General features: G+C 68.1%; 54 protein-coding genes, 3 tRNA genes and 1 other RNA gene (1 of these 58 only partly in view). 20 read left to right on the forward strand and 38 right to left on the reverse strand.

Annotation, left to right across the window (positions count from 1 at the left end; all coding sequences use genetic code 11):
- Positions 1-997 (forward strand): 2-oxoglutarate dehydrogenase, E2 component, dihydrolipoamide succinyltransferase (gene sucB, locus CXY76_RS02245; protein WP_104162649.1); only part of this gene is annotated, 997 nt, incomplete at its 5' end.
- 22 nt (positions 998-1,019) lie between these two features.
- Here the strand turns inward: sucB and CXY76_RS02250 are convergent.
- Positions 1,020-2,588 carry a hypothetical protein gene (locus CXY76_RS02250; protein WP_104162650.1) on the reverse strand — a complete coding sequence of 523 codons (1,569 nt, stop codon included), beginning with the start codon at positions 2,586-2,588 and terminating at the stop codon, positions 1,020-1,022.
- A gap of 104 nt (positions 2,589-2,692) precedes the next feature.
- Between CXY76_RS02250 and lipB the strand changes: the two genes are divergently transcribed.
- From lipB to CXY76_RS02265, 3 genes are read left to right on the forward strand one after another with little or no spacing between them, the layout of a single operon-like run.
- Positions 2,693-3,328 (forward strand): lipoyl(octanoyl) transferase LipB, encoded by a 636-nt coding sequence (gene lipB / locus CXY76_RS02255; RefSeq protein ID WP_104162651.1) that lies wholly within the window; start codon positions 2,693-2,695, stop codon positions 3,326-3,328.
- Complete coding sequence (gene lipA / locus CXY76_RS02260; RefSeq protein ID WP_104162652.1) at positions 3,325-4,311, forward strand: lipoyl synthase; 987 nt, start codon at positions 3,325-3,327, stop codon at positions 4,309-4,311. Before lipB ends, lipA begins: the two co-directional genes overlap by 4 nt.
- 48 nt (positions 4,312-4,359) lie before the next feature.
- Positions 4,360-5,070 carry a DUF4191 domain-containing protein gene (locus CXY76_RS02265; RefSeq protein WP_104162653.1) on the forward strand — a complete coding sequence of 237 codons (711 nt, stop codon included), beginning with the start codon at positions 4,360-4,362 and terminating at the stop codon, positions 5,068-5,070.
- Positions 5,071-5,136: 66 nt separating this feature from the next.
- Here the strand turns inward: CXY76_RS02265 and CXY76_RS02270 are convergent, their stop codons facing one another.
- On the reverse strand, positions 5,137-5,580 hold the full coding sequence (locus tag CXY76_RS02270) for an RDD family protein (protein ID WP_104162654.1): 444 nt from the start codon (positions 5,578-5,580) through the stop codon (positions 5,137-5,139).
- A 145-nt stretch (positions 5,581-5,725) separates the two neighbouring features.
- On the opposite strand from CXY76_RS02270, the gene glnA (CXY76_RS02275) reads away from it, so the two are divergent.
- The gene (glnA, locus tag CXY76_RS02275; protein ID WP_104162655.1) at positions 5,726-7,150 is read left to right on the forward strand and encodes a type I glutamate--ammonia ligase; all 1,425 of its coding nucleotides are present in this window, start codon (positions 5,726-5,728) and stop codon (positions 7,148-7,150) included.
- 70 nt (positions 7,151-7,220) lie between these two features.
- Here glnA (CXY76_RS02275) and CXY76_RS02280 read toward each other — a convergent pair whose 3' ends face one another.
- Complete coding sequence (locus tag CXY76_RS02280; RefSeq protein ID WP_104162656.1) at positions 7,221-10,256, reverse strand: bifunctional [glutamine synthetase] adenylyltransferase/[glutamine synthetase]-adenylyl-L-tyrosine phosphorylase; 3,036 nt, start codon at positions 10,254-10,256, stop codon at positions 7,221-7,223.
- Positions 10,257-10,282: 26 nt separating this feature from the next.
- On the reverse strand, positions 10,283-11,620 hold the full coding sequence (gene glnA / locus CXY76_RS02285; RefSeq protein WP_104162657.1) for a type I glutamate--ammonia ligase: 1,338 nt from the start codon (positions 11,618-11,620) through the stop codon (positions 10,283-10,285).
- 115 nt (positions 11,621-11,735) lie between these two features.
- On the opposite strand from glnA (CXY76_RS02285), the gene panB reads away from it, so the two are divergent.
- Positions 11,736-12,608 carry a 3-methyl-2-oxobutanoate hydroxymethyltransferase gene (gene panB, locus CXY76_RS02290; protein WP_104162658.1) on the forward strand — a complete coding sequence of 291 codons (873 nt, stop codon included), beginning with the start codon at positions 11,736-11,738 and terminating at the stop codon, positions 12,606-12,608.
- Between the two features lie 21 nt (positions 12,609-12,629).
- Here the strand turns inward: panB and CXY76_RS02295 are convergent, their stop codons facing one another.
- On the reverse strand, positions 12,630-12,818 hold the full coding sequence (locus tag CXY76_RS02295; RefSeq protein ID WP_104162659.1) for an SPOR domain-containing protein: 189 nt from the start codon (positions 12,816-12,818) through the stop codon (positions 12,630-12,632).
- Positions 12,819-12,830: 12 nt separating this feature from the next.
- Between CXY76_RS02295 and map the strand changes: the two genes are divergently transcribed.
- Entirely contained in the window at positions 12,831-13,709 is an 879-nt protein-coding gene (gene map / locus CXY76_RS02300; RefSeq protein ID WP_104162660.1) for a type I methionyl aminopeptidase, read from the forward strand.
- Between the two features lie 4 nt (positions 13,710-13,713).
- Positions 13,714-14,499 (forward strand): polyphosphate--glucose phosphotransferase, encoded by a 786-nt coding sequence (ppgK, locus tag CXY76_RS02305; protein ID WP_104162661.1) that lies wholly within the window; start codon positions 13,714-13,716, stop codon positions 14,497-14,499.
- Positions 14,500-14,519: 20 nt separating this feature from the next.
- On the opposite strand, the gene CXY76_RS02310 is transcribed toward ppgK, so the two are convergent.
- From CXY76_RS02310 to CXY76_RS02340, 7 genes are all read right to left on the reverse strand, one after another.
- A complete protein-coding gene (locus tag CXY76_RS02310) occupies positions 14,520-14,888 on the reverse strand; it encodes a TIGR02611 family protein (RefSeq protein ID WP_104162662.1) in 369 nt (122 codons plus the stop codon).
- A 77-nt stretch (positions 14,889-14,965) separates the two neighbouring features.
- Positions 14,966-15,338, reverse strand: an RNA gene (gene rnpB / locus CXY76_RS02315) — RNase P RNA component class A.
- A gap of 29 nt (positions 15,339-15,367) precedes the next feature.
- The gene (locus CXY76_RS02320) at positions 15,368-16,105 is read right to left on the reverse strand and encodes a zinc ribbon domain-containing protein (RefSeq protein ID WP_104162663.1); all 738 of its coding nucleotides are present in this window, start codon (positions 16,103-16,105) and stop codon (positions 15,368-15,370) included.
- Positions 16,106-16,159: 54 nt separating this feature from the next.
- Entirely contained in the window at positions 16,160-16,981 is an 822-nt protein-coding gene (locus CXY76_RS02325) for a Nif3-like dinuclear metal center hexameric protein (protein ID WP_104162664.1), read from the reverse strand.
- Positions 16,982-17,031: 50 nt separating this feature from the next.
- Positions 17,032-17,535, reverse strand: coding sequence for a DUF427 domain-containing protein (locus tag CXY76_RS02330; RefSeq protein ID WP_104162665.1), 504 nt, complete (start codon positions 17,533-17,535; stop codon positions 17,032-17,034).
- A 7-nt stretch (positions 17,536-17,542) separates the two neighbouring features.
- Complete coding sequence (locus CXY76_RS02335; protein ID WP_104162666.1) at positions 17,543-18,172, reverse strand: response regulator transcription factor; 630 nt, start codon at positions 18,170-18,172, stop codon at positions 17,543-17,545.
- A complete protein-coding gene (locus CXY76_RS02340; RefSeq protein WP_104162667.1) occupies positions 18,172-19,890 on the reverse strand; it encodes a GAF domain-containing protein in 1,719 nt (572 codons plus the stop codon). Before CXY76_RS02340 ends, CXY76_RS02335 begins: the two co-directional genes overlap by 1 nt.
- Positions 19,891-20,042: 152 nt before the next feature.
- Here CXY76_RS02340 and CXY76_RS02345 point away from each other — a divergent pair, with 152 nt between their 5' ends.
- Together CXY76_RS02345 and CXY76_RS02350 are read left to right on the forward strand one after the other, a co-directional pair.
- Positions 20,043-20,912: a universal stress protein gene (locus CXY76_RS02345; RefSeq protein WP_158253819.1), complete on the forward strand. Its 870-nt coding sequence runs from the start codon at positions 20,043-20,045 to the stop codon at positions 20,910-20,912.
- A complete protein-coding gene (locus tag CXY76_RS02350; RefSeq protein WP_104162669.1) occupies positions 20,909-21,790 on the forward strand; it encodes a universal stress protein in 882 nt (293 codons plus the stop codon). Before CXY76_RS02345 ends, CXY76_RS02350 begins: the two co-directional genes overlap by 4 nt.
- A gap of 49 nt (positions 21,791-21,839) precedes the next feature.
- Here the strand turns inward: CXY76_RS02350 and CXY76_RS02355 are convergent, their stop codons facing one another.
- From CXY76_RS02355 to CXY76_RS02370, 4 genes are all read right to left on the reverse strand, one after another.
- Entirely contained in the window at positions 21,840-22,178 is a 339-nt protein-coding gene (locus CXY76_RS02355; protein WP_146073341.1) for a hypothetical protein, read from the reverse strand.
- Between the two features lie 82 nt (positions 22,179-22,260).
- Entirely contained in the window at positions 22,261-22,971 is a 711-nt protein-coding gene (locus CXY76_RS02360) for a GAF and ANTAR domain-containing protein (protein ID WP_104162671.1), read from the reverse strand.
- A gap of 45 nt (positions 22,972-23,016) precedes the next feature.
- Positions 23,017-23,089: transfer RNA gene (locus CXY76_RS02365), tRNA-Val, on the reverse strand.
- 62 nt (positions 23,090-23,151) lie between these two features.
- Positions 23,152-23,619: a peroxiredoxin gene (locus tag CXY76_RS02370; RefSeq protein ID WP_104162672.1), complete on the reverse strand. Its 468-nt coding sequence runs from the start codon at positions 23,617-23,619 to the stop codon at positions 23,152-23,154.
- A 241-nt stretch (positions 23,620-23,860) separates the two neighbouring features.
- On the opposite strand from CXY76_RS02370, the gene aceE reads away from it, so the two are divergent.
- The 6 genes from aceE to CXY76_RS02400 all read left to right on the forward strand — a co-directional run bounded on the left by aceE (position 23,861) and on the right by CXY76_RS02400 (position 31,522).
- Entirely contained in the window at positions 23,861-26,587 is a 2,727-nt protein-coding gene (aceE, locus tag CXY76_RS02375) for a pyruvate dehydrogenase (acetyl-transferring), homodimeric type (protein ID WP_104162673.1), read from the forward strand.
- Positions 26,588-26,637: 50 nt separating this feature from the next.
- Positions 26,638-27,801, forward strand: a complete 1,164-nt coding sequence (locus CXY76_RS02380) for a CdaR family transcriptional regulator (RefSeq protein ID WP_199190178.1) — start codon at positions 26,638-26,640, stop codon at positions 27,799-27,801.
- A gap of 111 nt (positions 27,802-27,912) precedes the next feature.
- Complete coding sequence (locus CXY76_RS02385) at positions 27,913-28,833, forward strand: ACP S-malonyltransferase (RefSeq protein ID WP_104162675.1); 921 nt, start codon at positions 27,913-27,915, stop codon at positions 28,831-28,833.
- A 30-nt stretch (positions 28,834-28,863) separates the two neighbouring features.
- The gene (locus tag CXY76_RS02390; protein WP_104162676.1) at positions 28,864-29,865 is read left to right on the forward strand and encodes a beta-ketoacyl-ACP synthase III; all 1,002 of its coding nucleotides are present in this window, start codon (positions 28,864-28,866) and stop codon (positions 29,863-29,865) included.
- 62 nt (positions 29,866-29,927) lie between these two features.
- On the forward strand, positions 29,928-30,176 hold the full coding sequence (locus CXY76_RS02395; RefSeq protein ID WP_022883990.1) for an acyl carrier protein: 249 nt from the start codon (positions 29,928-29,930) through the stop codon (positions 30,174-30,176).
- Between the two features lie 110 nt (positions 30,177-30,286).
- Positions 30,287-31,522: a beta-ketoacyl synthase gene (locus CXY76_RS02400; protein ID WP_104162677.1), complete on the forward strand. Its 1,236-nt coding sequence runs from the start codon at positions 30,287-30,289 to the stop codon at positions 31,520-31,522.
- 40 nt (positions 31,523-31,562) lie between these two features.
- Here the strand turns inward: CXY76_RS02400 and CXY76_RS02405 are convergent, their stop codons facing one another.
- Positions 31,563-32,084, reverse strand: coding sequence for a DUF3145 family protein (locus tag CXY76_RS02405; protein ID WP_104162678.1), 522 nt, complete (start codon positions 32,082-32,084; stop codon positions 31,563-31,565).
- A 211-nt stretch (positions 32,085-32,295) separates the two neighbouring features.
- On the opposite strand from CXY76_RS02405, the gene CXY76_RS19500 reads away from it, so the two are divergent.
- A complete protein-coding gene (locus tag CXY76_RS19500; protein ID WP_199190179.1) occupies positions 32,296-32,883 on the forward strand; it encodes a PadR family transcriptional regulator in 588 nt (195 codons plus the stop codon).
- A 1-nt stretch (position 32,884) separates the two neighbouring features.
- Here CXY76_RS19500 and CXY76_RS02415 read toward each other — a convergent pair whose 3' ends face one another.
- From CXY76_RS02415 to CXY76_RS02430, 4 genes are all read right to left on the reverse strand, one after another.
- Positions 32,885-34,624 (reverse strand): bifunctional 3'-5' exonuclease/DNA polymerase, encoded by a 1,740-nt coding sequence (locus CXY76_RS02415; protein ID WP_104162679.1) that lies wholly within the window; start codon positions 34,622-34,624, stop codon positions 32,885-32,887.
- Between the two features lie 16 nt (positions 34,625-34,640).
- Positions 34,641-34,714, reverse strand: a tRNA-Ile gene (locus tag CXY76_RS02420).
- 34 nt (positions 34,715-34,748) lie between these two features.
- Positions 34,749-36,044 (reverse strand): glycosyltransferase, encoded by a 1,296-nt coding sequence (locus CXY76_RS02425; RefSeq protein WP_233199518.1) that lies wholly within the window; start codon positions 36,042-36,044, stop codon positions 34,749-34,751.
- A 155-nt stretch (positions 36,045-36,199) separates the two neighbouring features.
- Positions 36,200-37,114 carry a DMT family transporter gene (locus CXY76_RS02430; RefSeq protein WP_104162680.1) on the reverse strand — a complete coding sequence of 305 codons (915 nt, stop codon included), beginning with the start codon at positions 37,112-37,114 and terminating at the stop codon, positions 36,200-36,202.
- Between the two features lie 40 nt (positions 37,115-37,154).
- Between CXY76_RS02430 and def the strand changes: the two genes are divergently transcribed.
- The gene (gene def / locus CXY76_RS02435) at positions 37,155-37,721 is read left to right on the forward strand and encodes a peptide deformylase (protein WP_104162681.1); all 567 of its coding nucleotides are present in this window, start codon (positions 37,155-37,157) and stop codon (positions 37,719-37,721) included.
- A 13-nt stretch (positions 37,722-37,734) separates the two neighbouring features.
- Here the strand turns inward: def and CXY76_RS02440 are convergent, their stop codons facing one another.
- The 15 genes from CXY76_RS02440 to recO form a co-directional block, all read right to left on the reverse strand.
- Positions 37,735-38,610: a sensor histidine kinase gene (locus CXY76_RS02440; RefSeq protein WP_233199519.1), complete on the reverse strand. Its 876-nt coding sequence runs from the start codon at positions 38,608-38,610 to the stop codon at positions 37,735-37,737.
- 100 nt (positions 38,611-38,710) lie between these two features.
- A tRNA-Asn gene (locus CXY76_RS02445) sits at positions 38,711-38,783 on the reverse strand.
- 85 nt (positions 38,784-38,868) lie between these two features.
- On the reverse strand, positions 38,869-39,861 hold the full coding sequence (locus tag CXY76_RS02450) for a D-isomer specific 2-hydroxyacid dehydrogenase family protein (RefSeq protein ID WP_104162683.1): 993 nt from the start codon (positions 39,859-39,861) through the stop codon (positions 38,869-38,871).
- Positions 39,858-40,727 carry an ATP-binding cassette domain-containing protein gene (locus CXY76_RS02455; protein ID WP_104162684.1) on the reverse strand — a complete coding sequence of 290 codons (870 nt, stop codon included), beginning with the start codon at positions 40,725-40,727 and terminating at the stop codon, positions 39,858-39,860. Before CXY76_RS02455 ends, CXY76_RS02450 begins: the two co-directional genes overlap by 4 nt.
- Positions 40,728-40,732: 5 nt before the next feature.
- Positions 40,733-42,445 carry an ABC transporter ATP-binding protein gene (locus tag CXY76_RS02460; RefSeq protein ID WP_104162685.1) on the reverse strand — a complete coding sequence of 571 codons (1,713 nt, stop codon included), beginning with the start codon at positions 42,443-42,445 and terminating at the stop codon, positions 40,733-40,735.
- Positions 42,442-43,509, reverse strand: coding sequence for an ABC transporter permease (locus CXY76_RS02465; protein WP_104162686.1), 1,068 nt, complete (start codon positions 43,507-43,509; stop codon positions 42,442-42,444). Before CXY76_RS02465 ends, CXY76_RS02460 begins: the two co-directional genes overlap by 4 nt.
- A gap of 2 nt (positions 43,510-43,511) precedes the next feature.
- The gene (locus CXY76_RS02470) at positions 43,512-44,615 is read right to left on the reverse strand and encodes an ABC transporter permease (protein WP_104162687.1); all 1,104 of its coding nucleotides are present in this window, start codon (positions 44,613-44,615) and stop codon (positions 43,512-43,514) included.
- 92 nt (positions 44,616-44,707) lie between these two features.
- Positions 44,708-46,336: an ABC transporter substrate-binding protein gene (locus CXY76_RS02475; protein ID WP_104162688.1), complete on the reverse strand. Its 1,629-nt coding sequence runs from the start codon at positions 46,334-46,336 to the stop codon at positions 44,708-44,710.
- Positions 46,337-46,493: 157 nt separating this feature from the next.
- On the reverse strand, positions 46,494-48,353 hold the full coding sequence (gene dnaG, locus CXY76_RS02480; protein WP_104162689.1) for a DNA primase: 1,860 nt from the start codon (positions 48,351-48,353) through the stop codon (positions 46,494-46,496).
- Entirely contained in the window at positions 48,341-49,639 is a 1,299-nt protein-coding gene (locus tag CXY76_RS02485; protein WP_233199520.1) for a deoxyguanosinetriphosphate triphosphohydrolase, read from the reverse strand. The genes dnaG and CXY76_RS02485 overlap by 13 nt, the downstream gene beginning before the upstream one ends.
- On the reverse strand, positions 49,632-50,795 hold the full coding sequence (gene dusB / locus CXY76_RS19590) for a tRNA dihydrouridine synthase DusB (protein ID WP_158253820.1): 1,164 nt from the start codon (positions 50,793-50,795) through the stop codon (positions 49,632-49,634). The genes CXY76_RS02485 and dusB overlap by 8 nt, the downstream gene beginning before the upstream one ends.
- A gap of 68 nt (positions 50,796-50,863) precedes the next feature.
- Positions 50,864-50,986 carry a hypothetical protein gene (locus tag CXY76_RS19730; protein ID WP_255408452.1) on the reverse strand — a complete coding sequence of 41 codons (123 nt, stop codon included), beginning with the start codon at positions 50,984-50,986 and terminating at the stop codon, positions 50,864-50,866.
- The gene (locus CXY76_RS02490) at positions 50,983-51,657 is read right to left on the reverse strand and encodes a DsbA family protein (protein ID WP_104162691.1); all 675 of its coding nucleotides are present in this window, start codon (positions 51,655-51,657) and stop codon (positions 50,983-50,985) included. Before CXY76_RS02490 ends, CXY76_RS19730 begins: the two co-directional genes overlap by 4 nt.
- A 52-nt stretch (positions 51,658-51,709) precedes the next feature.
- Positions 51,710-52,537, reverse strand: a complete 828-nt coding sequence (locus CXY76_RS02495; protein WP_104162692.1) for an isoprenyl transferase — start codon at positions 52,535-52,537, stop codon at positions 51,710-51,712.
- Complete coding sequence (gene recO, locus CXY76_RS02500; RefSeq protein ID WP_104162693.1) at positions 52,534-53,256, reverse strand: DNA repair protein RecO; 723 nt, start codon at positions 53,254-53,256, stop codon at positions 52,534-52,536. The genes CXY76_RS02495 and recO overlap by 4 nt, the downstream gene beginning before the upstream one ends.
- 76 nt (positions 53,257-53,332) lie before the next feature.
- Between recO and CXY76_RS02505 the strand changes: the two genes are divergently transcribed.
- The gene (locus CXY76_RS02505) at positions 53,333-54,067 is read left to right on the forward strand and encodes a trimeric intracellular cation channel family protein (protein WP_104162694.1); all 735 of its coding nucleotides are present in this window, start codon (positions 53,333-53,335) and stop codon (positions 54,065-54,067) included.
- Positions 54,068-54,179: 112 nt separating this feature from the next.
- A complete protein-coding gene (locus tag CXY76_RS02510; protein WP_199190180.1) occupies positions 54,180-54,887 on the forward strand; it encodes a hypothetical protein in 708 nt (235 codons plus the stop codon).
- Positions 54,888-54,966: 79 nt separating this feature from the next.
- Here CXY76_RS02510 and leuA read toward each other — a convergent pair whose 3' ends face one another.
- Entirely contained in the window at positions 54,967-56,733 is a 1,767-nt protein-coding gene (gene leuA, locus CXY76_RS02515; RefSeq protein WP_104162695.1) for a 2-isopropylmalate synthase, read from the reverse strand.
- A gap of 157 nt (positions 56,734-56,890) precedes the next feature.
- A protein-coding gene (locus tag CXY76_RS02520) for an FtsX-like permease family protein (protein WP_104162696.1) crosses the window boundary here: on the reverse strand, positions 56,891-57,003 show its 3' end. Its footprint extends 1,264 nt past the window's final position; 113 of the gene's 1,377 nt are visible here — the last part of the coding sequence; the start codon falls outside the window, past its right edge; its stop codon occupies positions 56,891-56,893.

Here is a 57,003-nt window from a genome sequence, read left to right on the forward strand (position 1 = left end):
ACCCGCCCCGGCAGCACCCGCCCCGGTGGCAGCGGCCCCCGCTGCCGCACCCGCAGCACCGGCCCCGGCAGCACCCGCCGCCGAGCCGACCCGCGGCGCCCACTCCGGCACCAGCGGCTACGTCACGCCCATCGTTCGCAAGCTCGCGAACGAGGCCGGCGTTGACCTGTCCACCATCACCGGCACCGGTGTCGGCGGACGCATCCGCAAGCAGGACATCATCTCCGCCACCGCCACGGCCGCGCCCGCCACTCCGGCCGCCGCCGAGGTCGAGGTGTCGCCGCTGCGCGGAACCACCGTGCCGATGTCGCGCCTGCGCAAGGTCGTCGCCGAGCGCGCGGTCGCGTCGATGCAGCAGACGGCACAGCTCACCACCGTCGTGGAGGTTGACGTCACCCGCGTCGCCATGCTCCGCGACAAGGTCAAGGTCTCCTTCCACGAGAAGACCGGCAACAAGCTCTCCTTCCTGCCGTTCTTCGCCCTGGCCGCGGCCGAGGCGTTGAAGGCGAACCCGATCATCAACGCGACCGTCGACGGCACGTCGATCGTGTACCCGGGCCAGGAGAACATGAGCATCGCCGTGGACACCGAACGCGGACTGCTGACTCCCGTCATCCGCGACGCCGGTGACCTCGACCTGGCCGGTTTCGCCGCCCAGATCGCCGACCTGGCCGCCCGCACCCGCGACAACAAGCTCAAGCCCGACGAGCTGTCCGGTGGCACGTTCACCCTCACCAACACGGGTTCGCGCGGCGCGCTGTTCGACACCCCGGTGGTCTTCCTGCCGCAGAGCGCCATTCTGGGCACCGGCGTCGTCTACAAGAAGCCGGTCGTCGTGACCGACAAGGGCCTGGACTCCATCGCCATTCGTTCGACGGTGTTCCTGGCGCTGTCCTACGACCACCGCATCATCGATGGAGCGGACGCCTCGCGCTTCCTCACCACCATGAAGGCACGCCTGGAAGCCGGCGCATTCGAGGCGAACCTCGGAATCTAGTTTCCCCGACCCGTCCGACGGGTCAGTAGTCGAAGAGTTCGCGTAACCGCCAGCCGGCCTCGCCCTTGATCACCAGGGCCGAGGCCGGTTGTGTGTTGGCGGGCCCACCCGCCACCGGCGTCAGAACTATCAGCGCCGCGTTGCCCCGGCGCTCCTGCACTGTGGCCGTGAAACCTGCCGCCCTGCCCGGCCCGGGCGCCCCGTCGGCAGCCGGCCCGCCGGCGCTCGGTTCCGTCTGCTGCACCCGATAGGAGTCGGCGGCCATGGCCACGGAACCGGCCTGGTCGACCCCATCGAGGCACAGCACCGAGGCCTGGGCCAGGCACCCCTCGCGCAGCTCAAGCAGAGCCAGGGCCGCCGCCGCCGGATCGTCGGCGACGAGGGTCGCGGCTGATCCGTCGTCGCCGTGCCCCGAGGGTGTCTCGGCGCCGGGTGACGATGCCTGCGGCGCGGTGTCCGGCCGGTCGCCGGAGTCCCCGGCGGCACCTGGGGACTCGGCCCAGGACAGCGCCGCGAGACCGCCGGCGGCCAGCACAACCGCCAGGCAGACGCCGGCCATGACGGGCCGCATCGCTCTCCGCGGCGCGCGGGAACCGGCAGCCGCTGCCGGACCGGCCCGAAACCCGTCCCGGCCGACCCGGCGTTGCAGCAGCGCCTGCCCCCACGCGTGCCAGCGTGGCGTCAGCCGGCCCAGCGCTCCCAACGGGTTCGCCGGGCTTCTGCGCTGGGCGTTCGGCAATCGCGCCTGGCCCCGGGTGGCCGGCTCAGCACCCCGCGCAGGCCGGGCCGGTCGCGTCAACAGGCTTCCCGCTGCGGCCCGGCCAGGGTGCTCCTCCGGTCCGTCCGACTCTGCCGGCGAGGAGCCCGGCACCGCACCGCGGACTGCCGTCGCCGGCGACCAGTCGAACAGGACCGACTCCACACCGGTCAGGTCCGTCGGAACGGGCCTCGCCGTGGCCGCGGCCTCGTACTCGGCCAACACCGACGCCGCGGTCTCCGCCTGGGCCGCATGAGGGTCCAGATGGTCGAGGACGGCTCTGACACAGCCCGCCAGCCGCACGAGGTCATCCCGCCGGCGCGCGACCCCGGCTCCCCCGGCCGGCAGCTCCTCCAGCGCGCCCAGCCCGAGGAGCACCGGTCGGCCGCTGCCGTCGAATCGCACGCAGGCAGGTCCGATCATGGAATGGCTGAATCCGGCGTCGTGCAATGCCTGCAGTGCTGTCGTGATCGTCGCCGCGATTGTGACGACCTCGCCCGCACCGAGGGCGCCCCGCTCGGCGAGTAGCCGGTCCAACGACGATCCGGTCAGGCGCTCCAGCACGAGGCAGAGCCGGCCGTCGGGCGCCGTCGCCACGTCCCGCAGGGGCGCGAGTATCGCCGGCGGCAGCGTGAGCATGGCGCGCACCTGCCGGTCAAGGGCCGGCCTGTCTGCGTCGAGCCTGAACACCTTCAGCGCCGCGGTCAGGGGGTGGCCCTGCTCACCGGTCGCCTGGCCGAGGTAGATGATCGACCGGCTCCCGGTACCGATCCGGCGTACCAGCCGGAACCCGGCCAGGCTTTCCTCCCGGGCGGGAATCTGCGTGTGCTCCATCTCTCCACCGTGCCGCGCCGGCCGGCTGCGGCGTCTCCCTGATGCGAATCTGGCGGAAACCCGGGCGGTCCTCAGGCTGGGGAGGAGACCCCTAGACTTGCTGAATGCTCGACTTTGTCGTCGCGGGGCTAAGCGCCAACTCCGTGCCGTATTTCGAGGGCCTTGAGCTCCAGCGCGCCGTCCATCGCACGGTGGTGTCCGGTCAACGACCGAACACCGTCCTGCTCCTCGAACACCCCGCCGTCTACACGGCCGGCAAACGCACCCAACCGGAGGACCGTCCCACCGACGGCACCCCGGTCGTGGACGTCGACCGCGGCGGCCGGATCACCTGGCACGGTCCAGGGCAGCTGATCGGCTACCCGATCCTGCGCCTGCCCGAACCGATCGATGTGGTGGGCTATGTGCGCCTGCTCGAGGACATCCTCATTGAGGCCCTCGCCGATTTCGGCATCGACGGCAGACGGGTGCGGGGCCGCAGCGGCGTCTGGGTCGGACCCGTTGGGGCGGAGGACAAGATCGCCGCCATCGGCATCCGGGTCGCCGACGGCGTGACCATGCACGGCTTCGCACTCAACTGCAACAACTCACTCGAACCGTACGACCGCATCGTCGCCTGCGGAATCGCCGACGCCGGCGTCACCACAATGTCCCGCGTGCTCGGCCGAGAGGTCCGCACCGAAGACGTCGTCGAGTCCATCACGACCCATCTCCGCACCCGGTTGGCGGTGCCCGCATGACCGCCGCGCCCGAGGGACGCCGGATGCTGCGGCTGGAAATCCGCAACGCCGAGACACCCATCGAACGTAAGCCCGACTGGATCAAGACCCGGGCCAGGATGGGTCCCGAATACCGCCAACTGCAGGAGCTGGTGAAAAGCGAGAACCTGCACACGGTGTGCCAGGAGGCCGCCTGCCCGAACATCTACGAATGCTGGGAAGACCGTGAGGCGACCTTCCTCATCGGCGGCTCCCAGTGCACCCGGCGTTGTGACTTCTGTCAGATCGACACGGGCAAGCCCGCCGACTACGACACCGACGAACCGCGCCGGGTCGCCGAGTCAGTTGTGGCGATGAACCTGCGTTACGCGACGGTGACCGGGGTCGCCCGCGATGACCTGCCCGACGAGGGCGCCTGGCTGTACGCCGAGACGATCCGGCAGATCCACCAGCAGAGCCCGGGGACCGGAGTCGAAATCCTCGTACCGGATTTCACGGGCAACCCGATTCACCTGGCCGAGGTGTTCTCCGCTCGCCCCGAGGTCTTCGCACACAACGTCGAAACGGTCCCGCGGATCTTCAAACGCATCCGCCCCGCCTTCCGCTACGACAGATCCCTCGACGTGCTGAGCCAGGGACGCGCCGCGGGGCTGATCACCAAGTCGAACCTGATCCTGGGCATGGGCGAGGAACGCGCCGAGGTGTCCCAGGCGCTGCAGGACTTGCACGACGCCGGGACCGACATCATCACCATCACGCAGTACCTGCGGCCGAGCCCCCGGCACCTTCCGGTGGCCAGGTGGGTGCGGCCGGAGGAATTCGTCGAACTCAAGGCAGAAGCCGAGCAGATCGGCTTCCTCGGGGTTCTCGCCGGCCCGTTGGTGCGCTCCTCGTACCGGGCCGGCCGGCTGTGGGCGCAGTCGATGCTGGCCACCGGACGCCCGGTGCCCGCTCACCTGCAGCACCTCGCCGACGCGACCCTGGGCTTCAGTCAGGCCGTTTGACCCTAAATCCGTTCCACGCATATCGACCGACTGGGTAGTCTTAGAACCATGGCACGAAGCAAGGACAAGAGTCCCCGCACCCCCAAAGAACCTGGCCGCCTGAAGCAAATGTGGCAGGTCTTCCAGATGACCCGGCGATACGACTCGAACATCGTTCTGTTCATGATCCTGGGTTTCCTGGTTCCCGTCGTTATCGGCCTGGCCTTCGCGCTGCTGCTGACCCCCGACAACGGATTCACGATCGCCCTCTGGATCGTGGCCGGCGTACTCGGTGGTGTCCTGGCGATGCTGATCATCCTGGGCAGGCGCGCCGAAAAGGCTGCCTACTCGCAGATCGAGGGCCAGCCCGGCGCCGTCGGCGCCGTTCTGCGCAGTTCGCTCAAGCGAGGCTGGGTGGGCAGCGAGATGCCCGTCGCCGTCAACGGTAAGACCCAGGACGCCGTCTACCGCGCCGTCGGCCGCGGTGGAGTCGTGCTCATCAGCGAGGGGCCGCGCACCCGCACCGCCCGGATGCTGGACGAGGAAAAGCGTTCGGTGGCCAAGGTCGGCGGCAACGTCGCGGTCACCGTCATCGCCGTGGGCCCCGACGCCGATGCCGTTCCGCTGCACAAGCTCGCCCGGCGGCTGACCAAGATCAAGCCGACCCTCACTAAGGCCGAAGTGCTCGCGGTGAACAACCGCCTCAACTCCATGACCAAGAAGCTGCCGATTCCCAAGGGTGTCGACCCCACCAAGGCCCGGCCGCAGCGCGGCAACTAGCCAGACGCATCCAGCGACACAGAAGGGCACGGGGTCACCCCCGTGCCCTTCTGTGTGTGCCGGAGACTAGCGCCTGATCAGAACCGTGCCGGCGACCTTGTCGTGGAAGCCACGCTGGTCCGAGTCCCACACCAGGGCGGGAATGGCCAGGCCCAGGAGCGCCGACCGCACCACCGGGCGCCACACGCCCGCACGGCCACCGGTGAGGGCGATCACGCGCAGGCCGAGCAGGCGGTGGCCGATGCTCCAACCGAACGCGGCGATCTGCACGGCCTGCAGGCCCACGAAGACCAGCAGGACCACGAAACCGTCGTAGTTGAGCCAGGTGTACCCCCAGATCAGACAGGTCAGGGCCACGGCGATGGCCCAGTCGATGGCCAGCGCCGCTATGCGCCGGCCGACTCGCCCCACGGAGTGCGGGCCGGTCCGCGGCAGGCCGAGCCGCTCCCCCGGCCAGGTACTGGGCGGCAGCTGCCCGAAGGTGGTGGGTCTTGGAGGCGTCGAATTCACCGGATCAGTTTACCGACCGCGCCCTCTGTAACATGGAGGAAACATAAGCGTCATTCTCAAGTAACCCGTCCGTAATAGTGTCGGGGAAGCCGCAGTGTGCGACATTTCTAGTCACCCACGCCTACGTCGTTTGGAGTCAACCCGCATGTTCCGCGATTCGTCCGAAGTGCTCTCGTTCATCAAGGACACCGATGTCAAGTTCCTTGACCTCCGCTTTACCGACCTGCCGGGTGTGCAGCAGCACTTCAACATCCCCGCGTCGACCGTTGACGAGGACTTCTTCACCGTCGGCCAGATGTTCGACGGCTCGTCGATCCGCGGCTTCGCGTCGATCCACGAATCCGACATGCAGCTCATCCCCGACGTCACCACCGCGTACATCGACGCGTTCCGCGCCGAGCGCACCCTGATCATGCTGTTCGACATCTACAACCCCCGCAACGGCGAGATCTACTCCAAGGACCCGCGTCAGGTCGCCAAGAAGGCCGAGAAGTACCTCGCCTCCACCGGCATCGGCGACACCGCGTTCTTCGGCTCGGAGGCCGAGTTCTACATCTTCGACGACGTGCGCTACGAGGTCAACCAGCACACCAGCTTCTACTCCGTCGACTCCAGCGAGGGCGCCTGGAACTCCGGCCGCAAGGAAGAGGGCGGCAACCTCGCCAACAAGACCCCCTTCAAGGGCGGCTACTTCCCGGTCAGCCCGGTCGACCAGCACGCCGACATGCGCGACGACATCTGCCTCAAGCTGATGGACGCCGGCCTCATCCTCGAACGCAGCCACCACGAGGTGGGCACCGGCGGCCAGGGCGAGATCAACTACAAGTTCGACACCATGGTGCACGCGGCCGACGACCTGCTGAAGTTCAAGTACATCGTCAAGAACACCGCACACGAGTGGGGCAAGACCGCCACGTTCATGCCCAAGCCGCTCTTCGGCGACAACGGCTCCGGCATGCACACCCACCAGTCCCTCTGGGCCGACGGCAAGCCGCTGTTCTACGACGAGGCCGGCTACGGCGGCCTCTCCGACGTGGCGCGCTGGTACATCGGTGGCCTGCTCAAGCACGCCCCGGCCGTACTCGCCTTCACCAACCCGACGGTCAACTCGTACCACCGCCTGGTGCCGGGCTTCGAAGCACCGGTCAACCTGGTCTACTCGGCCGGTAACCGCTCCGCGTCGATCCGCATCCCGATCACCGGCACCAACCCCAAGGCCAAGCGCCTCGAGTTCCGCGCCCCCGATGCCTCAGGCAACCCTTACCTCGCCTTCGCCGCGCAGCTGATGGCCGGCCTGGACGGCATCAAGAACCGCATCGAACCGCACGAGCCGGTCGACAAGGACCTCTACGAGCTGCCCCCGGAAGAGGCGAAGAACATCCCCCAGGTTCCCGCGTCTCTGGAAGAGGCCCTGCAGGCGCTGGAGGCCGACCACGACTTCCTGCTCGCCGGCAACGTCTTCACCCCCGAGCTCATCGAGACCTGGATCGACTACAAGCGCGAGAAGGAAATCAAGCCCCTCGCGCAGCGCCCGCACCCGTTCGAGTTCGAACTGTACTACGGGGTCTAATCTCCCACGTGCACGATGAAGGGGCCGCAACCGTCAGGTTGCGGCCCCTTCGTCGTTGACGGCGTCTCGGTCAGCCGGAGAACGGCCCCGGCCGGTCGACCGGTCCGTAGAACCTGCGCTCGAAGACCGCACGGGCACGCCGGGTCACCGCCAGGTAGTCTTCCTCGAGCTGGTTGGCCGAGCCCGGCGGATACTCCATCATGCGGGCGACGCCGTCCAGCTGCATCCTGTCGGTGGGCAGCACATCCGCGGTCTTGTTCGTCCACAGCGTGATCGCCGATCGGCAGCGCGAGGCGAACAGCCACGCGGCGCGGAGGACGGCGGCATCCGGTCCGGAGACCAAGCCGGCGCGGGTGGCCTCCTCGAGCGCTTCGAGAGTCGACGTCGTGCGCAGGGCGGGGACGCTCGCGGCGTGCTGCAGCTGCAGCAACTGCACGAACCACTCCACATCGCTGAGCGAACCGCGACCCAGCTTGAGGTGCCGGTTCGGGTCGGCCCCCTGCGGGAGGCGTTCGTTCTCGACGCGGGCCTTGATGCGCTTGATCTCGCGGACGTCCTGGTCGCTGATCTGTTCCGGATACCGCACGGTGTCCATCACGGTGTGGAAGGCCGCCAGGAGCGCAGGTTCTCCCGCGACGCCACGGGCGCGCAGCAGCGCCTGGGCCTCCCAGGTCAGCGACCACCGGCGGTAGTAGGCCTGGTACGAGTCGATGGACCGCACCACAGCGCCGTTCTTGCCCTCGGGGCGCAGGCCGATGTCCAGGTCGAACGGCAGCCGGTTGTCCTCGGTGAGCCGGTTCAGTTCCCGCACGATGAAGGTCGCCCGGTCGTGGGCCGCGCCGCCCTCGAGGGCCGCGGGCCGAAAGACATACATGACGTCGGCGTCGGAGCCGAACCCGAGTTCGGCTCCCCCGAAGCGGCCCATGGCGATCACGGCGAATTCGATGCCGTCCGGAGCGAGCGGGCCGTCGTCACCGGTGAGGCCGGCGCCACGGATGGCGCCCAGGACACCCTGGATGATGACCGTGGAGATATCCGTCAGACCCGCGGCCAGCTCGTCGATGCTGATGCGACCGAGGATGGCCGACAGCGCCAGGCGAAGCATCTCGCGTCGCCGGCTGGTGCGGAGCACCGACGCGGCGGCGTCGGGGCTGCCGTGCCTGGCCAGGACGGCGCGGGCCTCGTCCTGCAACACGCCGAGCGGGCGGGGGCGCAGGTCGTTGTCGTGTTCCAGCCAGGCGACGGCCTCGGGAATGGTCTCCAGGAGTTCGCCGACGTATCGCGACGCCGAGAGCACCCGGGTGAGCCGTTCAGCGGCCCCCGACGAGTCCCGGAGCATCCGCAGGAACCAGTACGTGGAACCGAGGCTGTCGCTCAGCCGACGGAAGGCCAGCAGCCCGTAGTCGGGGTCGGCACCGTCGGACAGCCACTGCAGCAGCACCGGCAACAGGTGCTGCTGGATGGTCGCCCGCCGGGACACACCGCTGGTCAGAGCGGCGATGTGGGCCAGGGCACCCGTCGTGTTCCGGAAGCCGATCGCGGCCAGCCGGGCCTCGGCCTGCGCACTGGTGAGGTTCAGGCCCTCCGCGGGCAGGGCGGCGACCGCGGAGAGCAGCGGCCGGTAGAACAACCGTTCGTGCAGGCCACGCACCCGGTGTTTGGTGGCCTCCCACCGGGTCATCAGCGCTGCTGCACTCGTCGCCAGGCCCGTCGCCCGCGCCAGGACCCGCAGCCCGGACTCGTCCCGGGGCAGCAGGTGGGTGCGGCGCAGCCGGTCCAGCTGCAGCCGGTGCTCCATCAGGCGCAGCATCCGGTAGTCCTGGGCGAACTCGGCGGCTTCGGCGCGGCCGACATAGCCGGCATCGGCCAGGGCGGCCAGGGCCGGCAGCGTGCCCGGTTGCCGGATGTCGGGGTCGGTCTGGCCGTGCACGAGCTGAAGCAGCTGGACGGTGAATTCAATGTCTCGCAGACCGCCGGGGCCCAACTTCAGTTGCACGGCGACCTCGTCGGCGGGGATGTTGCTCGTGACCCGTTCGCGCATCCGCTGCACGGAGTCGACGAAGTTCTCCCGGCTGGCACTGGTCCACACCTTGGGGGCCACCGCGGCGACGTAACGGGAGCCGAGCTCCAGGTCGCCGGCCAGGGGGTGCGCCTTCAGCAGCGCCTGGAACTCCCAGCTCTTGGCCCAGCGGTCGTAGTAGGCGATGTGGGACTCCAGGGAGCGCACCAAGGCTCCGGACTTGCCCTCCGGGCGCAGGTTGGGATCGACCTCCCACAATTCGGGCTCCATGCTGGGCTGGTTGAGCCCGCGCATCATCAGGACCGCAAGCCTGGTGGCGATGTCCACCGCCCTGGCGGCGCTGAGGCCGGCGTCATCGTTGCCCTCCGCGACGAAGATGACGTCAACGTCGCTGACGTAGTTCAACTCCCCCGCCCCCGCCTTGCCCATTCCGATCACGGCGAGCCTGGTCAGGCGCACCTCGTCGACCGGATAGATGCCGTGCGCAGCCACGGTGCCGCTGCACATGCCCCTCGCGACCGCGAGGGACGCTTCCAGCGCCGCCGCGGCCAGGTGCGCCAGGGTCCTGGCGATCCGGTCGAGTCCGGCCACGGGGTCGGCCTGTTCGAGGTCGAAGGCCGCCAGTTCGGCGAGGCGGCGGCGGTACCGCACCCGCAGGGCCACCCAGCCCTCGTCGTCGACGAGTTCGGCGAAGCCCCCTGTCGACTGCACGGCGTCGAGCAGGTCGTCGGTCAGTTCGCGGAGGCCGGCCACGGCGGTGGTCTTCTCGTGCAGCACCGCGAGTTCCGCCGGGTGCCGGAGGAAGAAATCGGTCAACCCTGTCGAGGCCCCGGTCACCAGCACCAGGCGCTGCAGAGCGCCGGGATGGCGCCGGAGAGCCACGAACTCGGCCGGGGCCTGACGCACCAGCGACAGCACGGCGAACAGGGCCGCATCGGGATTCGCCGCCCGCGAGAGCAACGGGAACAGGTCCGACGGGTCCGGCCCGCCGAGTTCACCGACCTCGTCGAGACGCGCGCGGGCCTCGCCGAGATCGGCGAAGCCCACCCGAGCGAGGTCCGTCAGGGTCAGCTGTTCTCTCGCCATGTCCTGTACCTGTCTGAGGCGAGCCCCTAGAGCATCTCGAGGTTCTTATTGAGTTCGAACGGGGTGACCTGCGAGCGGTACTCGCGCCATTCCTGACGCTTGTTCAGCAGCACGTAGTTGAACACGTGCTCCCCCAGCGTCTCGGCGACCAGCTCGGACTCCTCCATGTACTGGATGGCATGGTCGAGGCTGGCGGGCAGCTGGTGGTAGCCGAGCGCGCGACGCTCGGTGTCGCTGAGCGCCCACACGTTGTCCTCGGCCTCCGGCGGAAGCTCGTAGCCCTCCTCGATGCCTTTGAGACCGGCGGCGAGCATCAGCGAGTACGCGAGATACGGATTGGCCGCCGAGTCGATCGCCCGGTACTCGATGCGTGAGCTCTGGCCCTTGTTGGGCTTGTAGAGCGGAACACGAATCAACGCGGACCGGTTGTTGTGGCCCCAGCACACGAAGCTGGGGGCCTCGTCGCCGCCCCACAGCCGCTTGTACGAGTTCACGAACTGGTTGGTCACGGCCGTGATCTCCGGCGCGTGGCGCAGCAGTCCGGCGATGAATTGGCGCCCCGTCGTCGACAGCTGGTACTGCGCTCCGGCCTCGTAGAACGCGTTGGTGTCGCCCTCGAAGAGGGAGAGGTGGGTGTGCATTCCCGAGCCCGGCTGGTCGGAGAGCGGCTTGGGCATGAACGTCGCGTAGACGCCCTGCTCGATCGCCACCTCCTTGATGACGGTGCGGAAGGTCATGATGTTGTCGGCGGTGGTGAGGGCATCCGCGTAACGCAGGTCGATCTCGTTCTGACCGGGGCCTGCCTCGTGGTGACTGAACTCCACCGAGATGCCGAGGTCCTCGAGCATCCGCACCGACCGGCGCCGGAAGTCGTGCGCCGTTCCGCCGGGGACGTTGTCGAAGTACCCGGCCGAATCGACCGGGACCGGCCCGTTCTTCCCGAACTTGGACGACTTGAGGAGGTAGAACTCGATCTCCGGGTGCGTGTAGAACGTGAAGCCGCGTTCGGCCGCCTTCGCCAGGGTGCGCTTGAGCACGTTCCGGGGGTCGGCGACGGCGGGCTGCCCATCCGGGGTGGTGATGTCGCAGAACATGCGGGCGGTGGGGTCGATTTCGCCCCGCCACGGCAGGATCTGGAAGGTGGTGGGGTCCGGGTGGGCCAGCACGTCGGCCTCGAACGAGCGCGTCAGGCCCTCGATCGCTGACCCGTCAAAGCCCAGTCCCTCCGCGAACGCACCCTCCACCTCGGCCGGCGCGATGGCGACCGACTTGAGGGTGCCGACCACATCGGTGAACCACAGTCGAATGAACTTGATGCCCCGTTCCTCGATGGTCCGAAGAACGAAGTCGCGCTGCTTGTCCATCCACGCCCTTTCTTGTTGCCCCTAGGCTACCGGCTGCCGGCGGCGCGCGGGCGAAAACCGGCTGATCGCGGGTGCGAATGACGGTCGGAATCGACCGCTGAGTACACTTGGGCACATGCCAGAGATCCCCACGCCCGACGCCGCCAACGCCGTCGAGGTGCAGAATCCATACGTCAGTGCCACCGCAGGACCCAAGCGCGTGCGCACCAGGCATTTTCAGAACGCGAAGCAGCAGGGGATCCCGATCACGGGCCTGACCAGCTACGACATGATGACCGCCCGGATTTTCGATCAGGCCGGCATCGACTTCCTGCTGGTCGGGGATTCCGCCGGGAACAACGTCTTCGGTTACGAGACCACCCTGCCCGTCACCGTCGACGAGCTGATCCCGCTGACGCGTGCCGTGGCCAGGGCCGTGACCCGGGCACTCGTCGTGGCCGACATGCCGTTCGGCAGCTACGAGACCGGCCCGTCTGACGCGCTGCGCACCGCGGTGCGTTTCATGAAAGAGGCCCAGGCCCACGCTGTGAAACTCGAGGGCGGGGTGCGCAGCCGCAAGCAGATTTCCCGCATCGTCTCGGCGGGCATCCCGGTCATGGCGCACATCGGCTTCACCCCGCAGAGCGAACACGGTTTGGGCGGGCACATGATCCAGGGACGCGGCGCCGGCGCGGATCAGCTGATCGCCGACGCCCTCGCGGTGCAGGACGCCGGCGCCTTCGCCGTCGTCCTGGAGATGGTGCCGTCAGCCGTCGCCGCCGAGGTCACCGAACGTCTGGAGATCCCCACCATCGGGGTCGGCGCTGGACCCGGTGTCGACGGCCAGCTCATGGTCTGGACGGATTTCGCGGGCATGACCGAGGGTCGAGTGCCACGGTTCGTGCGCCAGTACGCGAACATGCGTTCCGTGCTCACCGATGCGGTGCGCGCCTTCAAGGACGACGTCGATACCGGCGCCTATCCTGGCCCTGAGCACAGCTACGAGTAGGCGCAGCCGGAACTCGCGGGCCTAGCGGTCCTCGGCCTCGTCGTCCTCAGCCCACTTGGCGCTGTTGGCGCGGAGCTTGTCGAGCGCGTGTGTCGCCTCCTCGAACGTCGAGAACGGGCCTACCCGGTCGACGGACGGCGACAGCATGCCCTTCTCGACGGCGCCGGTGCGCATGTTGTACCAGAACTGGTGATCAGCATCTTCGGCCATAAGGTTGATCCTATGCCTAAGGATTCAATCGGTCACCTCATTCCGGGAGCCGTGTCCAGCCACCGCTCCGTTCCCGCCCACATCGTTCGGCCCGAGTATGTCGGGCACACCGCGCCGGCCCGGTTCACCGGATCGGATGTCTACTCCCCCGAACGCATCGCGCTGATCCGGGAGTCAGGCCGCATCGCCGCGAACGCGATCCAGGCGGTCGGGCGGGCCGTGCGCCCCGGGGTCACCACCGAGGAACTCGACAGGGTCGGACACGAGTTCCTGATCCGAAACGACGCGTACCCGTCGACGCTCGGCTACCGCGGCTACCCGAAGTCGCTGTGCTCCTCGGTCAATGAGGTCATCTGCCACGGAATTCCCGACGACACCGTGCTCGAAAACGGTGACATCGTCAACATCGACATCACCGCCTACAAGAACGGGGTGCACGGCGATTCGAACGTCACCTTCATCGTCGGCGAGGCCACCGAGGAGGTCACCCAGCTCGTCGACCGCACCCGGGAGGCCCTGGCGCGTGGGATCAAGGCCGTCGCACCCGGCCGGCAGGTGAACGTGATCGGGCGCACCATCGAGTCGTACGCCAAGCGGTTCGGCTACGGCGTCGTTCGCGACTTCACCGGTCACGGGGTGGGCGACGCGTTCCATTCGGGCCTGATCATCCCGCACTACGACTCCGCACCGCAGTACGACACCGTCATGGAGGTCGGCATGGTGTTCACTATCGAACCGATGCTGACCCTCGGAACCAGTGACTGGGACATGTGGGCGGATGACTGGACGGTTCTGACCCGCGATCGCAGCATCACCGCACAATTCGAGCACACGCTGGTGGTCACCGAACGCGGCGCCGAAATCCTGACGCTACCGCAGCCGGTAGATTGACAGCATGAGTTCACCCATTGCCATCGGCATCGACATCGGCGGAACCGGCATCAAGGGGGCTGTCGTGGACCTGTCCACCGGGGCGCTGCTCTCGGACCGTGTGAAGCTGCCCACCCCCAAGGGCGGCCGTCCCCAGGACATCATCGAGACCACCCGCCAGCTCCTGGCGACGGTGTCGGCTGGAACGGGTGATGTGCCCATCGGAGTGTGCTTCCCCGCTGTCGTCAAGCACGGTCACACGATGTCCGCGGCCAATGTGTCCGACAAGTGGATCGGTCTCGCCGCGGAGAAGCTCTTCGAGAAGGGTCTGGGCGTGCCCATCCATTTCGTGAACGACGCTGACGCGGCCGGATACGCGGAGTCGACATTCGGCGCGGCCAAGGGCGTCGACGGCGTCGTCCTGCTCACCACGCTGGGCACCGGCATCGGCACCGCCCTGATCAACGACGGGGCTCTCGTACCCAACACCGAGTTCGGCCATCTGGAGATCGACGGCGTGGACTACGAGACCCGCGCGGCCTTCTCGGCCAAGGAACGCGACAACCTCAGCTGGGAGAAGTGGGCGTCACGCCTGCAGAAGTACTACTCCAAGCTGGAGTCCCTGTTCACGCCGGACCTGTTCATCGTCGGCGGTGGTGTGTCGAAGCACCACGAGAACTTCCTTCCCCTGTTGCACCTGAACACCCGGATCATCCCGGCCGTGCACCGAAACAACGCCGGCATCCTCGGCGCGGCCGCCCTGGCGGTCAAGAACGCGCCGGTCTCCGCCGAGCTGACCCCGCCGAGCTGACCCCGCCTAGCTGACCCCGCCTAGCTGTACGCCCGGGCGCTCTGGCGTTGCCGACGCGCCTGCCACCAGAGTCGCACCCGGTGGGCCAGGCGTCGGACGACCCTGGTGAGCCTGTGCGCGGCGGGGAACTCGGTGCCGAGGGTGGCGACGCCGACGAAGACGATCAGCCAGCCGGGTCCCGGTAGCGGCACCAGGATGAGGCCGACGACGATGACCGTCAGCCCGGCGAGGGCGACGAGCAGCCGGTACGGCGCCCGCAGGCGCGGGTGGCGGTGGATCCAGGTCCGGGAACGGCCGAGCAGCGCCCGGAACCGCCCCCAGAAGCCCGACGAGGACGTGGCCGGGCGGTGCGTGACGCTGGCATCGGACGGGGACACGGGTGTGCTCATGGCCCCAGCGTAGGAGCGCAGGCTGGGAATGCGCCACCTCCCGCGGAGCGTCCTGCACAACTCACAGGTTCGACGGGGGAATGGGCCGACTATTACGCCGGGTTTTGTCCCGGTTTTCACCATGGACGGCCATCTATCTCGGGACTACGTTGCCGCAGCCCTCTAGCGGTCTACCCGGAAACTCGGCGAGCCGCCTTGGCGTTTCCTGTTCGACCTTGCTCCGGACGAGGTTTACCTAGCCGGCCAGGTCACCCTGGCCGCTGGTGGTCTCTTACACCACCGTTTCACCCTTACCGCCGGCTTGCGCCGGTGGCGGTCTACTTTCTGTGGCACTGTCTCGCGGGTTGCCCCGGGTGGGTGTTACCCACCGTCCTGCCCTGTGGAGCCCGGACGTTCCTCGGCATCGCGAGCTTCGAAAAGCCCGGATGACGCGACCGTCTTGTCGACCCATTCCGTCGTCGAGCCTACAGCAGTCGGCGCTAGATGCCGGATTCCTCGGTGCGGACCAGGATGGCACCGCAATCCGGGCAGAAGACGATGTCGTCCGCGGGCGCCGCCCGGACATCCTCGAGGTCGTTGCCGGTCAGGGTCATCGTGCATCCGCTGCAGGTGCGGGCGCGCAGCAGCGACGCCGCGTTGCCGCGGCCGGCCACCCGCCGCTTCTCGTACAACGCCGACAGGTCCTCGCCGATCGCGGAGACGATCGCGATCCGGTCCCGGGCCAGCTCGCCCAGCTGGCGGTTCAGGTCGACCAGGAGCGCGTCACGGTCTGCTTCGATCCCGGCGACTCGGCTGGCGACGGCGGCGCGTTCGGTTTCGGTCTCGGCGACGGCCGCTTCCTTCTCTTCGAGGCGTTCCATCACCGCGAGTTCGATCTCCTCGAGCGCGGCCAGGCGCGCGCCCAGGGCGGTGAGCTCGCTCTCCAGGGCGTGCACATCCTTCATCGAGGATGTGTGCTGGGCGCGGTCGGTATCGCGGGCTATGCGCTTTTCGACCACTTCGACGTCGGACTCGATGCGGCGCAATTCGATCTGGGCGTCTTCGACCTCGCCGGCCCGGCCGGTGAGGACCGTCTTGGACGCATCGAGGCCGCGGCCCAGCTCGGCAAGTTCGGCGTGCTGCGGCAGGGCCTTGGCCTGGTGTTCGACCTGCTGCAATTTGATGTCGAGGGCCTGGAGCCGCAGAAGCTCCTTCTGCTCGGTGGGAGATGCCTTCACAATGTCCTGACCTTCATGATTATGGAGTTGAAATGAACGGGGGGTGAGCCAGGCTCACTGGGTGACGGCGAAGTCCCAGGGGTCGGTCCGCACGTCGCTGACCTCGATGCGGATGCCGGGCAGCCTCTGCCGCAGCGCCGAGGCGGCGACGTCCAGCCAGAGCCATTCGCTGGCCCAGTGTGACACGTCGATGAGGGCGGGGCCAACCCCCGCCAGGATCGACTGTTCCCTGGACTCCGACGCCGGGTGATGCCGGAGGTCGGAGGTGATGAACACGTCGGCGGAACGCACGGCAGGTTCCCGCAGGAGCGAGTCGCCGGCTCCCCCGCACAGGGCCACGGTCTCGATCCGCTGCGCGTAGCCGCCGGCCACACGCACGCCCGTCGCCGTCGGGGGGATCAGCGCCGCCAGGCGGCGGGCGAGAAGACCGAGCGTCGTGGGCTCCGGGAGACGGCCGACCCGGCCGATGCCCGTGCCCGGGACCAGTCCATCCGTGATCGGGCGCGTGTCGACCAGGCCCAGGCGGGAGGCGATCACATCGGAGACGCCGTCTTCGACGACGTCGGCGTTGGTGTGGGCGGCCAGAAGCGCACAATCGGCACGGATCAGCCGCGCGAGCAAGGCGCCCTTGTAGCGGTCCTCGGCCACACTGGTCACCCCGCGCAGCAGCAGCGGGTGGTGGGCGAGCAACAGACCGGCCCCGGACGTGATCGCCTCAGCGACGGTCTCGGAGACGACGTCGACGGCCAGCAGAATGGAATCCACCTGCCTCGCAGGGTCGCCACTGATCAGACCGGGCGCATCCCAGTCCTCGGCGCCGGACAGCGGCCACAGGTCGTGGGAGACCCGGGCGATTTCAGCGAGCGAGAATGACACCCTGTCAGCCTACTAGCCGCCGGCCGCCACACCGGGCGACGTGCCGTCTCTCACCAGCCGAGTGTGCCCGGCGCACCCTTGAATGGGCCGATGATCCGCTCGGTTATCCACCCACCGTAAAAGTCGCCCGGCTGAGCGCGCACGAGTTCACCGTCTACCGTGCACTCGTCGAGCCGGCCGGGGTAGACGGCAACCCGGCCCGCCAGCGCTTCGAAGCCGGCCTCGGGATGGGGATAGTGCCAGGCCACCGCATCCGCCCGTCGGTCGCCGACGACGATGCTGAGGTAAGACGCCACCCCCTTGTACTCGCAGACGCTGTGCCCGTTGACCGCGCTGAGCACGCCGGGCAGGAACGCGTCCCTCGGCAGGTAGTAGGTGGGCGGATGGCTGGTCTCCAGCACGCGCACGCTGTCCCTGGTGTCGGCGATGACGGTGCCGTTGAACCGAAGCACCACATGCTCCAGGCTCGGCTCCACCCGTGGTGGGCGCGGATAGTCCCAAACCGACTCCTGGTCGGGGCCAGGGATCGCCGGGTGCCGGTTCGTGGCGCTCATCGGAGAACTACCGTGGGCGCAACCCGGCGCCGTACACGGCTGCTTGCGTGCGCCTGGCCATGCCGAGCTTGGCGAGCAGGCCGGACACATAGTTCTTCACGGTCTTCTCGGCCAGGTCGAGCTGGTCACCGATCTGGCGGTTCGTCAGTCCCTCCGCGATCAATTCCAGCACCTGGCGCTCCCTGGTGGTGAGATTGGAGGCCGGCGAGTCGGCGGCGGTGCCGGTGAGCTCCGTGACCACCTTGCGGGTGACGGCCTTCTGCACGAGGGACTCGCCGCGGGCGACCCGGCGAATGGACTCGACCAGGTGCTGCCCGCGGATGTCCTTGAGGACGTAACCGGATGCGCCGGCGAGGACAGCCGAATAGCTGGCCTCGTCGTCGTCGTACGCGGTGAGCATCAGGCACTGCACCACCGGGTTGGCCGAGCGGATGGTGCGGCACACGTCGATGCCGCTGCCGTCGGGCAGCCGCACGTCGAGCACCGCCACGTCAGGTACCGTTGCCGCGACCCTGGCTACCGCCTGCCGTGCCGTTGACGCCTCACCGACGACCTCGAGGTCGGGCTCGGCGTTGATCATGTCCGCAATTCCGCGGCGCACGACTTCGTGGTCATCCACGAGGAAGACTCGGATCATCACGATTCCTTTCGTACAGGTTCAGGTTCGATGAGGGCGCTCCAGCGCAGTCGGCTGCCGCCCCTGGCACGGTTCTCGAGCACGAGCTCGCCGCCCCACTGCTGGGCCCTGGCGGAGAGGTTGGCGAGTCCGCTGCGCCGGTCGGATTCCACGACGCCGATGCCGTTGTCGACGACTTCGATGACGACGAGGTCGTCCGCGACGCTGAGGTTGACAACGGTCTCGGTGGCTTCAGCGTGACGGATCACGTTCATCAGCCCCTCCCTGATGACCGCGGCGATGTCGTCGGACATCTCCGGTGGGGTCAGCAGGTCGATCGGGCCGGTGAAGACAAGGCGGGGTGTCTGGTCGAACAGTGACGCGAGCTCACTGAGCAGGTCGATGACACGGTGACGGATGGAGCCACGGTCCCGGCTGGTCTCGGCGGTCAGGGCGAAGATGGCGGTGCGGATCTCGACGATCGCGACGTCGAGCGCCACGACCTCCTCGATGATGCGCTCCCGGACGTGGGGGTCGTCGACCGACCCGCTGATGGCCTGCAACCCGATGCCCGCGGCGAACACCCGCTGGATGACGTTGTCGTGCAGATCGCGCGCGATCCGGCTCCGGTCTTCCAGCAGGGCGAGTTTCTGGCCGGCGGAGCGGCCGCGGGCGAGCTCGAGGGCGACACTGGCCTGACCGGCGAAGTCTGCGGCCATCTCGAGGTCGGAGGTGGTGAAACGGGGGCGGCCGGCGGACCGGGACACCGTCATGACACCGTGGGTTCGGCCCGAGGCCAGCAGCGGGATCACCATTGTCGGGCCGAGCACCAGTTGGGCGTCCGGCTGGTCGAGGCTGGCTCCGCCGTCGGCCGTCAGGATCGGCTGACCGCTTTCGAAGGCGCGCCCGACGGTGGTTCCGGCCGAGGGGATGACCAGTCCCTTCACCTGCTTGGCGAGCTTTCCCCTGGCGGTGTCGACGATGAGCGTGCTTTCGCCTGCGGCGAGGACCACGCAGACAAGATCGGCGTCGGCCAGCGACGCGAAACGGTCGGCGAGGAGCTCGAGGGAGGCGTCCGCCCGGTCCGAGAGCAGGGCGGCGCTGATCTCGGCCGAGGCCGCTGACCAGCGCTGCCGGCGTCGGGTCTCGTCGAAGAGGCGGGCGTTGTCGATCGCAATGCCGGCCGTCGCCGCCAGCGCCGTGAGCAGTTCCTCGTCCTCTTCGCTGAACGCACCGGATATCTGGTTGGACAGGTAGAGGTTGCCGTATACCTCGCCGCGCACCCGCACGGGCACGCCGAGGAAGCTGTCCATCGGCGGGTGGTGCGCCGGAAAGCCGGAGGATCTGGAGTCTTCGCCGAGGTGGGTCAGGCGGATGGCGTGTGGATCGTCGATGAGGGCACCCAGTAGGCCGTGCCCGGCGGGTAGCTGACCGATCGACGCGGCCAGCTCGTCCGGGATGCCGACGTGGATGAACTGCTCCAGATTACCGTTGGGTGCGATGACTCCCAGAGCGCCGTAGCGGGCTCCGACGAGGTCGACGGCGACGTCCACGATCCGGCGGAGCACGGCGGCGAGGTCGAGCTCTTCGACGACGGCCTGGCTGGCCTGGAGCAGGCTGCGCAGGCGCCCCTGGGTGGCGAGCACCTTCTGGGCGTTCAGGACGAGTTCGGACAGCGCCTGGTCAAGTGCTGATCGCGGCCCGTCGGGAAACGAAAGCCTGGTCTCAGGAACGGTCACGGCTTACGTCCCCTTTCGGTCGGAGCTAGCCCAAAGTGTACCTGACTGGGACCTTCGGCCCTTCCGCCGTTGCGCACTCCGGCCCATTCTGGAGATGTGTCATCTCCCGAAGCACCCCGGGAAGAACTGGAGATCAACTCATGGTTGAGAGAGTGATCGTAGCCGTTGACGGGGGTCCGGCGAGCCGGGCCGCCCTGGACTGGGCGTTGGCCAGGGCCGAGGACGTGCCGCTCAGCCTGGAGTTGACCACCGTCGTCGAACTCGGCTGGTCGCCGGTCGGCGGCCCTGAGGATGATTTCCAGCCCGTCTACGAACGTGCCCTGGCCGAGGCCACCCGTTTCGTCGCGCAGAACGTCCCCGGCGTCAAGGCGACCGGTGTCGTGCGCAGGGGTGTTCCCGTCGACGAGTTGGTGCGGGCTTCGTCCGCCGCAGACCTGCTCGTGATCGGGACGAACAAGACCAGCGCGCTGGTCGGCGCCGTGCACGGCACGTTGCCCCTTCGGCTTGCCGCTCATGCGCATGCGGCCGTCGTGGTCGTTCCGGCGGGTTGGGTCGCCGGCGGCGACAGGGTCGTGGTCGGGATTGAGGACGACGGCACCATGGACGCCCCCCTCGACGTCGCGGCGGCCGAGGCCGCCCGCCGCGGTGTGCCGCTCGAGCTTCTGCACGCCTGGTCGATCCCGGCGACTCTCGGCGTCGACTACGGCGCTGCCGTGCCGTTCGACGCCCTGATCGAGGCGCACGAGGACATCCTGGGCCGCGCGCTCGAGCGGGTCAGGGCCGATCACCCGGCGATCGAGACATCCGGGACCCTGGTGCAGGGCGCCGCGGCGCCTGCCCTGGTCGAGGCCGCCAGGCACGCGGCGCTTCTCGTCGTGGGAACGCACGGCCGCGGCGCCGTGGCCGGCCTCATTCTCGGTTCGGTCAGTCACGATGTGCTCCTGAACATGCCCTGCCCGGTCATCGTCGTGCCGCGCAGCCGGCACGCCGCCGAGCCGCAGCGGCCGGGGGCCTCGGAATGAGTGCCACCTATTACATCGGCGTCGATGGTTCCGGCCCGAGCCGTGCCGCTCTGCGCTGGGGGGTCCGCCGCGCCGCCGAGCGGAACGCCGACGTGGTCCTCGTCAACACCGTCGACGACGAATGGGGCCTGGTCGGCCGGGACGCTGCCGCCGATGCGGAGCGCCAGGCCAGGGAGCTTCTGATCGAGGAGTCCGACCGGGTCGCGGCGCTGCACACCGGGGTGACTCTGACGACGCGGATCGTGCACGGCGGTACGGCGTGGGCCCTCGCCACGCTGCCCAGCCCCGAAGACCTTCTGATCGTCGGAACCCACAAGACCGGCTTCCTGCGAGGCCGGGTGCTCGGCTCGCGCAGCGTGCGGATCGCGTCCGCGGCGCGCTGCTCGGTGGCCATCGTGCCCGACACGACCCTCGATTCCCGCCACGATGTGGTCGTCGGCGTCGACGGCACCGAAGGTGCCCTGTCCGCGGTGCGGCTGGGTGCCCAAGAGGCGGGGCGGCTCGACCAGGACCTGCTCCTGGTCTACGCGCCGCCGGGTTTGCCGCGCTCCGAGTCGTCGCGCTCCGAATCTGCTGAGGACCGCAGCCCGCAGGCCGCGCGTCTGCTGCAGGACGCCGCGACCGTGGCCGCCACGATGACGTCCCGGATCACGGTGCGGCGTCGTGTCGCCCACCGGGACCCGGCCGAGGCTCTCCTCGACGCCAGCTTCGACGCCGCCCTGTTGATCTTGGGGGTGTCGACCCGGCACGGCGAGAACACGCTGATCGGTTCGGTCACCCACGACGTCCTGATGAACATCAACGTCCCGGTGCTCATCGCGCGCGGACTCCCCAGCACGAGCGACACGACGTCGCTCGCGTCGTCGGCCAGCGCCTGAGGGCATCCGAACCCATTGCTTCCCGTGCGGTGCTGCGGCCCGGGCGCGGTCAGTAGTCGAATTCGTCGAACTGCGGCGACCCCTGCGGGGCGCCCGCCCACGCCAACGACGCGGGCATCGTGCCCACCCGCACCTTGTCCTGCAGCGCCTGGGTCGTCGCGATCTCGGTCAGTTCCCATTCGCTGTCGGTGCTGGTCACGCTGACGAGTTGGCTGGACGAACCGATCAGGAACTGCGCCCGACCGTGACTGCCGTCTGCGGCGATCACCGGAATGTCGACGACATCGGTTTCCCGCCGGTTGCTGAGCGCTTCGGCGTAGAGCATGACCGCGTCAGCCAGTGCGCTACCGGTGACTATCGAGCCACCCGGATGATATATGCGTTTCATGATGCTTCCCTGCTGGTCACGGAAAAGGACACGTGCTGCAGCCAGGGTCTGGGGCTATAGGCAAATACTACGTCCGCGCGGCCTAAAGCGCGAGGTCTCCGCTGACGATCTGGGCGGCCACTTCGGCCAGCGGCAGGCCGTTCGACCTGGCGTGCTGGCGCAACAGGGCGAAGGCCTCATCCATGGTTGCGCTCCGGGTGTAAGCCACAACACCCTTGGCCTGCTCGATCACGACCCGGCTGCTCAACGCGTACTGCAACTGCTGCCGCGCGATATCGCTTTCCCGCAACGCGCGTTCCTGGAGGATCCCGATCGTGGCCACGTCCGCGAGCGCCTGCACCGTCGGAGCGTCGGACGCGGCGAGCCCACCGGTGCGGTCCCAGAACAGGTTCAGGGAACCTATCGTGGTCGTTCGCAGACGCATCGGCACCGAGAACATCGACCTGAAGCCTTGTTCGAGGGCGCCGGCACGGAACCGAGGCCACTTCGGTCCGGACGCCGCGATGTCGGGAACGGAGACGGCGTGCCCGGTGACCACACTTTCCACGCACGGTCCGGAGCCGCTGCGCAGCTGGAGGATCTCGACGAGGCGGCTGCGTTCGTTGGTGGACGCGACGACCTCGAACTCTTCGTCGTCGGTGAGGATGATGCCCGCGGCCGACGCGTCGAAGAGCGGCACGCACTGAGAGACGAGGGTGTGCAGCAGATCGACGAGATCGTAGCCGACCACCAGTGTGTCGGCGAGAGTCACGAAGGCCTCGACGAGCCGGCCCTCACGTGTCGTTGTCGCCATCACTCCATCATAAATGACTCGTGGCGATCGATGATCAGGAATGGGTGGGCCCTACCGGGCTCGAACCGATGACATCCACGGTGTAAACGTGGCGCTCTACCAACTGAGCTAAAGGCCCCGACCGAAGACTTTCGAAATCAGGATGGCACGAGCTTAGCGACTTTGCGGCCGGGAGGAAAACTAGGCCGGCTGCAGCTCGTCGAGGGCCGCCCGATACGCGTCCAGCGAGCGGGCCTGGCCGGGGGCGGTGATGAAACTCGCCCGGATGATGCCGTCGGGGTCGATCAGGAACGTCGCCCGGTTGGCGAAGCCCTTGTCTTCGAGGAAGACTCCGTACTCCTTGGCGACGGCGCCGTGCGGCCAGAAATCGGCGAGCAGGCTGAAACCATAACCCTCCCGATCGCCCCAGGCCCGGAGGGTATGCCGGGAGTCCACGGAAATGCCGATCAGCTCGACGCTGTTGTCGGCGAAGAGGGCGAGGTTGTCGCGCAGCTCGCAAAGTTCGCCGCTGCAGATACCGGAGAAGGCCAGGGGGAAGAACACCAGCGCCACGGATTTCTCACCCCGATACCGGCTGAGCTGGATTCGCTCGCCGTACTGGCTGACGAGCTCGAAGTCGGGTGCCTGGGTGTCATTCTCCAGCGCCATGGTGGGTGTCCTTTCCGGCCATCGGGGAACGATGGCTGAATACGGGGGGAAAGCCTAGCCGCCCCAGGAGGCTTCACCAACATCGACCCGGAGCACCCCGGTGTCGCCGTACGCGCTTCCCAGCAAGAATCACTAGGCTGACGGGGTGCCTTTCGGTCGTGACCCGACCTAGTTCTGTCCGGCACGCCTAACCAGGCATGATCTTCCCCCACACGATCTGCCCTACAGAAAGAGGTCGAGTGTGACTGTCAACGACCAAGACCCGTATTCAATGGACAACTCGGACGCCGATCCGGATGAGACGTCCGAATGGTCGCAATCCCTCGACGCGCTGGTCGCGGCCAACGGCCCCGGCCGGGCACGCGAGATCATGCTCAGCCTGCTCAAGCGGTCCAAGGAATTGCACCTGAACGTTCCGATGGTGCCCACCACGGACTACATCAACACCATCGCCTCGTCGAACGAGCCTGACTTCCCCGGCGATGAAGACATCGAGCGCCGCTACCGCGCCTGGATCCGCTGGAACGCCGCCGTGCTCGTGCACCGCGCCCAGCGCCCCGGCATCGCCGTCGGCGGCCACATCTCGACGTACGCCTCGTCTGCCGCTCTCTACGAGACCGGCTTCAACCACTTCTTCCGCGGCCAGGACCACCCGGGCGGCGGAGACCAGATCTTCATCCAGGGCCACGCCTCCCCCGGCACCTACGCCCGCGCCTTCCTCGAGGGCCGCCTCAGCGCCAACCAGCTCGACGGTTTCCGTCAGGAAAAGTCGCATGCGCCCGACGGCATCTCGTCGTACCCGCACCCGAGGCTGATGCCGGAGTTCTGGCAGTTCCCGACGGTCTCGATGGGCCTGGGCCCGATCAACGCGATCTACCAGGCGCAGTTGAACCGGTACCTGACCAACCGGGGCATCAAGGACGCCAGCGACCAGCAGGTCTGGGCCTTCCTCGGCGACGGCGAGATGGACGAGGTCGAAAGCCGCGGACAGCTCCAGGTCGCCGCCAATGAGGGTCTCGACAACCTCAACTTCATCGTCAACTGCAACCTGCAGCGTCTTGACGGCCCGGTGCGCGGTAACGGCAAGATCATCCAGGAGCTGGAGAGCTTCTTCCGCGGCGCCGGCTGGAACGTCATCAAGGTGGTCTGGGGCCGCGAGTGGGACGACCTGCTCAAGCGCGACACCGACGGTGCCCTGCTGAACCTGATGAACGTCACCACCGACGGTGACTACCAGACCTACAAGGCCGAGAGCGGCGCCTACGTGCGCGAGAACTTCTTCGGTCGCGACCCGCGCGCGCTCAAACTCGTCGAGGGTTACACCGACGACGAGGTCTGGAACCTCAAGCGCGGTGGCCACGACTACCGCAAGGTCTACGCCGCCTTCAAGGCCGCGTCGGAGCACAAGGGCCAGCCGACCGTCATCCTCGCCAAGACGGTCAAGGGCTACGGCCTGGGCCCGAGCTTCGAGGGGCGCAACGCGACCCACCAGATGAAGAAGATGACGCTGGACAACCTCAAGACCTTCCGTGACAGCATGCACGTGCCGATCACGGATGCGCAGCTCGAGGCCAACCCGTACCAGCCGCCGTACTACACCCCCGGTGAGAACGACGAGGCGATCCAGTACATGCACGAGCGCCGTCGTGCGCTCGGCGGCTACCTGCCGGAGCGTCGCAGCAAGTACACCCAGGTGAACCTGCCGGACGATTCGACCTACGCCGTGACCAAGAAGGGCTCCGGCACCCAGGAGATCGCCACCACCATGGCGTTCGTCCGGCTGCTCAAGGAGCTGCTGCGCTCGAAGGACTTCGGCCACCGCATCGTGCCGATCATCCCCGACGAGGCCCGCACGTTCGGCATCGACGCCTTCTTCCCGAACGCGAAGATCTACAACCCCAACGGCCAGCACTACACGTCGGTGGACCACGCCCAGCTGCTCGCCTACAAGGAGAGCCCGCAGGGCCAGATCATCCACGTCGGCATCAACGAGGCCGGCGCCCTCGCCGCCTTCACCAACGTCGGAACGTCGTACGCCACCCAGGGTGAGCCCCTCATCCCGGTGTACGTGTTCTACTCGATGTTCGGTTTCCAGCGCACCGGTGACGCCATGTGGGCCGCCGGCGACCAGATGACCCGCGGCTTCATGATCGGTGCCACCGCCGGCCGGACCACCCTCACCGGTGAAGGCCTGCAGCACGCCGACGGCCACTCGCCGCTGCTCGCGTCGACCAACCCGGCAGTCGTGTCGTACGACCCCGCCTTCGGCTACGAGATCGGGCACATCGTCCGGTCCGGCCTCGAGCGGATGTACGGCGGCACCCACACCGACCCGAACGTCATGTACTACATCACCGTGTACAACGAGCCGCAGGTGCAGCCCGTCGAGCCGGCCGATGTCGACGTCGACGGCATCATCCGCGGTATCCACCGCGTGTCGGAGTCCACAGTGGCCGGCCCGAAGGCGCAGCTGCTGGCCTCCGGTGTCGCGGTTCCGTGGGCGCTCGAAGCGCAGACCCTGCTCGCCGAGGACTGGGGGGTGTCCGCCGATGTCTGGTCGGTCACATCCTGGTCGGAGCTGCGCCGGGACGGCCTCGCGGCGGAGGAGCACAACTTCCTCTACCCGAACGAGGAGCCGCGCACCGCGTACGTGACGGACAAGCTCGCCAACACGGCCGGCCCGTTCGTGGCGGTGTCCGACTTCATGCACGCCGTGCCGGATCAGATTCGCCAGTTCATCCCCGGCGACTTCGCCACCCTGGGTGCCGACGACTTCGGGTTCTCCGACACCCGCCCCGCTGCCCGCCGGTTCTTCAAGATCGACGGCCCGTCCATGGTGGTCCGCACGCTGCAGCAGCTCGCCAACAGCGGCGAAATCGACCGCAGTCTCATCCAGCAGGCGATCGACAAGTACCGCCTGCACGATGTCCTGGCCGGCAACACCGGCTCGGCCGGTGGCGAGAGCTAAACCGGAACGTGACACCGGCGCCGAAGACAAAGGAACAGACCCTCACCTGGTTGCGCACAATTTCGGGTGAGTTGTCTACGGCGACTCTGAAACGACTCGAGGACACGCTGCCCTGGTATGGCGATATGCCACCAGGGCGGCGGTCCGCCGTCGGCCTGGTGGCCCAGGCCGGCATCACCTCCTTCATCTCCTGGTACGACGACCCGCGGTCGACACCGTGGATCGCGGCGGACGTCTTCGGCGCCGCCCCCAGGGAACTGCTCCGCTCGGTGAGCCTGCAGCAGACCCTGCAGCTGATCAGGGTCACCGTCGAGGTCGTCGAGGAACGCGTCAAGGACGGCTCGGAGACCCTCCGCGAGGCGATCCTGCTGTACTCCCGCGAAATAGCCTTCGGGGCCGCGGATGTCTATGCTCGCGCCGCCGAGGCCCGGGGACTCTGGGACGCCAGGCTCGAAGCGCTGGTGGTCGACTCCATCCTCAGCGGCGAGTACGACGACGAGCTGCCCAGCCGGATCGCGGCCCTCGGCTGGCACGGCCATGGTGAGGTCTGCGTGCTCGTCGGCACCACACCGAAAATGCTCGACGTCGACCAGCTGCGCCGGGCAGCCCGGCACATGACCGCCGATGTGCTCATCGGCGTGCAGGGCAACCGGCTGGTGCTGGTCATCGGCCGCGCCCACCCGGCCAATCCCGAGACCGACGAGGCCGGCGGCACGTCGGCGTCGCTCAGCTTCATGGAGATCGCCATGCAGCTCGAGCCCAGCTTCGGGCCCGGTCATCTTGTGCTCGGCCACGAGGTCCCCAACCTCGTTGACGCCTCCAAGAGCGCCAAGGCGGCCCTGGCCGGCTTCGCCGTGGCCCGTTCGTGGCGGAATGCGCCCCGGCCGGTGCAGGCGGACGATCTGCTCCCGGAGCGGGCACTGGCCGGCGATCCGCTCGCGCGGGCCACACTCATCCACCGGATCTACCGCCCCCTGCAGGCGCACTCCACCGAACTCCTCACCACCCTGTGGTGCTACCTGGACAACGGGCGGTCGCTCGAAGCGACGGCGCGTGAACTGTTCGTGCACCCCAATACCGTGCGCTACCGCCTCAAACGGGTGTCCGACGTGATCGGCTACGACGCGACCGGGGCCAGGGAGGCGCTCATCCTGCAGGCCGCGCTGATCATCGGTTCGATCAGCGACCACGACGGCTCGACCCGACGCCGCTGAGCCGCCGGCTCACCCCGCTGCGGGGCGATTTGCGTTTCTGGACAAACGTTCCGCGGATAGTCGGTAGATTACCCACACCCTCCGTTCATTCCTACTTGGGAGACTAAGGAAATGATTGTTGTCGTCTGTCCCGGTCAGGGCTCGCAAACGCCCGGATTCCTCGAACCGTGGCTGCAGAACCCGGCCTACGCCGAACAGCTCCGCACCATGTCGGAGCAGTCCTCGACCGACCTCGTCACCGCGGGAACGCTCGCCGACGCCGACACCATCCGCGACACCGCGATCGCCCAGCCGCTCATTGTGGCCGCCGGTCTCCTCGCCCTGACCGCCCTCTTCGCGGACGGCCGCCGCGCCGCCATCGGCGGCATCGCCGGTCACTCCGTCGGTGAGATCACCGCCGCTGCGGGCGCCGGAGTGCTCAGCAGCGCAGACGCGCTCACCTTCGTCGGGGAGCGTGGGCGCGCCATGAAGGCCGCCGCCGCCCTCACCCCCACCGGAATGAGCGCCGTCCTCGGCGGTGACGAGGCCGAACTCCTGGCCCGACTCGCCGACCTCGGCCTGGAACCGGCCAACTTCAACGGCGGCGGCCAGGTTGTGGTCGCCGGAGACCTCGACGCTCTCGCCGCCCTCGCCGCCGACCCGCCCGCCAAGAGCCGCATCGTGCCGTTGCAGGTCGCCGGTGCCTTCCACACCCGCCACATGCGCCCCGCCGTGGCCCACCTCGCCGACGTGGCGACCGGGCTGGACCCGCTGAGCCCGACCCTGCCGCTCTGGACGAATCACGACGGCAGCACGGTGACCGACGGGGCGCGTTTCGTCGACCTGCTCGTCGGCCAGGTCTCGTCGCCGGTACGGTGGGACCTGTGTATGCAGTCGTTTGCCGACGCCGGAGTGACCGGAATCATCGAGGTCGCACCGGCCGGCGCACTCGTCGGACTGGCCAAGCGCGCCCTGCGGGGCATCCCGAGCGTGGCCATCAAGACCCCCGACGACCTGCCCGCTGCGTACGACCTGATCGACCGCCAGGCCTGAATCAGCCAGAGTCGCCACCGGAAGAGACGAATGACCCAGCCACAACTCCTGCAGTCGCAGGGCGCCCAGTACACCCGAATTCTCGCCGTCGGCGCCGCCCGCGGTGACCTCATCGTTCCCAACGACGACATCGTCGGTCCGATCGACTCGTCCGACGAGTGGATTCAGCAGCGCACCGGAATCATCACCCGCACCAGGGCCAGCCAGGACGTCCAGGCCGTCGACCTCGCCACGACCGCCGCGCTCGAGGCCATCGAACGGTCCGGCATCGCCCCGGAACTGATCGACGCCATCATCATCGCCACCATCAGCAACGGCCGCCAGACGCCGTCGATGGCCGCCGTCGTCGCCGAGCGCATCGGTGCGATTCCCGCCGCCGCCTTCGACCTCAACGCCGCCTGCGCCGGCTACGCGTACGGGGTCGCCCAGGCGGATGCCCTCATCCGGTCAGGCGCCGCGCACTATGCCCTGGTCATCGGTGCGGAGAAGCTCTCCGACATGGTCGACCCGACCGACAGGAGCATCTCGTTCCTGCTCGGCGACGGCGCCGGCGCCGTTGTCATCGGCCCGAGCGACTACCCCGGCATCTCCGCCTCGGTGTGGGGCTCGGACGGGCGCGCTGATGCCGTGGGCATGAACGGCACCCTGCAGGAGTACCGTCGGGGCGAGAAGGAATGGCCGACGCTGCGCCAGGAGGGCCAGACCGTCTTCCGCTGGGCCGTCTGGGACATGGCGAAGATCGCCAAGCAGACCCTGGCCGCCGCCGGTATCACGGCCGACCAGCTCGCCGCCTTCATCCCGCACCAGGCGAACATGCGCATCGTCGACGAGTTCGCCAAGCAGCTCAAGCTGCCGGAGTCCGTCGTCATCGCGCGCGACATCGCCACGACCGGGAACACCTCGGCCGCGTCGATCCCCCTTGCCACCCACCGCCTGCTCGAGGAACACCCCGAACTCAGCGGTGGCCTAGCCCTCCAGATCGGCTTCGGAGCCGGCCTGGTTTACGGCGCGCAGGTCGTTGTGCTGCCGTAGCTTCCCTCTGTCCAACTAAACTGAGTCTCGGTCAAACGAGACACCCCCCAAGGAGAAACAACATGGCATTGTCCACCGAAGAAGTTCTTGCCGGCCTGGCCGAGCTCATCAACGACGAGACGGGCATCGCAACCGACACGGTTGAGCTGGACAAGTCGTTCACCGACGACCTGGACATCGATTCCATCTCGATGATGACCATCGTGGTCAACGCCGAGGAAAAGTTCGACGTCAAGATCCCCGACGAAGAGGTCAAGAACCTCAAGACCGTCGGCGACGCCGTCGAGTTCATCGTCAAGGCCCAGGACTAGGTCCACGCCCGAACGGGCCGGTTGGCTCTGCCAGCCGGCCCGTTCTCCAGGGACGCTCCACCCGGGGTTTCCACCTCGCTTCGCGCACGTTCTCACGGAGAGTCGTTGTTATGACCAAAAAAATCGTTGTCACCGGCCTCGGTGCCACCTCCCCCCTCGGCGGGAACGCCACCGACACCTGGAACGCCCTCCTCGCCGGCGAGTCCGGCGCCTCTACTCTCGACTACGAGTGGGTTGAGCGCACCGCGCTCCCCATCACCTTCGCCGCCCAGGCCAGGGTGCGCCCCGTCGACGTCCTGCCCCGCCAGGAAACCAAACGCCTCGACCCGTCCAGCCAGTTCGCCCTGATCGCCGGCCGCGAGGCCTGGGCCGACGCCGGCATGCCCGCCGTCGAACCCGAACGACTCGCCGTCGACTGGGCCACGGGCATCGGCGGAGTCTGGACTCTGCTCGACGCGTGGGACACCCTGCGTGAGCGTGGACCCCGCCGGGTTCTGCCCATGACCGTGCCCATGCTGATGCCCAACGGTCCCGGAGCAGCGATCGGCATGGACCTGCACGCCCGCGCCGGCATCACGACGGTCGTGTCCGCGTGTGCGTCCAGCACCGAGTCCCTCGTCAACGCGTACAACCGCCTGCAGGCCGGACTGGCCGACGTCGTCATCGCCGGTGGCTCAGAGGCGGCCATCCACCCGCTCCCGATCGCGTCCTTCGCGGCCATGCAGGCGCTCTCCAAGCGGAACGACTCCCCCGCCACCGCATCGCGCCCCTACGACGTCACCCGGGACGGCTTCGTGCTGGGCGAAGGCGCGGCAGCGCTCGTGATCGAAACCGAAGAACACGCCCTCGCCCGTGGCGCGCACATCTACGCCGAGCTCCTCGGCGGCTCCATCACGAGCGACGCGTATCACATCACGGCACCGGACCCCGAGGGTTCCGCCGCCGCCCGCGCCATGATCGCGACGATCCAGAACGCCGGCGCCGACCTGTCCGACGTGATGCACATCAACGCCCACGCCACGAGCACCCCGGTGGGCGACATCGCTGAGTACAACGCTCTCCGCCGCGTGTTCGGCGACCTCCTCGACGGCATCCCCGTCTCGGCGACCAAGGCGTCCACCGGCCACCTGCTCGGTGGTGCCGGTGCGATCGAGGCACTGTTCACGGTGAAGGCCCTGGCCGAGCGGATCCTGCCGCCGACCATCAACCTGACCGCGCAGGACCCCGCCATCCCGCTCGACGTGGTCACCTCGCCGCGTGCCCTGGGTGCCGGCGATCTGCTGGCCATCAGCAATTCGTTCGGCTTCGGCGGTCACAACGCCGTCGTCGCGTTCCGCTCGGTCTGATCGGCTGCGGGCGGGGCCCCGGTCCCGCCCGCACCGGCGGCTAGCCGACGTTGTGCAGCCAGACGACGCTGGAGAAGTCGCTGGCGTGCCGGTACGGCTCCAGCTCGTCATCCCAGGCCTGGCCCAACGCCCGCCGCAGCTCGCTGTGCAGGTGCACGGTGTCGGTTCCCGCTGCGTGGATGGCGGCGCGCAGCCGGTCCTCCGGCAGAACGACGTTCCCGGCGGTGTCAGTCTGGGCGAAGTGGATGCCCAAGGCCGGCGTGTGCAGCCAGCGGCCGCCATCCCGGCCCGGTCCCGGGTCCTCCGTCACCTCGAACCGCAGGTGATCCCAGCCCAGCAGGGCGGAGGCGATGGCCGCGCCGCAGCCCGCTGCCCCCTCCCAGAAGAACTCCGCACGCTGGGTGCCCGCGAGGGCGGGCTGTTCGCTCCAGTCGAAACTGACAGCCTCGTCGAGCGCGCTGCCGGCGGCCCACTCCACGTGGGGGCACAGGGCGCGCGGCGACGAGTGCACATACAAAACTCCCCGTGCAGCCGGTGACTGACGAGTTCGGGGTGCCGTCATAGTGTTCTCCGTTCCCTGGGTGGTGTTCGAGGTGCGTCTTCCCCAACGATCTCGAACGACTGAAACCAGGACCCGCGGAACACTATTCGGCGGCTAGCTGAATTATGCCCCACCCGGCCGGGAAATCCCAACGCCCGGTGCTTCTCTAATGTATATTCGGTATGGCTTTAGAGGTCGACCGCGACCGTCGCAGCCGCAGGCTGGAGGCTTCGTGTCGGTACGCAATTCGCTCCTCGCCATCCTCACCATGGGTCCGGCGTACGGCTTCCAACTGCACGGCGAACTGCTGACCCGAACCGCCGGCCGGCGTACGGTCAACGTGGGACAGATCTACAGCACCTTGGAACGCCTGGTCCGGCAGGGCTCCGTTGAAGCGGCGGGCCACACTGAGGACGGCCTCCCGTTGTACAGGCTCACCGACGACGGCCACGCCCAGGCTCTGCTGTGGCTGCAGGAGACCGACAGCGACTCCGGAGCCGACTGGAACGACATGCTGGACAGGGTGCTGATCGCCTCCTCCCTGCCGCACGTCGATCTCGGCCCGCTGCTGGCCGGATACCGAACCGCCTGGCTGCGGCGGCTGAACCGCGGCGGAGACCCCGGCGGGCCCCTCGCCGAATCCGGTCAGGAACAGTTGGCCACCGCGGCCCAGCTGCTCCAGGCCAGGGCAGCGCTGGCCTGGCTCGACACCGTGGCCTCCGTCGCGGATAGCCCTCCCGCGGACGAGGAACGCCGGCTGCACCGCGAGCTGCGCCTGCTGCGCCCCAAACGAGGCCGTCGGCCCAGCGTGTCGTCGTGAGCTATTTCGCGTCCGCGTAGCTGTCCACCACCACGCAGGTCAGCGGGAAGTCCACCGGGAAATCGCCGAACAGCAGTCGTCCCGCCGTGGACGCCGCCTCGGTGACGATGCGCGACACCTCGCCCGCCAGGGCCGCCGGGGTGTGCACAATGACCTCGTCGTGCAGGAAGAAGACCAGATGGGGTGTGTCCGCGAACGGGCTCGGAGGCGTCCGCGTACCCGCCCCTCCCCGTGCGGCCGGGCCCGGCGGGCCCGTCAGGGTCCGAAGCCCCTTTCTGATCTCCGCCATCCAGCACAGCGCCCACTCCGCGGCGCTGCCCTGCACGATGAAGTTGCGGGTGAACCGGCCCCAGTCCCTGGCCTGGCTCCGGGCCCGGCGTTCGTCGGCCGGGGATGCCCCGGCCTCCGACGCGCGCGCCTGGTCGTCCTGCCAGTCGACCCCTGGCCGGGGTGAGGACCGGCCCAGCCGGGTACTGACCACGTCGCCGCGCTCCCCCGCCCTGGCCGCCGCCTCGGTCAGGGCCAGCGCCCGCGGGTACGCGCGCGCCAGCCGGGGCAGCAGGCGGCCGCTTTCCCCGGACGTGGCGCCGTACATGGCGCCGAGCATGGCGACCTTCGCGTGAGCCCGGGTTTCCACCACGCCGCTCGCCACGATTCCGGCGTACAGGTCCGTCCCCCGACCGGCGGCGGCCATGGCGGTATCCGTCGACAGAGCGGCGAGAATCCGGGGCTCCAATTGAGCGGCGTCCGCCACCACGAAGCTCCAGCCGGGGTCGGCCACGACAGCTCCGCGAATCTGCTTCGGGAGCTGCAGCGCGCCTCCGCCGCGGGTCGCCCAGCGGCCGGTCACCACCCCGCCCGGCAGATACTCGGGGTGAAAGCGGTCGTCGATGATCCAGCTCTCCATCCAGAACCATCCGTTGGCGGCGAGCAGCCTGGACAGCTTCTTGTACCGCAGCAGGGGCTCGATGACGGGGTGTTCGAGTTTCTCCAACTCCCAGGCCCGGGTGGTCGCCACGGCCAGTCCAGCCCGGTTCAGCGCCCGGAGCAGGTCTGGCGGGGAATCCGGGTTGACCTCCCGGTCGCCCAGTTCGGTGCGGATACGCACCGCGAGTTCTTCCAGCCGCGCCGGCCGGATGCCCGCTGCTACCCGCGGACCCAGCTCGGCGGTGAGTAGGCTGTCGTGGATCGCGCTGCGCCACGGCAGTCCGGCGAACTGCATCTCGGCCGCGATCAGCGCGCCAACGGACTCCGCGGCCAGGAGCAGGCGCAACCGGCCGGGATCAGCCGAGGCTCGGACGGCCTGAAGCTGGGCTTGGAACTCCGCCAGGGCATCGTCATCGGCCGGCTCCGAACGGTCGTCCTCGGACACGCCCAGATCCATGTCGAACAGGGTGGTGCCGCGGGATTCGACGGGTGCGGCCGCGGCAGGCGCGTCCCAGCGGCTTGCCGGGGCGTTCGCCAGGGCGCTGCCGCCGGTCAGGGCCGAGTTGCGCAGGATGGCGTGGCACAGTCGGAGGTCGTGGCAGCGCTGCACCCTGATGCTCCCCCGCAACACGACGGGGTAGCTCCGCGCGGTGTCCTCCCAGACCCAGCGCACCCCGTCCTGGTCGCGTTCCTGCACCAGCGCACGGAACTGGGCGGTCGAGAGCACCCTGTCCACGCCCGCGGGGACGCCGGCGGAGTCCAGCTCCCTGACCCGGATCCGTTCCGAGGGCGAGCCGGTCACCAGGATGTACACAGTCTGTGCTTTCTCGTAGGGTGGACGGGACTTGAACCCGTGACCGTGCGGTTATGAGCCGCGTGCTCTAACCAGCTGAGCTACCACCCCGTGCCTGACCATAGTATCGGCCGGACGCCGCCCTTCAGTCGCGTCGGGGCGTGACGTCCAGGACCGGTGGGCGGGCAGCGGACGGATCCGGCTGAGCCGCGGCGTGAGCGTCCACTGTCGACTCGCCGCGGTAGAGGCGTTCGAACGTGTTCAGGGTGCGCTTGATGTCGTGTGCCTCGATCAGCTTCAGCGACTCGTGCTTGAGGGCGTCCAGCTCTTCGGGCGACCGGGTGAACACCCGGGTCAGTTTGTCCGCCAGGTCCTGGGCACTGCCCGGCTCGAACAGGTAACCGTTCTGCCCGTCGTGGACCAGGTGCGGCAGCGCCATCGCGTTCGCCGCCACGATCGGGAGACCGGAAGCCATGGCCTCCATGGTCGCAATGCTCTGCAGCTCCGCAATGGACGGCATCGCGAACACCGTGGCGCGCGAGTACGCCTCGCGCAGTTCCTCGTCGGTGACGTAGCCCGTGAAGGTGAACTGTGCGCTCAGGCCCAGCGATTCCACGAGGTGTTCCAGGTTGCGGCGCTGGTCGCCGCCGCCGACGATTTCGACCTGGGCATTCAGGCTCGCGTCCAGCAGGGCCACGGCCTGGACCAGGACGTCGATCTGCTTTTCACCGGTGACCCGGCCGACGAAGAGAATGCGGTTCTCGGTGCGCGGAGCGAAGCTGGGGGAATAGTTGTCGGCGTCGATTCCGCAGGAGATGGCCTGCACGCCCGCGAGTCCGGTGTACTTCTCCAGGAATTCCGCCGCCCGGCGGGTCGGCGTGGTGACGGCCTCAGCACGCTTGAAGGTGTGCTCAGCGTCTTTCCAGAGCGCCCTGACGAGCTGGTCCTGGAAACCCTTGGGAACGAGGGAGAACTGCAGCATGTTCTCGGGCATGAAGTGGTTGGTGCCGATGATGCGGATCCCGCGCTTCTGCGCCTCGATCGAGACACCGCGGCCCACGACGATGTGGGACTGGAAGTGCACGACATCGGGCTGGAAGGAGTCGAGGATGGCGCGGCTCTGCTTGCGCACGATCCACGGCAACGCAAAGCGGAGCCAGTCGTGCGGGCGCCACCGCCAGCTGTGCAGGCGGTGCACTGTCATCGATTCGCCCTCGTGCACCTCCGTCCAGGTGCCGTGCTTGCGGGTCGGAGCTGGAGCCATGATCTGCACCACGTGGCCGCGTCCGACCAGACCGGCGGCGAGCCGTTCCGCGAACCGGGCCGCACCGTTCACATCGGGCGCGAAAGTGTCGGCGGCGATGAGAACCCGGATGGGCCGGGTCGGGGCCGGCAGGGCCGGGTCGGACGAGGTGCCCGGTAAATCAGATGAAGCGCTCAAGTGGGATAGTCCCTACGTAGGTGGGCCGGGGATCAGCGTCCGGCGCGAAGTCTGGGTCTCAACGAATCTCGCCGTCGAGGTGTGCTAGCACCCTATTCTAAACCGCCTGGCCCACGGCAGCCCCCCAGACGCGGCGCGTTCACGAAAAGCACCGGTCAGCTCTGAGTTTGCGGATGGTACTTCGCGAGCCTGAAGACACCCCAGATCGCCACGGCCCCCGCGACGGCGAAAAGGGCTGCGGCCCAGGTCGGCGCCTGGGAGGCCTCCCCCAGCACGATCACGCCGATGCCGACGGCGATCATCGGGTCGATCACAGTCAGACCCGCGATGACCAGGTCGGGCGGACCTGACGAGTACGCGTTCTGCACGAAGTAGGCGCCTGAAGCCGCCGCGAGAAGCAGCCCGACGACGCAGACGAGGGTGAGCCACTCAAAATTGCCGTTCTGGATGCGGTTGATGATGACCTTGGCGAGAGTGGCCACGAATCCGTAGAGCACGCCGGCGCCGATGATGTAGAAGATCGCCTTGAACCGGGAGCGGAGCATCACGAACGCGACGGTGAAGGCGGCCAGGACCACCGCGAGGACTACCAGGATGGTGATCAGGTTCGCATCCGTCACGGGCTTGTCGACCGCCGTGAACGCGGCGACGGTGACGAACAGCCCGACCCCGCCGACACACATGGCGATCGCGATGACCGATGCCCGGTTGAGTTTGACGTGGCTCACCCTGGCGTTCAGGATCGCCGTGATGACCAGGGCCACAGCGCCGAGGGGCTGCACGACGATGAGGGGCGCGAACGCGAGGCTGGTGAGCTGGAAGGCGATGGCCAGGCCGAGCATCAGCGTGCCGAACACCCAGGAGGGCCGGGACAGCAACAGCACAAGCTGCCGGGTGTTGAGCCCGCCGGTGATTTCCCGGGTGTGCGCTTCCACCTTGGTCACGCCCCGGTGCTGGAATTGTGCGCCCAGGGAGAGGAAGACCGCGCCGATCAACGCGAGCGGAATTCCGATGGCCTGGCGCGGATCAATCGCGATCTCACCAGCCAGGTCTGTCAGGTCGGGAGTCACTCAACGAGACTATCGAGATCCATGCCGATATCCTTGCTGAATGGCCGTTCGACCGATAGTAATTTCAGGTGACCCCGTCCTGCACTCCCCCGCCGCGCCCGTCGTCGTGTTCGACGACGAGTTGCGCACGCTGGTGCAGGACATGTTCGAGACGATGGATGCCGCTCCCGGTGTCGGTCTCGCCGGACCCCAGGTGGGGGTCGGGCTGCGGCTGTTCACGTTCAGTTTCCTCGACGACGACGAGATCGAGACCCGGGGTGTCGCGATCAATCCGGAACTCTGGATCACCCCGGTGCCCGCAGGCGAGGCCGACGAAGACGAAGACGTCGAGGGGTGCCTGTCGTTTCCCGGCGAGCGGTTCCCCCTGCAGCGGGCAGGCTCAGCCGTGCTGCGCGCCGTTGACCTCGACCAGAAGCCGTTCGAGATCCGGGCCGAAGGCTGGCTGGCCCGTATCTTCCAGCACGAGTTCGACCACCTCGACGGCACCCTCTATGTGGACAGGCTCGAGCACTTCTACGCCAAGATCGCCGCCAAGGTGAGCCGGAAGCGCGGCTGGGGCGTGCCCGGCGTGACCTGGCTGCCCGGGGTGGACGACCTCGAGAGCTGACCGGGTCAGCGGCTCAGCGGGTCAGGTTGACGCCGTGCACGCCGTTGTGGAAACGCAGCGACGGGAAGACCGCTGAGACCGAGAAGCCGACCCCCGGCACGGTACCGGCATTGAAGATCCCGCCGAAGAGCTGGGCCCGTTCGCGCATCTGGGTGATCCCGGCGCCGGAGATGCTCTCGCTCAGGGCCTTGAGGTCGTCGTCGATCGTGTAGGCGGTCTTGGCGGCGAAATCTGAGGGCGAGGCGCTCTCCCGTCTGGCCGCGGCCCGGATGCCATCATCGTCGATGAGAAGCTGCAGGCCGTCCTGGGTCCAGGTGAATGACACTCGTGCCTCGGTGCCGACTCCGCCGTGTTTGAGCGCGTTGGCGAGGGCGCTCTGCAGGATGCGGTAGATGGCCAGCTCCGCCCCCGGCTTGAGCGGGAACCTGTCGCCGGACTCGGTGAAGCCGACGGCCAGGCCGGCATCGCGCATCACGCCGAAAAGGTTGCGGGCCGACTGCAGACCCGGCGCGTTGGTGGCGATGGCCTCGCCCTCCCTGGCGATGGTCAGGACCCGCCGCAGGTCGGCGAGTGTCACCCTGCCGTCCTCGACCAGGGCCGTCGCGGCGCGCACGGCCGTGGTCGGGTCGCTCTCGGCCGCGTAGCGTGCCCCCTCGGCCCGGGTGATGAGGCGCGCGAGTGACAGCACGGCGATGTCCTGCAGCTCCCGGATGATCGCGAGACGCCCGTGCTGCTCGGCAAGCGACAGCTCGAGGTCGATGCGCACGCGTTCGGCCGCCGACCTGGCGAAGCGGCTGCGGCGTTGCTGCGCAACGGCCAGCAGCCAGAGAACCATCAGGGCCGCGGCGAGCACGGCGAGAACAGCGCTGAGAATCTGCCAGGAGAACACAACCGCCACCTTTCGCATCTTTCGGGATCAGACTAGCGGCCGCGACCGCCAGAGGGCACAAAAAAGGCCACCGGGGGTGGAGCCCCTAGTGGCCTTTTCGCTCCCCGACTTGGACTCGAACCAAGAACCTGCGCATTAACAGTGCGCTGCTCTGCCAATTGAGCTATCGAGGAATGCATGCTCAGCGAGAGTTTCACTCGCTTGAACGGCGTAGTTACTTTACCAAAAGTTCGCCGTGCACCAAATCCGAGAGGACGGTCAGTACCCCGCGACGGGGTCGACGACCCCGACAAACGGCCCGTTTCCCAGCAAAGCGGCCACATTGAGCCGAATTCTCTCGGCGAGAAGCGGCGCGGTCATCTCGGGCGTGTCGGCCATGTGCGGCGTGATGAGGCATCGGGGCTCGCTCCAGAGCGGATGTCCGTCCGGCAGCGGTTCCGGGTCGGTGACGTCGATGGCCGCGCCCGCAAGCGTTCCGGCGGCCAGCGCGGCCACGAGCGCGTCGGTGTCGACGAGTGGTCCCCTGGCGATGTTCACCAGGTGGGCCGTCGGTGCCATCAGGGCGAGTTCGGCGGCACCGAGCAAGTGACGGGTGTCGCCGGTCAGCGCGGCGGCAACCACCACGATGTCGGCCAGGGGCAGTTCAGCGTTCAGCTGTCCCACCGGCACGGTGCGGGCGGCTCCCGGCACGGGCTCCGAGCTGCGGCGCACCACCACGATGCGGGTGCCGAACGGTTCGAGCAACCGGATCAGCTCCCGGGCGATGCCGCCGGCCCCGATGATCAGCACCGAGCGGCCGTAGAGCGACGCTCCGGCGGGCACCGTGTTCCAGGACCGAGCCCTGGCCCGCACGGGGAGCACCCTCAGCGACGCCAGGATCAAGGCCAGTGCGTGTTCGGCCACTGGTTGGGCGTAGGCCCCCTTGGCGCTGGTCACGAGCAGGTCATGCCGCTGATGCCGCGAGAGGACGTCGGCGAAGGCGTCGACACCGGCCCAGGGCAGCTGCACCCAGCCGATCTGGGGGTTCTCCGCCAGCACGTCACCGAGTTCAGCGGCCCTGGCGTATGACAGCCAGATGATGCCGCGGGTGTCCGGTGACAGCGGGGCCACGACTCCCCCGGCCGTTCCGACGGCATCGACGAACAGTGCCGTTTCCGCGGGCAGGATGGCCACGGCGCCGGGCGTCGGCCGCCAGGCGCCGGCGTCTCGCTCCGGCTCGTCGGAGAGTACGGCACGGTGTTGCCCGGTCATGCCTCTGAGTCCCGGTCCGTGTCGCCGGTGGAGTCGAACGCCGTGCTGTCCAGCGTCAGCGCCGCGGCGAGTTCGACGACGTAGGGATGCCAGGGGTTGTCGAAGACCTCGTCGATGGTGCCCAGTCCGACCAGGACGCCCTGGTGCATGACCCCGATCCTGTCGGCGACCCGTCGGAGCACGCTCAGGTCGTTGCTGATCAGCACCGCCGAGAATGCGCGTTCGCGTTGCAGTTCACCGATCAGGTCGATGACGTCGTCGCGCACCAGGGCATCCACACCCGCGGTGGGTTCGTCGGCGATGAGCAGCGCCGGGCCGAAGACCAGGGCCTTGGCCAGTGCCACGCGCTGGCGTTGGCCGCTGCTGAGTTCGTAGGGGTATTTGCCCAGCACCGAGAGCGGCAGTCGCACGGCGTCGACCATCGTCGCAACGAGAGTCTCCTGCGCGGCCTTGTTGTAGCGCCGGTCGCGTTCGAGAACGGGTTCGGCAACGATGTCGGCCACGGTGAGGCTGGCGGGGAGGGTGCTCGCGGCGTTCTGGGCGAGCATCCCCACGCCGAAGGTCAGCCTGGCGAGTTTGCGTCGGCTGATTCGTCGCAGCGGGTAGCCCAGCACCGTCGCCTGCCCGCCGGTGATCTGTGCGCGCACCTCACCGTGACCGGCCCCGGAGTCCGCCCCGGAGAGCACCCGGGCGATCGTGCTCTTGCCCGACCCGCTCTCGCCCAGCAGCCCGAGGACCTCCCCCCGGCCGAGGGTCAGGGTCAGGCCCCGCAGCGCCACGAAGGCGGGGCTGGCGCCGTGGGCGGCGTATTCGACGGTCAGGTCACTGGCAAGGATCGGATACGGATCTGCTTCGACGCGTCTCATGACTACTATCCTGCCGCACGCAGCCTCCGGAGTTCGTCCCGGCGCTTCGCCTGGGCGGCCGGATCGGGCACCGGCAGGGACGCGAGGAGGCGCTGGGTGTACGGGTCGCGAGGCGATCCGAGGACCTGGGCACCGGTGCCCTCCTCGACCAGGCGACCGTGGTAGAGCACGGCGATCCGGTCGGCGAGGATGTCCACAACAGCGAGGTCGTGGCTGATGAACAGGGCGGCGAAGCCGAATTCGCGTTGCAGTTCGGCGAAGAGTTCCAGCACCCTGGCCTGCACCGACACGTCCAGGGCCGAGGTCGGCTCGTCCGCGATCAGCAGGGCAGGTTCCAACGCCAGCGCCCTGGCCAGGCTGGCCCGCTGGCGCTGACCGCCGCTGAGCTCGTGGGGGAAGCGGTCACCGAAGGCCCGCGGCAGTTGTACGGCCTCGAGCAGTTCGTCGACCCGTGCTCGTGCGGCCCGCGGGTTCGCGGCCCGCCCGTGCACCACGAGCGGTTCGGCGACGCAGTCGGCGATGGTGAGCAGCGGGTTGAAACTGGAGGCCGGGTCCTGGAACACGAAGCCGATATCGCTGCGCAGGTGCTTGAACCGGCGCTCCTTGAAACCGTTCATCTCATGACCGAGAACGCTGAGGGACCCGTCGGTGACCCTGGTGAGGCCGGCGATGGCGCGGCCGATCGTGGTCTTGCCCGACCCGCTTTCCCCCACCAGGCCGAGAACCTCGCCAGGGCGGATCGAGAAGCTCACGCCGTCCACGGCCACGAAGCCCGGTCGGCCGAGCCTGCCGGGGTATTGGATACGCAGGTTGTCCGCGATGACGACGGGCGTTTGCGCGGCCCATTCCGGGCCACGGGCCTCGGCCCTCGCGGCCGCCCGCACGACCCCCTGGCCGACGTACGGCACCGCAGCGAGGAGCTTCTGGGTGTACGGATCCTGGGGTGAGGTGAAGAGCGTCTGAGCGTCGGCTTCCTCGACGACCTTGCCCTGGTACATCACCGCGACCCTGTCGGCGAGGTCGGCCACGACACCCATGTTGTGGGTGATCAGCACGATCGCGGTGCCGAACTCGTCGCGGCAGCGCCGGAGGAGGTCGAGGATCTCGGCCTGCACGGTGACGTCGAGTGCCGTCGTGGGTTCGTCGGCGACGATCAGGCCCGGTTCGAGGACCAGGGCCATGGCGATCACCACCCGTTGCTTCTGGCCGCCGGAGAACTGGTGCGGGTAGTAGTTGACCCGCACCTCCGGGTCGGGGATGCCGACCCTGCCGAGGATCTCGACGGCCTTCTTCTTGGCGTCGGCACGGCTGACCTTGCCGTGCGCCCTGATGCCCTCCATGATCTGCCAACCGACGGTGTACACGGGGTTCAGCGCCGTGGACGGCTCCTGGAACACCATGGAGACGTCGGTGCCACGCACCTGGCGCAGGCGCTGGCGGCTGAGCGCGATGACGTTGTTCTCGCTCGCCCCGTCCCTGCTGGTGAGGATCACGGCGCCCTCGGAGACCGCGGTCTCGGGCAGCAGCCCGAGGATGGTCTTGGCGGTCACGGTCTTGCCGCTGCCGCTCTCGCCGACGATCGCGAGGACCTCGCCGCGGCGCACGCTGAGACTGACCCCGTCGACGGCGCGCACAGCGCCGGCGTCGGTGGAGAAGGACACGCCGAGGTCGTCGATCCTGAGGACGGTCTGCGACCGTTCGGTGCGGATGTCGCTCATGAGATGGCCTCGCCGTCGCTCGGGTGGATGGGGGCGCTCTCGAGCCCGTCAAGACCGCCGGGACCGGCGGCCAGGGTACCGCCGGGGACCACGGAGGTCTCCGCGACCAGACCCGCGTTGGCGCCGACCGCGCGGCGGCCACGCAGCCGGGGGTCGGCCAGGTCGTTGAGGCTCTCCCCGACCAGGGTGATGCCCATCACCACCAGCACGATCGCCAGGCCGGGGAACAACGAGGTCCACCAGATTCCGCTGGACACGTCGGAAATCGCCTTGTTGAGGTCGTAGCCCCATTCGGACGCGGCGGTCGGTTCGATGCCGAAACCGAGGAACCCGAGTCCGGCGAGGGTGAGGATCGCCTCGGAGGAATTGAGGGTGAAGATCAGTGGCAGGGTGCGGGTGGCGTTGCGCAACACGTGCCGAACCATGATCCGGATGTTGCCGGAACCCAGCACGCGCGCGGATTCGACGTAGGCCTCCGATTTGATCCGCACGGTCTCGGCCCGGATCACCCTGAAGTACTGCGGAATGAACACCACGGTGATCGAGATGGCTGCCGCCATGACCCCGCCGACAAGGTCGGACTTGCCGCCGGAGATGACGATGGACATCACGATGGCCAGCAGCAGCGACGGGAACGCGTAGACGGCGTCGCAGACGACCACGAGCACGCGGTCGAGCCAGCCCCCGAAATACCCGGACACCAGGCCCAGGAACACGCCGGCGAAGATCGACAGCAGCACGGCGACCACGATCACGAACAGGGCCGTCTGGGCGCCCCAGAGCACCCTGGAGAGCACGTCGTAACCGCCGACCGTGGTGCCGAACAGGTGCGCGCCGCCTGGCGGCTGCTGGGCGCCGAAGACTCCGTCCGGACCGCGCAACTGGCTATAGCCGTACGGCGCGACCAACGGCGCCAGAATGGCGGTGAGCACAAAAAGCGTCGTGATGACCAGGCCCGCCACCAGCATCCCGCGCTGCAGGCCGACGCTCTGGTGGAGCTGGTGGATGATGGGCAGGCGGGCCAGGCGGCTCGGCTGGCGGGGCGGGGAATCGATCCGGGTCATGGTCAGTACCGCACTCTCGGGTCGATCAGCGCGGCGATGATGTCCACGATGAAGTTGGACAGGGCGACGATGACCGCGAGCAGGGCGACGATGCCCTGCACGGCGACGAAGTCCCTGGCCTGGAGGAATTCGGAGAGCATGAAGCCCAGGCCCTTCCACTCGAAGGTGGTCTCGGTCAGCACCGCGCCGCCGAGGAGCAGGGCGATCTGCAGTCCGATCACGGTGATGATCGGGATCAGTGCCGGCCGGTACGCGTGCTTCTGCACGAGCCTGAATTCGCTGACCCCGCGGGACCGGGCGGCGTCGACGTAGTCGGTGCCCAGGGTGCCGATCACGTTGGTGCGGACCAGGCGCAGGAAGACCCCGGCGGTCAGCAGCCCCAGTGCCAGGGCGGGCAGCACGGCGTGGGTCAGGACATCGACCAGGACCGCCGGGTTGCCGGTCTGGATGGCGTCGATGGTGTACAAACCGGTCTTGCCCGGCAGCAGCTGCATCTGCAGCTCCGAACTCGTCGATGCCCGGCCTGCGACAGGCAGGACCTTCAACCAGACGGCGAAAATGAGCTTGAAGAGCAGCCCGGAGAAGAACACCGGGGTGGCGTAGCAGAGGATGGCGAAGATTCGCAGCGACGCGTCCGGCGACTTGTCTCGCCAGTATGCGGCGACCATGCCCAGCGGGATCCCGACGATGAAGGCCACCAGCAGGGCGTAGAACGCCAGCTCGGCGGTGGCGGCGCCGTAGGTGAGAAGCACCTCGGAGACCGGCCGGTTGGTGCTGATCGTGGTGCCGAAGTTGCCCGTGAAGATCTGGCCGAGGTACTCGACGTACTGCACCAGGATGGGCCTGTCGTAGCCGGCCGCGGCAACCCGCTCAGCGAGCTGGTCGGCGCTCAGCCGGCCGCCGAGGGCCGCGGTGATCGGGTCACCCGTGGTGCGCATCAGCCAGAACACCATGGAGACCAGGATGAAGATCGTCGGGAAGATCAGCAGGAAGCGGATCACGATGTAGCGGATGATTCCGCCGCCGGAACCCTTCTTCTTCGGTGCCGTCGTGGTGGGCGCTCGCCCGGCCGCCGGGGCCGCTGGCGTTGTCGCTACAGTCGTCATTCCTACCTCACTCGTGCAAAACGAAAGACGGGGGCGTTCGGCGAGTAGTCGCCTGAACGCCCCCGTCGTCTAGCTAGGTGAAACCTGTGAACCTAGCCCTTGGCGAGGGCCGCGTAGCGGAACTTGAACGACGCGTCGAGCGTGTCGCTGGCTCCGGTGACCGTCTTACCGGTCACGGCGACCTGCGCGCCCTGGAGCAGGGGCACCGTCGACAGCTGGGCTGCGACCTTGTCCTGGATCTGTTCGAGGAGAGCGGTGCGCGCGGCGGGGTCGACGGTCACGGCCTGCTGAAGGATCAGGTCGTTGACCTCCTGGTCGACGAAGTGATTCTTCAGGAAGTTCTCCGTGAGGAAGAACGGCGTCAGGTAGTTGTCAGCGTCGGAGTAGTCCGGGAACCAGCCGAGCTGGTACGCGGGGTAGACGTCGCTGGAGCGGTCCTTGGAGTACTGCACCCACTCGGTGGTCTGCAGGTTCACCGTGAACAGTCCGCTGGACTCCAGCTGGTCCTTGATCAGCGCGTATTCGTCGCCGGACGAGGGCCCGTAGTGGTCGTTGCTGTACTGCAGGTTGAGCTCGACGGGCTCGGTGATGCCGGCGGCCGTGAGCGTCGCCGCGGCCTTGTCGGCATCCGGAGCGCCGTTGCCGTCGCCGTAGAGGCCCTTGAGGGACTCGGTCGCGCCGGTCAGGCCGGCCGGAACGTAGGAGTACAGCGGGGTGTATGTGCCCTTGTACACCTGGTCGGCGATCTCTTCACGGTCGACGAGGTCGGCGACGGCCTGGCGCACGGCGAGGGACTTGGCCGCATCGGCGTCGGCTGTGGTGGCGCCGAACGGCTGGGTGTCGAAGTTGAAGGTGATGTAGCGGATCTCTCCGCCGGGACCGTCGACGACCTCGACGTTGTCGTTGCCGCGAAGGTCGTCGATGTCCGTCGCGCTCAGGCTGCGGAACGCCACATCGATGCCGCCCTCCTGCACCTCCAGCTTGAGGTTCGACGAGTCGGCGAAGTACTTGACGTTCACGACGTCGGTCTTCGCCGCGCCGAGGAGACCCTCGTAGTCGGGGTTGGCCTTGTAGCCGATGAGGTTGTTGAAGTCGTAGCTGGTGATCACGTACTGGCCGGCGAACGCGTTGGCCTTGACGATGTCGTCGTCGCTGGTGAGCTCGGTGGCCGAGAAGGACTCTTCGTCGACGATCGGGCCGGCCGGGCTGGACAGGATCTGCGGGAAGATCTGGTCGTCGGGGGCGAGCAGGTTGAACACCACGGTGGTGTCGTCGGGGGTGTCGACGCTCTCCAGGTTGTACAGCAACGAGGAGGGGCCGTTGTCGGCGGCAATCGCCAACTGGCGGTCGAAGGAGAACTTGACGTCGGAGGAGGTCAGTGTGTTGCCGTTGGCCCAGACCAGGTCTGGCTTGAGGGTGACCGTGTACTGCGTCGGCGCGGTGAACTCGGCGGAGACCGCGATGTCGGGCTCCACGTCGGGGCTGCCGTATGGGGTGTTCATGAGGAACGGGAAAACCTGGTTCTGCACGGCGAACGAGCCGTTGTCGTACGAACCGGCCGGGTCAAGGGTGGTGACCTTGTCGGTGGTGCCGATGGTGAGCGGAGCGGCGCCCGGCTCCTCGGCGGTGGAGCCTGCACAGCCGGCGAGCACGAGTGCTGCGGCGGCGAGACCGGCGGTGACGCCGACGGCGCGGCCGCGCCTGGTGGGTTCAAAAGCCATAGTCGAATGCCTCTTCCTCAAGGTGTGGATGTCTTGGTGAATCCGAGTATCTGCGTCCAGACGCAGATATGCGTTGCTGTAAACCAAGAATTAGCACACTCTGCGCGTCAGACGACCATTTTTTTATGCATCTTAATAGACCCGCAATATAGGCCGGCTACTCCACGCGGAGGTTGCGCCGTTCCGCTTCGACCCGCACGAGCTCACGCTGGATCGCGACATACACCTCGCGGTTGGTCGCATCGGCCCGTTGCAGGCGGCCGAGGAGTTCCGCTTTCTGCCGCAGCAGATCCTTCTCAATCAGCACGATGGTGATATCGCGCACGTAGCGGGTGACCTCGCGCTCGGTGCGCTCCGGCAGCGGGGCCACCGCCAGTTCGGTGACCAGGTTCGCCAGCGGAGCCGGGGTCTCCTGGACGACCCGTTCCAGCCAGTCCGGCGCGGCGGCGTGCGGCAGGGCGGCGGCCACGGCGTCCCGGACCACGGCGAGGGTGCTGTTGGTCATACCCGTCGACACCGCACGCTGCACGAGGTCGAGGCCCACGAGGGTGGGATGCTGCAGCATCGCCATCAGCGCGTCGCGCTCGATCCGGGTGACCGGGTCCTGGGGCAGGTCGGCGAGGGCGAAGAGCCGCTCGCGTGGGGCGGCTGCCGGCTCCCCCGCGCGGCGCGGCGCTTCGACCGGAGCGGTGCGGGACCTGGCCTGGGCCGCGCTCACGGCGCGGGACACCTCACCGAGGTCCATGCCCAGCATGCGGGAGAGTTCGTGGGTGTACCCCGGTCGCAGTGACGGGTCCCGGATGTCGCTGACCACCGGGGCGGCCGCGCGCAGGGCGGAGACCCGGCCTTCGACGGTGTCAAGGTTGTACTGGGCCAGGAGCTGGCGGATCATGAATTCGAACATGGGCTTCTTGGAGTCGACCAGACGACGTACCGCGTCGTCCCCGCGGTGCAGCCGCAGGTCGCACGGGTCGAGCCCTTCCGGGGCGACGGCCACGAAGGTCTGGGCGCTGAACCGTTGCTCCTCGGCGAAGGCGCGCACGGCGGCCTTCTGGCCGGCGGCGTCGGGGTCGAAGGTGAAGACGACCTCGCCGACGCCGCTGTCGTCGCCGAGCACCCGGCGCAAGACCTTGATGTGGTCCACACCGAACGAGGTCCCGCAGGTGGCCACGGCCGTGGTCACACCCGCCAGGTGGCAGGCCATCACGTCGGTGTAGCCCTCGACGACCACGACTTGGTGGTTACGAGAGATGTCACGCTTGGCCAGGTCCAGGCCGTAGAGGACCTGGGCCTTGTGGTAGATCGGGGTTTCGGGTGTGTTGAGGTATTTGGGGCCCTTGTCGTCTTCGAGCAGCTTGCGTGCGCCGAAGCCGATGGTCTGCCCGGTGATGTCACGGATCGGCCAGACCAGACGGCCGCGGAACCTGTCGTAGATCCCCCGGTCCCCGGCCGAGACCAGGCCGGAGAGGGTCAGTTCCTCGGTGCTGAAGCCACGGCCGCGCAGATGTTTGGTCAGTTCGTCCCAGCTTTTCGGCGCAAAACCGACGCCGAAGCGTTCGGCGGCCTGGGCATCGAAGCCACGGTCGCCGAGGAAGGTGCGGCCGACCTGGGCCCCCGGGCTGCCGAGTTTGTCGATGAAGAACTCGGCGGCGGCCTGGTTGGCCGCGTACAGCCGGGCCCGGTTGGTGTGGTCGGGGGCCTCGGCGCCGCCGCCCTCGTAGTGCAGCTCGATGCCGGCCCGGCCGGCCAACCGTTCGACGGCCTCGCTGAAGCTGACGTGGTCCATCTTCTGCAGGAAGGAGTAGACGTCGCCGCTCTCTCCGCAGCCGAAGCAGTGGTAGAAGCCGACCTGCGGGCGCACATGAAAACTGGGGCTGCGTTCGTCGTGGAACGGGCACAGTCCCTTCATCGAACCGACCCCGGCCGACTTGAGGCTGACATAGTCACTGACGATGTCGGCGATGTTGGTGCGGGCCTTGACCTCTTCGACGTCGCCCTGCCGGATCAGTCCTGCCATGCCGCACCCGTCCCGAGCTTGATCCCGGCGGGTTCACGGGTCAGGTGGAGCCGGCGCTGCAGGGCGATCGCGCTCTGATCGGTGAGGCTGGCGACCTGGTCCACGATCACGCGTTTGCGCCCCGCGTCGTCCGCAGCGCCAACCCAATCCTCCCGGAAGCCGGGGTCGAGGTGCTCGTCCCCGGTGGCCAGCAGGGTGTCGGCCAGGTAGGTGAGCGTCTCGCGTTGCTCGACGTAGATCGGCTGGCGCACGTGGGTGGACATGACGAACGCGGCGACGATGCCCTTCAGCACACCGATCTCCGCCTGCACTTCGCGCGGTACGACCACGTGGGCGGCGAAACGGATGAGGTGCCGGTCGGGGTAGGCGGCCCTGGTGGCCGAGACGGCCGCGCCGCTGAACCGTCCGATGAGCTGGCTGGTCAGGTTCTTCAGTCGGCCCTGGTCCCGGCGGCCGGCGCTCCAGCTGTGCAGCCACACGTCGAGGGCGTCGAGTCTGTCGAAAGCGGCGATGAGTTCGTCGTGGCTGAACTGCCCGCCGGTCCACTCGTACATCGAGGTGACCAGGGCGGCGTGGTCGCTGCGGCTGCTGAGCAGTTCCACGTCGAGGTAGCCGCTGACCACGGCGTCCTCGAAGTCGTGCACAGAGTAGGCGATGTCGTCGGAGAGGTCCATCACCTGCGCTTCGACGCAGAGCTGGCGTTCCGGTGCCCCGGCGCGCAGCCATTCGAAGGCGGCGCGGTCGTCCTCGTAGAAGCCGAATTTGGCGCGCCCGCTCGGGTCGGCCACCGAGGAGTCGGCGGCCCACGGGTATTTGCAACTGGCGTCGAGGCTGGCGCGGGTGAGGTTCAGCCCGAAGGTCGCGCCGTTGTCACCGAAAACCTTGGGTTCGAGCCGGCTGAGCAGGCGCAGGGTCTGCGCGTTTCCCTCGAAGCCGCCGATGTCGGCGGCCCAGGTGTTGAGCGCCTTCTCACCGTTGTGACCGAACGGCGGATGACCGATGTCGTGCGCCAGGCACGCCGTGTCGACGATGTCGGGGTCCAGGGCCAGGCGGAGCGCGAGTTCCCGGCCGATCTGGGCGACCTCGAGCGAGTGCGTGAGGCGGTTGCGGGCGAAGTCCAGACCGGCGGCGGGGCTGAGCACCTGGGTCTTCGCGGCCAGGCGGCGCAGGGCGCTGGAGTGCAGCAGCCGCGCCCTGTCGCGGGCGAAGTCGCTGCGACTGGAGTCGTGCTCTTCAGGGCGGAACCTGGCCTCGTCGTGAACGCTGTATCCGGTCTGATTAACCACCGCTGGTGTCCCCCTCGCCCTCGGTGAGATTGTTGCGCTCTGCGCCGACGATGTCGCGGGAGTCGAGCCAGCGTTCGGGCAGAGCGGTCTTCTTGGGGCTGCCGGCCCGGCCGCGCTGGCCCTCGGCCCCGATGCCGGGGTACGGCTGGTCGGGGTCCATGGTCGCCAGGAGCTCGTCCAGCTGCTCGAGCGACACGACGGAGGCCAGGCTGGCGCGGAGGTCGCCGCCGACCGGGTAGCCCTTGAAGTACCAGGCCACGTGCTTGCGCACGTCGCGGCAGGCCCGTTCCTCGCTGTCGAAGAACTCGGTGAGCAGTTCGGCGTGCCGGCGGAACGCATCCGCGACCTGCCCCAGGGTGGGTTCGGCCTTGACCACTTCGCCGCGGAACGCCGCAGCGAGGTCGCCGAACAGCCACGGGCGGCCGAGGCAGCCGCGCCCGACGACGACGCCGTCGCAGCCGGTCTCCTCGACCATGCGGAGGGCGTCGGCGGCCGACCAGATGTCGCCGTTGCCGAGCACGGGCACGCTGGTGATGGTGTCCTTGAGGGTCTTGATGGCGGCCCAGTCGGCGTGGCCGGAGTAGTAGTCCGCCGCGGTGCGGGCGTGCAGCGCGATGGCGGACACCCCGGCGCCCTCGGCGACACGACCGGCCTCGAGGTAGGTGAGGTGGTCGGAGTCGATGCCCTTTCGCATCTTGACGGTCAGCGGAATCGTCCCCGCGGCCGTGACGGCGGCTTCGACGATCTCCCGGAACAGGGTGATCTTCCAGGGCAGCGCCGCTCCCCCGCCCTTGCGGGTGACCTTGGGCACCGGGCAGCCGAAGTTCAGGTCGATGTGGTCGGCGCGGTCCTCGGCGACGAGCATGGTGACGGCCTCTGAGACCGTCTTCGGGTCGACGCCGTAGAGCTGGATGGAGCGGGTCTTCTCGCTCTCGTGGTGCGTGATCAGCCGCATCGACTCCGGTGTGCGTTCGACGAGCGCCCGTGAGGTGATCATTTCGCTCACGTAGAGTCCGGCGCCGTATTCGCGGCAGAGCCGACGGAACGCCGTGTTGGTGATGCCGGCCATGGGTGCCAGCACCACGGGCACATCGAGTTCGATGTCGCCGATTCGAAGCGGGGACACCGGGCTGATCGTGGAAGTGGGAGTGTTCATCTCATCCAATTCTCCCAGACCTGGCCGGGCATGGACGCCACGCGCGGCCGGCGGTGGCGAAGGGGAGGCTAGATGCCGCAGGAACCGCCGCCGCAGCATCCGCCGGCCGTGTCATCCTGTTCCAGCAACTGGATGATCGGGCGGGGGGTGGTGGGCGCTTCGGTGACCGGGTCGGTGGTGTTCAGGCTCATGCGGTGGTCTCCTCGGGTGTCAGGGTTGCTGCTCGTTCGCCCCGCACCTGGCGGAGGGCTTGCGCAAAGGTATCAGGGTCCTGCGCGCCGGAGATGCCGTACTTGCCGTCGATCACGAAGAAGGGCACCCCCTGGATGCCGTACTCGGTGGCCTGGGCGACATCGGCCTTGACCGCGGCCAGGTATTCGTTCTCTGTGAGAGATCGCACCACGTCGGCTCGGTCCAGGCCGATCGCGGCGGCGAGGTCGGCGAGATCCTCGATGCGGCCGACGTGCCCGCCGTCGACGAAGTACGCCTTGAGGAGGCTCTCCTTCATCTGCAGCTGCAGACCGTGGGCCTTGGCGTAGTGCAGCAGCTCGTGCGCCTTGATGGTGTTGGTCTGGTGCACGGAGTCGTAGTCGTAGTGCAGTCCGACGCTCTCGGCGATGCCGGTGACCCGTTCAAGCATCTCGAGCACCTGCGGCACCGGGATGCCCTTGCGCTCACTGAGGTAATCGATCGGGCTGCCCGCGAAATCGACGGGGGTGTCCGGGGCGAGTTCGAACGAGTGGTACTCCACCTCGACCTCGTCGCCGAAGGCGGCCACGCCGGCCTCGAACTTGCGCTTGCCGATATAGCACCAGGGGCACTGCACGTCGGACCAGATGTCTACTTTGATGGTTTCACTCACGAGGAGGCTAACCCGAGAAGTCCCTCCAGTTATTCCCGACGAGAGTTCCGGCTCAGGCTGTGGGGGTGTCCACGGCGCCGCCGTAGCGGCGGTTGCGGGCGGCGTAGAGCTCGATGGCGTGCCAGAGGTCGACGCGGGAGAAGTCCGGCCACAGGGTGTCCAGGAACACCATCTCGGCATACGCGCTCTGCCAGAGCAGGAAGTTGCTGGTGCGCTGCTCCCCCGAGCTGCGCACGAACAGGTCGACGTCGGGCAGTGCGGAGGTGTACAGGTGCCGCTGGATGGACTTCTCGGTGATGCCGGACGGCTTCAGCCGGCCCGCGGCGACGTCCTCGGCCAGGGCCCGCACGGCATCCGCGATCTCGGTGCGGCCGCCGTAGTTGACGCACATGGTGAGGGTCAGTACGTCGTTGCCGGCGGTGAGTTTCTCAGCGAACTGCAGCTCGTTGATCACGGAGGCCCACAGCTTGGGCTTCCGGCCCGCCCAGCGCACCCGCACGCCCCAGTCGTTGAGCTGATCGCGGCGGCGGTGCAGCACGTCCCGGTTGAAGCCCATCAGGAAGCGCACCTCGTCGGGCGAGCGCTTCCAATTCTCGGTGGAGAACGCGTACACGCTCAGGTGCTTGACGCCGATCTGGATGGCGCCGGCGACCACATCGAGCAGCGAGGCCTCCCCGGCCTTGTGGCCCTCGACCCTGGACAGGCCCCTGGCGTTGGCCCAGCGCCCATTGCCGTCCATGACGATGGCAACGTGTTCGGGAACGACCTTGGCCGGCAGAACCGGTGGGTAGAGCCCGGTCCAGTCCACGGGCTTGAACGGCACGGCGTCCTTGTGGGTGAACGGGGTGGCCGGGGAGGAACGGAAGGGGTTGGGCGTCATGGGCGCACGTGCTCCAGGGATCGAAGGCCGCGGCCGAGGTGCCACTGCGTGTACGCGGCGACGACCCCGGTGGCCTGGGCGTGGGTGGTGTCTGAGGCCTCTGCCGTGTATGCCCAGTCGCCGGTGAGCAGGGCGCTGAGCAGGGCGATGGTGTCGGGGTCGAGGCGGGGCGAACCCGGGGCGGCACAGTTGTCGCACACGATGCCGCCGACCTGGGCTACGAAAGCCGAGTGCGGGCCCGGCGCGCCGCAGCGGGCGCAGTCCCGGAAGCTGGGCGCCCAGCCGGCCATGGACAGGGACCGCAGCAGGTAGGAGTTGAGGGTGGCGCCGGAGCCGTGCTCGTGCCTGGACAGCGACCGCAGCGCCCCGACCAGCAGCAGGTACTGCTGCAGCGATCCCTCGGATTCGGTGAGCTTGTCCGCGGTTTCGACCATGGCGCTGGCGGCGGTGTAGCTGCCGTAGTCGGCGGTGATGACGGCTCCGTATGAGCCGATCGACTCGGCCTGGTTGACGATGTCGAGGCTGCGACCGATGTAGAGCTGCACGTCGACGACCATGAACGGCTCAAGCCTGGCGCCGAATTTCGACGCCGTGCGGCGCACGCCCTTGGCGACCGCACGCACCTTGCCGTGCTGCCGGGTGAGCAGCGTGATGATGCGGTCCGCTTCACCCAGCTTGTGGGTGCGCAGCACGACGGCTTCATCACGATAAACGGGCACGGTCAATTCTCCCACTCCCGCGGGCGGATGCCGACGCCCGCGCCGGAGCTCATGCCGGCCGTGGTAGATATTGACGGTGCCCACTCCGCTCTTCGCCATTCCGCTCTGGATCGACCTCGTCGCCGTCGCCATCGGCGCCATCCAGGGAGCGATGTTCGCCGGCCGGTTCACCGACCGCCGGATGGACCTGCTGGGCATCTCGATCATCGGGATCACGGTGGGCCTGGGCGGCGGCCTGCTGCGCGACATCCTGCTCGGCGGGGTGCCGGCCGCGCTGCTGAGTAACTGGTACCTGCCCGTCGCGGCGGTATTCGCGCTGCTGGGAATGCTCCTGCAGAGCCTGTTCAACCGCCTCGGCCCCCTGATCATCACCCTCGACGCCGTGACCATCGGCCTGTTCGGCGTGATCGGCACCACCAAGGCGCTCGCCGCGGGACTGCCGGAGATCCCCGCCCTCTTCGTCGGAGTGGTCTCCGCCGTGGGCGGGTCCGTGCTGCGAGACATGATGCTGAACGTGCCCATCGCCGTGATGCACGTGGGCTCGCTGTACGCCGCCGCCGCTCTCGCGGGCTGCGGGCTTCTGGTCATCCTCGTGGTGTTCGAGGTGCAGATCACCGTGGCGGCGCTCATCTGCGTGGTCACGACCACCGTCATCCGGGTGCTCGCGGCCCGATTCGGCTGGACCCTGCCGCAACAGCGAGCCATCGGCAGCTGGCCGCACTGGCGCCGGCGGGGTTCGATCCAGCCGCTGCGCGGGTGGCGGCGCCGGGTCCCCGCCGTCTCCGAGCCCGCCCTCACGGCAGACCGCTGACCCGCTCCCTCACCGTTTTCTGAGGATTTATCATCCTGACCGGTTTTGGGCTCGCCTTTCCCCCAATCTGGGGTCAGTATTGAGGCACAACCACGTCGCAGGGAGGTACTCCATGAAACGATTCGAGGGCACTGCGCCCGAGCTGTTGCCTGTCCTTTCCCGGGGCAAACACAAGTCCCCACGCAGCGGAGCGTGCTTCATGGAGTTCGCGTCGCACCTATCCGGTGAGGCGTGGAGCGACCATCCAGCGTGCACACATCCGGTCCTGGCCTCGCTCGCGCGCATGGTCAACGACTGCACCTCCGATGACGCCAGATCCCGCCTGATGATGCTGATCCCGTCCGTGATCGGACTGCGCGGCGACGACCAGCGGGTACGTCTCGTCGTGGCCCTGCGGGCCGCGACGGCCGGTCTGCCGGTGGTCAGCGCCGATCACCAGCGGGCCCTGGCCGTTGGCATCCTCAACTGTCAGCGGCACCTGGCGCGGTCATCGGAGGGAACCCCGATCGACGTGTCAGAGCAGGTGCGTGCGGCGTTCGACAAGGCGCCGCAGACCGAACGCTGGGCGCGGGAGTTCATGGGTTCGGTGGGGTCCTGGTCTCGTACCCGGTTCACCGACCGCACCGCGGAGTCGATCATCCGCATCACGGTGCAGGGCATCGCCGAGGCGTGCATTCCCGACACCGATGAGCGTCTCTACGACCTGTTGGCGCAGGCCATCGACGACTGCACAGCGGTGCTGGGCAAGCCGGACGGCGAGCCCGTGCAGGTACCGCAGCCGCTCACACCCACCCAGTCTCGGCGGGCAATGCGGGTCTGACCAACACTGCGGGTCTGACCAACACACAGAATGGCCCCGGCCCCGACGAGAGTCGAAGCCGGGGCCATCTGCGTGGAGGTTAGACGGCGGCCAGTTCCCGGTCGCCCGCTTCCGCCCTGATGCCGCGGTTGACCGCCGACACGACGGCCTTCAGCGATGCCGTCGAGATGTCGGGGTCGATGCCGACGCCCCAGAACCGCTTTCCGTTCACGTCGAGCTCGACGTAGGCCGCGGCCGAGGCGTCCCCGCCGGCCGACATGGCGTGCTCGACGTAGTCGTACAGGGTGATCGTGACGCCGCGGTCGGCCATGATGCCCAGGAATGCCGCGATCGGGCCGTTGCCTGTCGCTGTGGCCGGGGCGACGGCGTCCGAATCGCGCAGGTCGACGGTGAGGTCGACCGCACCGGCCAGGTCGCTGGAGGTGCGAGTGGAGAACAGCTCGAACCGGCCCCACTTCGCATCCGGGTTGGTGTGGATGGCCGGCAGGTACTCGTCGTTGAAGATGTCCCAAATCTGATCGCTGGTGACCTCGCCGCCGTCCGTGTCGGTTTTGGCCTGCACGACGCCGGAGAACTCGATCTGCAGCTTGCGCGGCAGGTCGAGGTGGTGGTCCGTCTTGAGCAGGTAGGCGACGCCGCCCTTGCCCGACTGCGAGTTGACCCGGATGACCGCCTCGTAGCTGCGGCCCAGGTCCTTGGGGTCGATCGGCAGGTACGGCACGGCCCAGACCAGGTCATCGACGCTGGAACCGGTCTCGGCGGCCTCGGCGGCCATGGCCTCGAAGCCCTTCTTGATCGCGTCCTGGTGGGAGCCGCTGAAGGCCGTGAAGACCAGGTCGCCCGCCCAGGGGCTGCGCTCGGGAACGGGCAGCTGGTTGCAGTACTCCGCGGTGCGCTTGACCTCGTCGATGTTGCTGAAGTCGATCTGCGGGTCGATGCCCTGGGTGAACAGGTTGATGCCCAGGGCAACCAGGTCGACGTTGCCGGTGCGCTCACCGTTGCCGAACAGGCACCCCTCGATGCGGTCGGCGCCGGCGAGGTAGCCCAGCTCGGCTGCGGCGATCGCGGTACCGCGGTCGTTGTGCGGGTGCAGCGACAGCAGCACGTTCTCGCGGTGCGCCAGGTTGCGGCTCATCCACTCGATCGCGTCGGCATACACGTTGGGCGTGGCCATCTCGACGGTGGCCGGCAGGTTGATGATGACCTTGCGCTCCGGGGTGGGCTCGAAGATCTCGATCACCTGGTTGGAGATGTCGACGGCGAATTCCAGTTCGGTGCCGGTGAAGCTCTCCGGCGAGTACTCGTAGTAGACGGCGGTGCCGGGCACCGTCGCTTCGAGTTCCCGGCAGGTGCGGGCGCCGAACAGGGCCAGGTCGATGATGCCCTGCTTGTCCTCGCGGAACACGACCTCGCGCTGCAGCACGCTGGTGGAGTTGTACAGGTGCACGATGGCCTGCTTGGCTCCGACGATGGACTCGTAGGTGCGGCGGATCAGGTGCTCACGCGCCTGGGTGAGCACCTGGATGGTCACGTCGTCCGGGATCGCGCCGTCCTCGATGAGGCTGCGCACGAAGTCGAAGTCGGTCTGGCTGGCCGACGGGAAGCCGACCTCGATCTCCTTGTAGCCCATCCGCACCAGCAGGTCGAACATGATCCGCTTGCGTTCGGGGCTCATCGGGTCGATGAGCGCCTGGTTGCCGTCACGCAGGTCGACGGCGCACCAGCGCGGTGCGACGGTGATGCGGTTGGCCGGCCAGGTGCGATCCGGCAGGTCGACGCTGAATTGGTCCTGATACGGGCGGTACTTGTGTACCGGCATCGTTGATGCGGCCTGATTGTTCTTCATGGTCTCAATCTCTCCTCGCGAGTGGTGGTCAGCCGACGACAAACTCCGCGACGAGTGAGGCCTCAGATTAGGACTCGTCGCGGCAGCTAAGGAGGAGCAGACCGAACAGCACACAAAGAGGGTAACACCGTTTGACGAAGAGTTCCTCAGCATCCGCTCAGCCGGCGGCGAGGGCGGTCACCGGGGCGACGGACACCGCGCGGCGGGCGGGCACGATGGTCGCACCGACGGCCAGGGCGGCGGTTCCCGCCAGGCAGAGCACCACGAGCA

Origin of the sequence: Cryobacterium sp. N22, assembly GCF_002929555.1 — a bacterium.
Classification (GTDB): domain Bacteria; phylum Actinomycetota; class Actinomycetes; order Actinomycetales; family Microbacteriaceae; genus Cryobacterium.

Bases quoted from the DNA above. Each gene is read 5' to 3' on its own strand.
- CXY76_RS02250 (WP_104162650.1), bottom strand. From the start codon at position 2,588: ATGGAGCACACGCAGATTCCCGCCCGGGAGGAAAGCCTGGCCGGGTTC.
- lipB (WP_104162651.1), top strand. From the start codon at position 2,693: ATGCTCGACTTTGTCGTCGCGGGGCTAAGCGCCAACTCCGTGCCGTAT.
- lipA (WP_104162652.1), top strand. From the start codon at position 3,325: ATGACCGCCGCGCCCGAGGGACGCCGGATGCTGCGGCTGGAAATCCGC.
- CXY76_RS02265 (WP_104162653.1), top strand. From the start codon at position 4,360: ATGGCACGAAGCAAGGACAAGAGTCCCCGCACCCCCAAAGAACCTGGC.
- glnA (WP_104162655.1), top strand. From the start codon at position 5,726: ATGTTCCGCGATTCGTCCGAAGTGCTCTCGTTCATCAAGGACACCGAT.
- CXY76_RS02280 (WP_104162656.1), bottom strand. From the start codon at position 10,256: ATGGCGAGAGAACAGCTGACCCTGACGGACCTCGCTCGGGTGGGCTTC.
- glnA (WP_104162657.1), bottom strand. From the start codon at position 11,620: ATGGACAAGCAGCGCGACTTCGTTCTTCGGACCATCGAGGAACGGGGC.
- panB (WP_104162658.1), top strand. From the start codon at position 11,736: ATGCCAGAGATCCCCACGCCCGACGCCGCCAACGCCGTCGAGGTGCAG.
- CXY76_RS02295 (WP_104162659.1), bottom strand. From the start codon at position 12,818: ATGGCCGAAGATGCTGATCACCAGTTCTGGTACAACATGCGCACCGGC.
- map (WP_104162660.1), top strand. From the start codon at position 12,831: ATGCCTAAGGATTCAATCGGTCACCTCATTCCGGGAGCCGTGTCCAGC.
- ppgK (WP_104162661.1), top strand. From the start codon at position 13,714: ATGAGTTCACCCATTGCCATCGGCATCGACATCGGCGGAACCGGCATC.
- CXY76_RS02310 (WP_104162662.1), bottom strand. From the start codon at position 14,888: ATGAGCACACCCGTGTCCCCGTCCGATGCCAGCGTCACGCACCGCCCG.
- CXY76_RS02330 (WP_104162665.1), bottom strand. From the start codon at position 17,535: ATGAGCGCCACGAACCGGCACCCGGCGATCCCTGGCCCCGACCAGGAG.
- CXY76_RS02335 (WP_104162666.1), bottom strand. From the start codon at position 18,172: ATGATCCGAGTCTTCCTCGTGGATGACCACGAAGTCGTGCGCCGCGGA.
- CXY76_RS02350 (WP_104162669.1), top strand. From the start codon at position 20,909: ATGAGTGCCACCTATTACATCGGCGTCGATGGTTCCGGCCCGAGCCGT.
- CXY76_RS02355 (WP_146073341.1), bottom strand. From the start codon at position 22,178: ATGAAACGCATATATCATCCGGGTGGCTCGATAGTCACCGGTAGCGCA.
- CXY76_RS02360 (WP_104162671.1), bottom strand. From the start codon at position 22,971: ATGGCGACAACGACACGTGAGGGCCGGCTCGTCGAGGCCTTCGTGACT.
- CXY76_RS02370 (WP_104162672.1), bottom strand. From the start codon at position 23,619: ATGGCGCTGGAGAATGACACCCAGGCACCCGACTTCGAGCTCGTCAGC.
- CXY76_RS02385 (WP_104162675.1), top strand. From the start codon at position 27,913: ATGATTGTTGTCGTCTGTCCCGGTCAGGGCTCGCAAACGCCCGGATTC.
- CXY76_RS02390 (WP_104162676.1), top strand. From the start codon at position 28,864: ATGACCCAGCCACAACTCCTGCAGTCGCAGGGCGCCCAGTACACCCGA.
- CXY76_RS02395 (WP_022883990.1), top strand. From the start codon at position 29,928: ATGGCATTGTCCACCGAAGAAGTTCTTGCCGGCCTGGCCGAGCTCATC.
- CXY76_RS02400 (WP_104162677.1), top strand. From the start codon at position 30,287: ATGACCAAAAAAATCGTTGTCACCGGCCTCGGTGCCACCTCCCCCCTC.
- CXY76_RS02405 (WP_104162678.1), bottom strand. From the start codon at position 32,084: ATGACGGCACCCCGAACTCGTCAGTCACCGGCTGCACGGGGAGTTTTG.
- def (WP_104162681.1), top strand. From the start codon at position 37,155: ATGGCCGTTCGACCGATAGTAATTTCAGGTGACCCCGTCCTGCACTCC.
- CXY76_RS02450 (WP_104162683.1), bottom strand. From the start codon at position 39,861: ATGACCGGGCAACACCGTGCCGTACTCTCCGACGAGCCGGAGCGAGAC.
- CXY76_RS02455 (WP_104162684.1), bottom strand. From the start codon at position 40,727: ATGAGACGCGTCGAAGCAGATCCGTATCCGATCCTTGCCAGTGACCTG.
- CXY76_RS02460 (WP_104162685.1), bottom strand. From the start codon at position 42,445: ATGAGCGACATCCGCACCGAACGGTCGCAGACCGTCCTCAGGATCGAC.
- CXY76_RS02465 (WP_104162686.1), bottom strand. From the start codon at position 43,509: ATGACCCGGATCGATTCCCCGCCCCGCCAGCCGAGCCGCCTGGCCCGC.
- CXY76_RS02470 (WP_104162687.1), bottom strand. From the start codon at position 44,615: ATGACGACTGTAGCGACAACGCCAGCGGCCCCGGCGGCCGGGCGAGCG.
- CXY76_RS02475 (WP_104162688.1), bottom strand. From the start codon at position 46,336: ATGGCTTTTGAACCCACCAGGCGCGGCCGCGCCGTCGGCGTCACCGCC.
- dnaG (WP_104162689.1), bottom strand. From the start codon at position 48,353: ATGGCAGGACTGATCCGGCAGGGCGACGTCGAAGAGGTCAAGGCCCGC.
- dusB (WP_158253820.1), bottom strand. From the start codon at position 50,795: ATGAACACTCCCACTTCCACGATCAGCCCGGTGTCCCCGCTTCGAATC.
- CXY76_RS19730 (WP_255408452.1), bottom strand. From the start codon at position 50,986: ATGAGCCTGAACACCACCGACCCGGTCACCGAAGCGCCCACCACCCCC.
- CXY76_RS02495 (WP_104162692.1), bottom strand. From the start codon at position 52,537: ATGACGCCCAACCCCTTCCGTTCCTCCCCGGCCACCCCGTTCACCCAC.
- CXY76_RS02510 (WP_199190180.1), top strand. From the start codon at position 54,180: ATGAAACGATTCGAGGGCACTGCGCCCGAGCTGTTGCCTGTCCTTTCC.
- leuA (WP_104162695.1), bottom strand. From the start codon at position 56,733: ATGAAGAACAATCAGGCCGCATCAACGATGCCGGTACACAAGTACCGC.